Here is a 57,671-nt window from a genome sequence, read left to right on the forward strand (position 1 = left end):
TGATCATCCGGTCCGGCACCCCCTCCGTTCGCTGACCGCCAAGCCGGCACGACCGGCCGCCGTCCCGACCTCGATCCTGTCGGCTTCGCAGCCGCCCATTCGCCGCGCGGCCTGATTCACCGCACCCGGGCTCTGTCCCCCCTCGCGGTGCTCTGTCCCCGTTGCAGTGCTCTCCCCGTCTCAGTGCTCTGTCCCCGTCGCAGTGCTCTGTCCCCGTCGCAGTGCTCTGTCCCCGTTGCGGTGCTCTGTCCCCATTGCAGTGCTCTGTCCCCGTCGCAGTGCTCTGTCCCCGTCGCAGTGCTCTGTCCCCGTCGCAGTGCTCTGTCCCCGTCGCAGTGCCCTGTCCCCGTCGCAGTGCTCTCGTCCCCGTTGCGGTGCTCTGTCCCCGTTGCGGTGCTCTGTCCCCGCCCGCGGTGCTCTGTCCCCGTTGCGGTGCTCCGTCCGCGGTGCTCTGTCCCCGTCCGCGGTGCTGGGCTCGTCATGGTGCGGTTCGGCGTCCTGGCTTTGTCTGGCACTTGCCGGTGCCCGGATTTCCGACGTCTGGCACCGGCCGCGTCGTGGCTTGCGACTGGATAGAGAGGGCTTGGTCGTCCGCCCCGACCTCGTGCCCGCTCAGTCGCGATAGCGGTCCCGACGGTGTGCAGAATACCACCTCCAAATTGGGACGGTCCGTGCAACCCCGCCCTCGCGAGGAACCGGCACGATCGACATGCGCCGACTTCCGCAGATTGATATCAAATGATTTGCCCCCCCGGTCGATGAACAGGCTGTCAGGCGACCGTTACCGCAATGACGCGATGACGTCGCCCCGTCCCGACCATGCTTCCCAATTGTGTGGCATGCCCTCGCTTGAGGGTCGCCAGGCAATCGCTCGTTGGACAATTTGTCGCGAGATGGTCGGGCCACCGACGTGGATTCAATCTCTCCCAATTCCTTTCAATTTACTGACGTCGAGGCCAACATGCTGGTCCTATCCCGACACCGCGACGAAAGCATCATGATCGGCGACGACGTCGTGGTCACGATCGTCGACATCCGTGGCGATAAAGTTCGTTTAGGCATTGATGCCCCCCAATCGATCCCGGTCCACCGCCAAGAGGTTTACGAAGCCATTCAGCGCGAAAACCGCCGAGCCTCTCAAACCAACGGCGCTGCGACCAAGGACGTCAAGCCGCCGCGCGAGTAGCCGGTCGGCGGGCTTGGCCGGATGCCGACCACCGATGCGTCAGCAAACTCCGATTCCCAAGCAGACTGTTCCAACTGCGACGGTTCGATGACCAGCGGTTTGACGGCAACCGGATGGACCACAAGCGGCACCCCGCCGGCAATCAATGCCTGCGCGGTCCCGACCTGTGAGTTACCGATCCGGTAACGTCGCGCCGTCTGCACGGCTGATCGGACGTCTCCCGGCATGCGCTGGCGGATAGCGGGCACCGCGTCCATCCGTCGCGCCCTCGGTGCGCCACCCGCACATCGGACGGACGTCAATCGCTCCGCTGACCCAGATCGGTTTCGATCACTGGTCGATGGTCGGATTGTCGTCCAAGTCGCCCTCGGTGATGATCGTGAAACCTTTTTCGACCAGGGTCTCCATCGCCATCTCGATGTTCTCCACCATGATCGCCACCGCGGGTTTCCCCAGCGGCCGGACGATCAGCGGATAGGTCTGGATGATATTCAGCTCCGCCTGGAGGAGTGCCGTGCAGACCCGCAGCAGCGGCTGTGGTCCTTCGGGCAGTTGCACACCAATCAGATCGGTCTCGATCAACGCCAGCCCGCTGCGTTCCAAAATCTCGCGTCCCCGTTCGGCATCGTTGACCAAGAATCGGACAAACGCGCACTCGGCGGCATCATTGATCGACAGCGCGCAGATGCGGATCCCGGTTCCTTCAAACCGCCGGACCACTTCCAAAAGTTGCCCAACGCGGTTTTCCAAAAAGATCGTGAATTGCCGAAGAGCGGGGAAGTTACGCCCACGCATCGTCTGGAATTTCGTTCCTGCTCCCGTCCCTTCGTCAGATTCCATCGCAGCCTCGTCGTCGTTGCGGCCCGGAAATGCGGGTGGATCGATGCATTCCCGGCTAGGAAGTGTACGCTTTTCAGCCGAAGATGGTCAATTCAACACCCCCGCAACCCACCCGCGCGAGACATGACCCACGATTCGCTTCGGTTCTACACCCACGAATTTCGCGTTGCCTACCACCAGACCGACGGGCAACGCAGGGTCCATCACTCCAATTACCTGAACTACTTCGAAGACGCCCGCGTGGAAATGCTGCGGGCCGGCGGCGTTCAGTACAAGGACATCGAAGATTCGGGGTGTTTGCTGGTCGTGACAGAAATGAATGTCCGGTATTTCGCCGCCGCGGAGTTTGATGACTGGCTCCGGCTCGAAGTCGAACTGACCGAGATCCGCAAAGTCCGCCTGCGTCATCGGTACGAAGTGTTTCGCGACCAACTGCTGATCGCCAGCGCCGAATCCACGATCGCCAGCGTCGGACGCGACGGTCGGCCGAAGAAACTGCCTCAAAAATTTCTCGATTACGCCCGGCTGGCTTGGCCCAGGGACCACCAAAAACCGACTTGATTTCGGCCCGAGCTGGATTTCACCCTGCCCAGCGGCCAAATCGGCCACGGCCCGTTGCCATCTGCCCGCGATAGCCAGATTTCCCTGGCATATGCTGCGGGAATTCCTACAATAGACTGCGTCCCACCAGACGCCGGACGGTCGCGACAAGCTCGCCACCCCCTCCCTAGAACCGTCCAGCCCCACCCCACAACCCGCCACCCTCGGTACATCTGTGTCCGAATCCGCGCTCGCGATTCTTCGTTGCATCACGCGCCCGTGGTGTCGCCTGAACCAGCTCCGTCCCGGATGGTGCTGTGCGCCGATGGTCGCGTGGATCGTGCTGATTGGCCCTCAGTACATGCTCTTTGCCGAAGACACGGAAACGCAATCTGCCGATTCGACGGCACAGGAAGATCACACGGCGTTGGCAACATGGCAGCAGACGGGTTTGCCGCTGATGCAAGCCTACTGCGTGGACTGCCACAACAAAGATTTCCAGGAAGGCGGACTGGACCTCAGCCCGTTTGAGACGCTGGACAATTTGAGTGCCGCGGAGGTGCAGCGGGTTCTGGAAATGGTGCAGTTCGGGGCGATGCCGCCGGCGGACTACGACACCCCCGAGATCGACGAGCGCAAGCAGCTGGTTTCGGCGTTGGAAGCCACGCTCTACACGTCGACCTGCGATGCCCGCCCGAAAGCTGGCAAAGTGACGGTGCGACGACTCAACCGGGCCGAATACAACCACTCGATCCGCGACCTGTTTGGCTTGGACCTGCGTCCGGCCGACGCTTTCCCGTCGGACGAAGTCGGTGCCGGGTTTGATAACAACGGCGACGTGTTGTCGATGAGCCCGATGCTGATTGAAAAGTACATCGACGCCGCCGAAACGGTGTCCCGGCAAGTGCTGGTCGATCCGGACGATTTGCCCGAGCTGTCTCGGGACGTGCCCGGTGACCAACTGCCGATCTTCGGCAAGCCCGCAATCGGGCGATTCGGCGGTCGTTTCCTGGCACCGGAAGAATTCGCGTGGTTGGACCTGGATGTCCCCTACGAAGGCGAGTATCGGATTTCGGTCCGCGGCGGAACGACATCGAAAGAACAACCTCCGATGCACGTCGCGATCTACGACGCACAAGGTGTGCTGAAGGCTTTTGATCAGCTTGACTATTACGGCGGCGGTGGCAGTTCCGACTCCTGCCGCGAAACGATTGAATTGACCCAGGGATCGCACCGCTTGTACTTCGTCCCCACCGACGCCGAAGCGGATCTGAAAGTCGGTGAGACGAAGTTCCAGCAGTTGGACGCGTTGACCGACGAAATCGTCAAAGAGACCAAAGCGGGTCTGGGTAAAGTCAACAAGCCGGACGACCAAATCCGCTGGCAAGATCACCCCTACATGTTTCGTTCGCTGCAAGTCAGCGGCCCACGCAAGCACCCGGCTTCCGCTTACCCGCCTGCCCAATTCCAGATCTGCCCGCACACACCGCCGCGGCGCGACGACCGCTACCAGGAGGTTGCCGAAACCGCAGCCAAGAACCTGACGCCGCTGATGCGTCGCGTCTTCCGCAGTCCGGTCAGCGACCAGGACGTGGAACCCTACGCCGCGTTGGTCCAGCAAGCGACCAAAGAAGGCAAATCGTTTCATCGTGGGATGCAGATCGCGGTCTCCGCGTTGCTGGTCAGCCCCCGGTTTCTGTTTCGTGTTGAAACACCACCGTCGGACACCGAGCCGAACGAGTTTGGTGACGTCCCCCTGACGCCCCACCAACTTGCGACACGTCTGTCTTACTTTCTGTGGAGCAGCACGCCCGACGAAACGCTGCTGAAACTTGCCGATGATGATCAGCTCTCCGTCGAACAATTGGGGCGACAGGTCGATCGGATGCTTAAGGATCCGAAAGCCGACGCATTGGCTAGCGAGTTTGCTTCGCAGTGGCTGGGGCTCCGCAACCTGACTCAACACGAGGCGGATCAAGAACGTTTCCCGTCCTTTGATGACGAATTGAAATCATCGATGGCCCGCGAAACGCGAACGTTTTTCCTGCACGTGTTGCGAAACAATTTGCCGGTCAGCGAATTCTTGACGGCCGATTATTCATTTCTCGACCAGCGACTGGCCGAGCACTACGGTGTCAATTATCAGGGAGAAGGCTTTGAAAAGGTCTCTCTCAGCACGACGCCTCGTCGCGGGCTGTTGGCCCACGCCAGCATCTTGACGTTGACCAGCACGCCGACGCGAACGAGTCCCGTTTTGCGTGGCAAATGGATTCTGGAAAACGTGCTGGGGATCAAACCGCCGGATCCTCCGGCCGGTGTTCCCGATCTGGACGAAACCGCGGCGGCCGATGACAACGCGACGCTGCGGGAACAACTGGAACTGCACCGCCAATCGTCGACCTGCGCCTCTTGTCACCGGGTCATGGACCAACTCGGTTTCGGCCTGGACGACTTCGACGCGGTGGGAATGTTCCGCACCAAGGACGCCGGCAAGCCGATCGACGCCAGTGGGGCGTTGCCCGACGGACGCTCCTTCAATGGCGGCGCCGAGCTGGGCAAGATGCTCGGCGAAACCGAAACCGACGCGTTGGCCAGGACGTTGGTCAAACGGATGTTGACGTTTGCGTTGGGGCGAGAGTTGACCCCCGACGACCGCTGCACCGTCGATGAAATCGTCGCCAAGGGCAAACAAAACGAATATCGCCTGGCGGACATCGTCAGCGACATCGCCACCTGTCGCCAATTTCGACTTCAAACCATCACCACCCCGTAGGAACGAACGATGAATCTGAACGACTTGACGCTCGACCGACGAACGATCCTGCGTGGCGTTTCCGCTGCTCTCGGTTTGCCCCTGCTGGAAGCCATGACTCCCATGGCCCGAAGTGCCTTCGCATCGGCTGACGCGGTCAAACGACCGGTCCGAATGGCGTGCGTCTTCGTGCCCAACGGCGTGATCGTGCCCAAATGGAGACCGACCGGCAGCGAACGCGATTGGCAACTCTCCGAAACGCTTCAGCCGTTGTCACCGGTCAAGGAAAAGGTCAACGTGATCTCAAACCTGACGCTGGACAACGGTCGCGGTTACAAAGACGGCGCGGGTGACCACGCCCGCTGCGGCGCCACGTTCCTGACCGCCGCACGACCGCTGAAGACCAGCAGCAACATTCGCTTGGGGGTGTCGGTCGACCAGGTTGCGGCTTCGCAATTGGCCGGCCAGACCCGTCTGCCGTCGATCGAGCTGGGACTGCTGGGAAGCCGCAACGCGGGCAGTTGCGATTCCGGATACAGCTGCGCCTACAGCAGCAACATTTCCTGGCGAAACGAAACGCAGCCGATGCCCAAGGAAACGGTTCCGCGACTGGCCTTCGAACGGATGTTCGGCGGCGAGAACGCCGCGGCCCGACGTGAGACCAACCGAACGCGTCAAAGCATCCTGGATGTGGTCCGCGGCGACGCCCAACGCTTGATGAAACAGCTTGGCAAGAATGACCGTCGCAAGATGGACGAATACTTCACGGGCGTTCGGGAAATTGAAAGCCGCATCGAACGGATCGAACAGGAAGACGCCACGGCGATGCCCGACCTGGATGTCCCCTACGGCCGCGTCGAGGCATTCCGCGAACACGCGCGATTGATGTTTGACCTGATGGTCGTCGGGTTCCAAACCGACACCACCCGCGTCGCCACGCTGATGCTTGACAACGCCGGCGGCAACCGACGCTACACCGAGATTGGAATCAAGGACAGCCACCACGGGATGAGTCACCACCGTGACAAACCCGAACTGGTCGGCAACCTGCAAAAAATCGACCGCTACTTGGTGGAACAGTTTTCGTATTTCCTGCAAAAGCTGGACGCGACCGAAGACGCCGGCGGTTCTTTGCTGGATCAATCGATGGTCCTCTATGGCAGCGGGATCAGTGACGGAAACCGTCACCGGCACGAAGATCTGCCCATCGTGCTTGCCGGGAGTGCCAGCGGCCAAATCGAGACCGGACGATTCATCGACGCCGGGGATGAATGCCCCATGGCGAACCTGTTCCTGAGCATGTTGGACTTGATGGGGACTCCTGCCGAATCGATCGGCGACAGCTCTGGACGGCTGGACAAGCTGGCCTGAATCGGCGGGCGACAGCGCAGATTTGCGGATACCTGGTCCATCCGTCTTCGCGCGTGACGAAGACCGCGTGGTCGTCACCGCCTGCCGGTCCCAGCCTCTACAATCGCGGACTTGCCGGCACCCTCCCGACACCGCGAGACTCCCCATGAAGCCCTCCCTGTTGTGCCTTGTCGCGTCGCTCTGGTTCGCCTCCCTGGCTGACGCCGCACGCCCGATCAATGTGATCCTGATCTTTGCCGATGACCTGGGATACGGGGACGTGGCGTGCTTCCATCCGGAAGGGCCATTCAAGACGCCCCGACTGGATCGGATGGCCGCCGAAGGCGCCAAACTGACCAGCTTCTACGTCCCCACGCCGTACTGTGCCCCGTCGCGCGGCACGATCTTGACCGGTCGGTATCCGTTTCGGCACAGCGTCGTCCGCAACCCTTCACCCGATTCGGGTGCGTCCAATTTCGGTCTCCCGCAGGAGGAGGTCACGTTGGCGGAACTGCTTCGTCCGAACGGATATGCAACCGCCGCCTACGGCAAATGGCACTTGGGACACCGACCGAAATGGCTGCCTCGCACGCAGGGCTTTGATGAGTATTACGGCATCCTGTACTCCAACGACATGTACCCGGTGCAGTTGGTGGAAAACGAGTCGGTCGTCGAATACCCGGTCGTTCAGGCTTCGTTGACTGACCGCTACACCGATCGCGCTTTGGACTTCATCCAGCGGAATCGCGACCGACCCTTCTTCCTGTACCTGCCGCACGCGATGCCGCATAAACCGTTGGCGGTGAGTGACAACTACTACACTCCGCAAACACGGGACGATTTGTACGCGGATGTCATCTCGGAACTCGATGCGTCCATCGGAAGGATCCTGGACAAACTGCAACAACTGTCCTTGGACGAACAGACGCTGGTGATCTTCACCTCCGACAACGGCCCCTGGTACGGCGGATCGACCGGTGGGTTGCGGGGCATGAAGGGTCGGACGTGGGAAGGCGGGATCCGCGTCCCCATGATTGCCCGGCTACCCGGGGTGATCCCCGCCGGAATCGAAAGCGACCAGATCGCCGGCACCATCGATCTGCTACCGACTATCTGCAAACTGGTCGGAGTGGAACCGCCGCAGGACCGAGTCATCGACGGACGCGACATCACCAATCTGCTGTGCCAGAAGAATAGCCCCAGTCCCCACGAAGCGATCTTTTCCATGCAGGGAAAGCAGCTGGCCACGATCCGGTCGGGAAAGTGGAAGCTGCACGTTCGCAATCCCGGTCCGCCACGATTCCATCAGCTGACCGACGCCCAGCTTGCATCCTGGATTGATCCGCGGGCGCCCGATGGCGTCACCATTCTGGCTCCCTACGAACAAGCCCAACCCACCCAACATCCGGGTCTGATCTCGGGCGCGGATCCCAAAGCCATGATGCTGTTTGACTTGGAACACGACCCGGGAGAACAGAGGGACGTGGCGGATGAGAATCCCGACGTGGTGAAGCGTCTCCGACAGCAGTTCGAGAAGGTCGCGTCGGAAGTTCCCGATTATCCCGATCCCGAATCGGACTACCTGTTCGCCCCGCCCGCCCCCGGCCAGGGCCGCCAGCTGATGCGTTTGATCGGCGGTGAGCTTCGCTACGATCGCGTTCCCGCGTCGCAACAGCACCTGTTGAAAAAACCCTGATGGCTCGTCGAACTGCCGGGACTCCGCTCGGGCGGGTGAAGCCTCGTCCCGCCGGCCTGTACGTCAAAATGATGTCGCGAACGTCATCACCCTGATCACAGGCGGCATCGGCCGGGGGGAAGTCCTGAAAAGCTTGCAAAATTTTTTTGCCCACGTGTTTCACGCGGTTTTCACGGATCCTTGAAGCGGCGAACGCCAAAAGAGGCATGGCCGATGCAACTCTTTGCAGCGTGCGGGAGATGCACCAGACACTCTCCCAACGGAACAATCCATGACGCCTCCAACTCGGAAGGACCAAACCCATGAAACGCTTTCTCAAGTACCTTGCCATTCCCCTGTTCGCCTTCGCCCTGGTGTTCGTCACTGGTGACCGAAACGCCAACGCTGGCGGCTTCAGTTTGAGAATTGGGGGATTCGGAAACCCGTACTACTCCCGCGGGTTTTCCATCGGCAACAACTATTACCCGCGGACCTACCGCTCCTATCGGTACGGTGGTGCTTATCGTCACTCGTATCGGCCCCACTACGACTATCATCCGCCGTCCGTCTACCGACACGGGAACCACTACGATTACGTGCCGGGACATTACGACTTTCATCAGGGTGGACATCACGGCCACCACGGACATCACTAGGCCTGGCCTGAAACGTCCAAAAGACCTCGTCGCAGCCGTCGCCAAGCGCCGGCTGCGTGCGCGTTCGAAGCCGTGGCGAGGGTGTCGATTGACTGGACAGCACCACTTCGGGAGAGCCGCGTGGCGTTAGACGCGGGTTCTCTCGCGTCAATCGGCGGCGAGCGCCTTGCCGCTCACAGCACTGCAAATCGCAGTCTTCTTGATTGAAAACGCTGCCCCGCTAGCGCAACGTCTTCAGATACGCCACCAGATCACGAACCTCCTGGGCTGACAACACGTCGGTCATCGTGGGCATCAGCGAGACCTTACGCTCCGCCACCTCTTCGATCTGATCGGTTGGAATCTGGATCTCCGTTCCGTCCTGTGTCAGCAACATCGTCGATTCATCGGTTTCCGAAACGATCACCCCCTGAGCCACCGAGCCGTCGGCCAGCAGCAATGTTTGCGTGTTGTACTTGGGCTCGATATCTGCACTGGGCAAGACGATAGCGCGCAGCAAGTGGTCTGCGTCCCGCTGCCTCGCGATCTTGGTCAATTCCGGCCCGATCTCACTGCCTTCTTTCCCGACTCGGTGACAACGGACGCACTGGGCACGGACGTCGGTGCGGAACATCTGCTCTCCGCGCCCAGCGTCGCCTCCGTCCCGGGCGAAATGAAACGGAATCAGATTGGCCGACTCGACGGTCTGCAACTCGGGTAGCTGCTGAACCGCATTCCAGCGATCTTCCACCATCGGGTTTTCGGCGGCCCGACTTTGCAACGCTTGCCAGACGTCCAAACGCAAACCGTTTGGCAACTTGCCGGTCAGAAAGTCCTTCGCCAAATCGTTGATCGCCGCATCGGCTTTGGCGGTCCCCAATTCCGCCAGCCCAGAAACGCACGCCTGGCGAACCGCCAGACTCTTGGCTTTCAATTGTTGTTCGATCACCGCGCCGGCGCGTTCCGGCGAGACCTGAACGAGTAATCCGATCGCACGACTGGCAATCGCCGGCGACGGATCCTCAGCAAGCTCTTGCAGCAGCTCCGCCGCTCCGGAACCGGCCTCGGCCAGAGTCTGCATCGCTTCCATTCGCAAATCGTCAGGAAGAGACCGGTCGGTGGCCATCGCTCCGAGGGCTTCGCTGGACAAATCGATCTTGAGCTGCCGCGACGCCTGGACCGCGGCGATCCGCAGGGGAGTGTCACTGTCGGTGACCAGTCGGGCCAACAAAGTCGCGCAGGCATCGCGATCGATCTCACGTCCAGGCTCGTAGGCCCTGCGGCGACCGTCAACTCGATCCAACAGAGGAGGATCCATCCACTGGCCGAGTGCCTGACAGGCGTTGCGTCGCATCGCGATCGATCGACCAGCGTCGGCAGCAAACGCCATGACCGCTGCGGCTCGCGCCGAAGATCCCAAGCGAAAATTCGCGTTGATGCTGCGGAGAACCATCGGGGTTGGCCGAGATTGCGTTGCGTTCAAGGTGGATGCGAGCGCGCCCATCGCCTGTGGAATCGAGCGGTCGTCGTGAATCGCACGCGCCGCTTCGGTGGCGATATGGTCCGAGGGGTCATCCAAAAACGCCGCGATGAGCGGACTTTCCTGACGGCGTAGTGCCAATGTTGCGCACAGACGTCGACTCTCCGAATGGCTTTCCGCTTGGTCGGCCAAGGTTTGCGCGTCGCTGCAGGCCGCCAATCCCGTCACCAGGGCGTGTCGCAAGTAGTGCTGATGCTCCTCCAAAGAATCCGACTGCCGCAGCAGGACTTCGGTCGCATTGCCGCTGGGTTGGCGTCCCAACGCCAGCGCCGCGTGAATCCGCACGTGCGGGTGTTCGTCATGAAGCAACGGAATCAGGACTTCCGGATCACTCTCGTTGATCTCTCCCAACGTCTTGGCCGTCTGGGCCCGGATGATCCAGTCCGGATCGTTCAGATAATCATTCAAGCCACTCGGATCGACCCCGCCGGAGCGTGACAACTGTCCGAGGCCCCAGATCGCATGCAGACGGGCGAGTTGGAGCGCCTCAGGATCGGCCGCGACAGCTTGCAACAGGTCACCGCGCTCGCGTCGCACCAAAGCGAATTGGGCCCGCAGGCGGACCCGTTGATCGACGTTTGCCAGTAGCCGGACAAGGTCTTCCGCCGTCAGCGTGTCCAATCCCGATGAAAGCAGGGCGAGAGCAGATTCGCGATCGTTCCTGTCCTGCTCCGACAAGGCGGAGGGCGGGACGTCAATCCGAATCACGCTTCCGGATTGGTTCAACGGATACCCGCCTCCCCAATCGACTCCGTACAGACCGCCGTCGGGACCGAACGCGATTCCCACGATCGGGTCGCCGCTACCGATCACGTGCGAGTCAACCATTTGAAAGGAATCGCCGTCGACCTGCGTTCGAAACGCGTACTGCGAACCGTTGGGCGCGCCAGTCAGAAAGAAGTAGTCACGGTACGCTGACGAAAGCGCCGCCCCCGGGTTGAATTTGAATCCGGCTGGACCGTCGTAGTAGTGACGGATCGGCGGGATCAGATAGGCGGGATGATCTTCCCCCGCGAGTTCCCACAGCTTTTCATCGGTCCAGGGATTGTATTGATCCCCGCGATACTGGTAATTGCATCGCCAACCGGCATCCATTGCGTCGACGATCCAAACGAAACGCTCTTGTTCCTTGGGCTGATCCGCATCGTTGTCGACGCCAAAGAGATTCCCGTATTGGTCGAACGCGACTTCCTGCACATTCCGCAGACCGTGCGCAAAGACCTCGAAATCAGACCCATCCGGGTTGCACCGCAGGACGCCGCCCTGGTTTGGAAAGTCGAACACGCGACCATCGTCCGCCGTGACGTGAATCCCCTTGTCACCGATGGACCAATAAACCTTTCCGTCGGGGCCGACCGTCAATCCATGCATGTCGTGTCCCGCGTACGCGATGTGCAATCCGAATCCGGTCGCCATCACTTGCCGCTCATCGGCCACGCCATCACCGTCGGTATCGGTCAATTTCCAAACATCCGGAGCGATCGTTGCCCAAACCGATCCGTCCCAGTGCATCACTCCAGCGGCGATTCCAGTGACTTCGCTTTGAAACCCTTCGGCAAACAGGTTGATAGCGTCCGCCCGACCGTCGGCGTCCTGATCGACCAGGCGGTGGATGCGTTCACTGATCACGGTCAAATCACGCCAGTCATGCTGCCCATCCTGATTCACATCTTGCACATGTTCCGCCTGGCGTTCCTGGTCCCCACCGACCGCCAGGACGCGATGCAAGAATTCGCGTTTGGCCTCCACACTGTTCAGGCCGACGTCATCGGGAATCCAATCCTTGTGCATCCGAATATCCAGATCCTGGATCTTTCGGCGCTGCGTCTGGGTCACGTACACGTCACCGTTATCAGCCACGCTGATGGCGACGGGATCGGGGACGTTGATTGCTCCGCTCCAACGCTCGTATTTCAACGGCACCCGCCCGCCCCGCCCAGGATCAAGGACCGGCTCCGGATCTGCCGGTGATGGATCTGCCGGTGACTGGGCACAGGCGGTCACCGCGATGGGAGGACTGGACAACACTCCGACAAGCAGCAGCCGGAACAGGAAGGACAAACGGAAGTTGGACATCGAAGTTGCGACCGGGGCGTCGAATGATTCAAAGGGGAGAAACCCCGCTAGTTTAGCATGCGTCCCCTGATCGCACGATCACCACTTCGCCCATGCGTGCCGCCAGCGAACGAGTGAAACAAATGGCGTCGATCGCAATGGCCCAAACAACGCCTGGTCGAGTTCGGACCGGCTACGGCATTGGCCTTCGCCAACGAACATCTTGCAACCACTCGGGTTTCTGCCGGGTCTCCTCCATGGCCGTGCTTTGGTCAAAGTGCGGGTTCTTCTGGGGGACCTCGCAACCGACTTGATCCATCCAATCCCGCACCTGCTGCCGCAGCTTGGCCACACGCTGCGGCTGCTCGGAGGACAGATCCTGCTGCTCGCCGGGATCCGCCCGCAGATCATACAACTCGGCTCGATATCCGGGTCGGTAGCGATGACCGTCGTCAACGCGGTCCCCGAAGAACTCGATCAATTTGTACTTGCCAACGCGTATGGAAACGCTGGGCGTCAATCCCCAGCGAAGATCATAGAACGGGTAGTATTGAAACAGCGGACGCTGGGCGAAATCCATGTCCCCCTGGTCGCTCAGCAACGGCATCAGGCTTCGGCCGTCCAGCGGGTGATCTCGCGGCGCCGTTGCCCCGGCGACTTCAAAACAGGTTGGCAAGACATCGATCACGTGGACGGGCGCCCGCACCACGGTGCCGGGTTTGATTCGACCTGGCCAACGCACAATCATCGGGACTCGGACGCCGCCTTCGTAGATCGACCCTTTACCGGCCCGCAGCGGAGCATTGTCGTACTCGCGCACTTCCACCGGAAAGATCGGACTCTCCGGATTCGGTGACGCAACGGATTTAAAATCCAGCTTCTCGTCGATGCCGCCATTGTCGCTCATAAAAATCACGAGCGTGTCGTCCGCGATTCCCAACCGATCCAGCCGATCCATCACACGACCAACGCTGCGGTCGATGCACTCCAGCCCCGCCAAATAAACGGCACGGTTGGGCCCCACGTCTCCGTAACCCCGGTCACGGTACTTTTGCGTTAACGCGTCGGGCGCCACCACCACGCCGTGGATCATGTGGTGCGAGAGAAAACAAAACCAGGGCCGGTCACGGTGTTTCTCGATGAAGGCAAGCGTTTGATCGGTCAATTGCGAGACACCGCGGTCGGCACCCGGCTGAAAATGTCGATCGGACAGCAGCGGTGGCGCGAAATCAAATCCGTACTCCCCCGCAGCTTCAGGATGCAGACCACGGTAGTTGCCGTCTTGATTGGACGTCAGGTGCCACTTCCCAAAGATCGCCGTCGCGTATCCCGCCAAGCGAAGACCCTTGGCCAATGTGAACGTCTGCCGCGAGTAATTCTCCAGGAACATCGGTTCGGTCATTCGCGCTCTCGGATACCCGTACCAACTGAGCACATGCCACAAGCCGTGCCGGGCGGTGTACTGACCGGTTAACAAACTGGCTCGCGTCGGTGTGCACTGGCTGGTGACGTAGGCATCCGTAAAACGGGCCCCCTGCTCCGCGAGCCGATCCAGGTGGGGCGTGGGCACGATCTTGCCTCCGTAGCAACCGAGGGTCGGCCAGCCCTGATCATCCGTCAAGATCAACAGAATGTTCGGACGTCCGGGCGGACTGGCGACCAACGAGGATCCGCACAGCCACTGCGTCATGACGCCGATGGCAAACAGCAGGACCGAAGTCGCCACGCTGCAAGGAAGAGGACAACCGATCAGCCGGCGGCGATCAGATTGTGTCACGGTGAAGACGGATGACATGAGAAAGTACAACCGGGTTGATTGGAACGTCCATCTCGATGGAAGCGTGTGCCCGCGGCCGCGCGACCGACGATGCATCCACCCAATCACCAGCAACGCACCGCCCAAGTCAGCCCAGCAAGCGGGATGCTTGCGGGGGCATTTGGCGACACCTACCATGTTACGCGATGAGGCATCCGTCGTTCGTCGGAGGTGTTCAGTTCTCTGGGATGGCAGCGACACAACGTGAGGAATGGCGAGATGAGCGAGACGAGCGGGAAAGAGTCGGCTGCCTTGACGCACGCAGAACTGTTGCAACTGAAACGCTGGAACACACCGACCATCTACAACGGTTGGGAACAAATCACCCATCGTGATCCCGCTGCCGATGCCTTCAACCTGGAAGAAACACGCGACTTCATGCCGCAAATGGGGCCGATGGTCGGCTACGCCGTGACGGTGGTCATTGCTCCCAGTGACAAGCGGCACCGAGAAGCCAATCCCCAGGCATGGGAGGAATACCGACAGTATCTCGCGGACGTCTCCGGCCCCAAAATCGTCTGCGTCCAAGACCTCGACAAGCCCCAGGTCATCGGCTCATTCTGGGGCGAGGTCAACAGCAACGCGCATCGGGCGCTCGGCTGCGTTGGCACCATCGTGGACGGCGGCATTCGTGACGTGGACGAGATGACGAACGCGGGCTTCAAGGCACTTGCACGGCGTCTGTGTGTGGGCCACGCGCACTCCCATCCGGTGCGGTGGAATTGCCCAGTCGAGGTTTTCGGCCGATCGGTTTCCCCCGGCGATTTGATCCACGCGGACAAACATGGTTTCCTGGTGATTGAACGCGAGGAACAGGCGGGACTGCTGGAAGCCGCCCGATTCATGGACACCAATGAGTGCCAAACCGTCATTGCGGCGGCACGGAACTCGGCCGGACAATCCTCCGACGATCTCCTGAAGGCGTTGAACGATGCCGGTCGCCGTTTCAAAGAAAATGCGCGCCAGAAGTTCGCGCGAGACGGTGAGTGGTGAAACGCGGTGCAATTCCCTTCATCTTCCAATGGGCCTCTCCCATGAAAACCTTGCTGGTAACCATCTTGCTTCTTTGCCTTTCGACAGGCGCCCTCTCCGCAGCGGACACCGGCGACGTGACGGACGTGCGGGAGATCGACCGTCTGCCGCCCAACAGCATTTACAACAAGATCTGGGAACCGCACCTCGCCCGTTGGAAGGACAATCATCTGGTCTGCTGTTACGGCCTGAATTTGGACGGCAAGTCGGACATGGGGGATATCGTGTGCTCGGTCTCGCGAGACGGCGGCAAGACATGGACGCCCCGTCGGATGGTGTTCGATCACGCGAACCGCAACGGCACTCGTCAATTTGCCTACAACAATTCGGTGCTGTTCCATCCCCCGGGACAAGACGTCATCTGGCTGTTTTGCATGCGTGCGCCGATGCACTACCGTGACAGCGAAAACGCCGATCTGGTTGCCGCCTACACCGTCGATGGTGGACTGTCCTGGCAGCACGTCGAACTGTCGTTGGGGTATCAGGGACCCCTGATCATCGTGGCGGGAATCGAGACCGTCATGCGCAACGGTGTTCCGCACTACCTGTTGCCGGCCCACCGCAACACCTTGCGGCGCGACCGCCACGGCGACCGCCGGCAATTTGTCCTCGAAAGCAACAGCCTGCTGCGGTGGGACATGGCGGACTATGTCGACTACCCGGAAAACACGCCGGTGTTTCTGCACGAAGGCAAGATCGCACGTTCGGACACCGGGGACGGGCTGAAGATCGTCATGCGCACCGCCGGAATGGCGAAAGAGCGTCCGCTTGACCCGCCGGTCGCGTGGTCGTCCCTCAGCACCGATGGCGGCAAGAGCTGGTCAACCGCGAAGCCGGAACCCGATCTCCCCAACTACCGAGCCAAAAGTTTCTTCGGTGTCGATTCCAACGGACAGCACCTCTACGTCTACAACGACAGTGCGGAGCGCCGTGGGCTGTGGTACAAGACCAAGCAAGAAGGCCAGCCATGGTCGCAGCCGCAGCGTTTCTACCACGACAACAATCGCAACAGTTATCCCACGTTGGTCGAAGCCAGTCCCGGTCAGTGGCTGGCCGTCTGGGACAGCTCCAACGATCCCGGCCACACTCGAACCTCCATTCGCTTCGGCCGCCTGCAAGTTGGCGACTGACTGATTGCTCTTGTTAAGACGCTAAGCCACCGAGTTCACAGAGAGCACCGAGAGAGGAGTAGCAGCCGAAGCAACCGAACGGCTTACTCCGTGAACTAGACTTCCTCGGTGGCAAAGGCTTGACGCAAGCGCCAGCCAAGCCTGGAAACTCGTCGCTCAAAACCGTTCGCTCTCCCCGAAAAACGCGCGGACGCGTTGTCGAAATCATTGGCTGCCGATGGCGCGTCGCAGCAGGTTGTGCGTGATCCGCTGCACGCGGTCATCCGGGCCATGGGGCCGACTCCAGTGTGACCAGGGCAACCAGTGGCCGGGCGGGCTGGCCAAGTCCTGGCACCACCAGATCGTTGATGCGTTGAAGACAAAGTTGTTCTTCGGGCCCGGATAGATCGTCGCGGTCCACTGTTGCGGGTTGGTCCCTCCCTGCAACGCTGTCCCCTCGGCGACGACCTCCAAGCCGGGCAGATCGCTTGGCGGATCCCCGTGGTATTCCCAACCGACCAATCCCGGGATCGCGTCCCCGCGTTTCATTCCCGTCCCTTCGAACATCCAATGTTCCGGACGGGCGCAGACCCAATCGCCGCCGCCGTTGACGGGATCCACATTCCTCGCCCCGATCAAGTAGCCTTCGTCCGGGCCCCGATGGGGAAACGGTCCATGTTCGCGTTCGCGTTGTTCCGCCCAACGATGGTCACCTCCGTAAGGGCCTCCACGGAATAAGATTCGGTGATCGCGGCCGTCAAAGCCTTTCCGGTAGGGGCTGACCCAGCACACCGAATTGCCAGACAGAAACAACAGATTCACCCCGGCATCACGAATTTGCTGAACACTCTGGAATTGCCGAATGTCCCAATATTCGTCATGCCCATTGCTGATGAACACCTTGCATTTGGACGCGCGATCCGGAGTCAGCATGTCGCTGTTGGAACAATACGTGACATCGTAACCGTGTTGTTCCAACCAGTACCCCAGCGGGAATTCAAAGCACAACCATTCTCCGGAACCGAACGTCTGCGGGTTCTCAAAAATCTGGGGATACAGTCCGTAGGGCCGATCAAAACTGACGTCCGCCCAGGGCCCCTGGTTGCCCTTAGGGTGCGTGTACACAGAATCTCCATCGGGCCATTGGTTGTAAGCTTGCCACGTGTTGTCGGAGCATTGCAGGAGGATGTCGGCAGGTCGGTCGTCGCGGACGATGAACACCACATAGTTCTGCCAGTATCCAAATCCGCTGGCATCCGACGTTGTCGTTAAACGCCCGAGGTAGACGCCACTTGGCCAGTCGTCGGGAATCGTCAGGGTGACCGCCGGGTCCCAGCGGCATTCTCGCAGCTGCCGCTCGCCGCGCGACGGAACTTCTTGCGTCCGTCCCTGAAACGGTCCCAGTTGGACCATCCGCCGGGCCCCACGTCCTCCGTAGTATCCGCTGCGAAAGATTTCGATGATGAATTCCTGCGGCGGATCGGTGGACACCATGATGTCGATCGACTCGCCGGCCCGAACGCTCTGACGCGAACAGTAGCCTTCGATCGCCGACGAACGCACACCGCCGGGGCGATCGGCGCGAACGCGCGTCAGTTGCCAATCGGTCGCGCCGGCCTTGGCGTTCTCATCGCGAATCAAGGACGACGCAGTTTCAGATGCGGGGTTAGCAACGGTGTCGCTCGACACGGAGACGGCCGCGGCGGCGGATGTGGCTGCGGCGCACTGCAGAGCTTGACGTCGCGAAATCTGGCGGTCGGATTTTGCATTCATGGCATTGTCAGCCGGAGAACGATTGACACTCGGCTCTGCGCAGATTTCGGAGCTGGCGGAGCGAAGTGATTGCGAAATGGGAAGGTCCAGTTTAGCCGGATTGATGTCGTGGCCTGGGTCGGCCAGCCGCGGTTCCGCCCCAGTAGCCAATCGGCAGACGCCTACCCTTTCGCGCTGACAGGTGACTCACGACCGCCACGGCTTCCCGAGCGGCCGCTCACACGGTGATATACTCGCAGGCTGAAGCTCTCCCCTTCCTCCCTCATCAGCTCACCGGACACCTCATGAATCGGCACATCCCGACCACCGAAACAAGACGCGAATTCCTGAAGACGACGGCACCCGCCGCGGCCGGAGGAACCTTCGGACTGGCAGGCGCCCTCTCCGGCGCGATCCATGCTCAATCGCCGACCGTTCATGCGCGAGGGTCCGAGGAACCGATCAAATTGGCATTGATCGGATGCGGCAATCGCGGAACCGGCGCCGTGGCCCAGGCATTGAGCACCGAAGGCCCGGTGCAGTTGTATGCGGTCGCGGACGCCTTTGAGGACCGGATGCAATCGAGCTTGAAAAGTTTGCAACGGGGCATGGAGAAGAAATACGATCGGGAGTCAACCCAGCCGCTGGCCGACCGCATCAACGTTCCCCCGGAGCGACAATTCGTCGGACTGGATGCCTACCGCAAAGCGATTGACAGTGGTGTGGACGTGGCGATCATCGCAGCCCCGCCCGGTTTTCGACCACAGCATTTTCAATACGCCGTCGATTCCGGAAAGCACGTCTTCATGGAGAAGCCGGTGGCGACCGATCCCCACGGTGTCCTGCAGGTCATCGAGGTGGCAGCGAAGGCGAAGCAGAAAAACCTGAAGGTCGGCGTCGGCTTGCAACGCCATCACCAGGCTTCCTACCTTGAAGCGCTTCGCCGCGTGCGCGAAGGTCAAATTGGAGAGATCGTCACGATGCGTTGCTTCTGGAATACGGGACGACCCGCCAAGACCCCCGTCGCCCGGGAACAGTCCGTCAGTGAATTGCAACACCAGGTTCGCAACTGGTACTTTTTTGACTGGCTGAGTGGGGACCACATCTGTGAGCAGCACATCCACAACTTGGACGTTTGCAACTGGTTCAAGGGCGATTATCCCATCGAAGCAGAAGGCATGGGCGGCCGACAGGTGCGAACCGGCAAAGAGTACGGAAACATCTTTGATCACCACGCGGTGATCTTTACTTACCCGGACGGGACGAAGCTGCAAAGCTACTGTCGACAAATCCCCGGTTGCAAAAACCGTGTCAGCGAAACCATCGAATCGACGAAAGGACGCGCCGAGCTGGGCAGCGTCCGTTGTGAGATCCTGGTGGGAGAGGACTCGAAGTGGGAATCTTCGCGCGGCGAAAAGTCACCATACCAGGTCGAACAAGACGACTTGTTTCAAGCGATTCGACACGACCTCCCCTACAACGAAGCGGAAGCGGCGGCGCGGAGCACGATGACCGCGATTCTGGGACGCTTCGCCACGTATTCCGGGAAGATCATCCGCCTGGACGACGCCTTGGCATCGGCGGTCCGCTTGACGACCGATGCGGAAAACTGGAACGGCGACGCCCCGCTGCAACCGGAACCGGACGGCGGCTACCCGATCCCGGTTCCGGGAGTCACGAAAGTGCTCTAAACGCGCCCTACGGTGATTGGGCCGGCAGCCGTCCCCGCGGTTGCCAGTCCGGATGCGACACATGGGCACGGTCCATCATTGCCTGCATCCGCTCAACCTGGTCGGGATGCTGATCGGAGACGTCTTGGGTCTCACCCAGATCTTCGCTCAGGTCATACAGAGCGGTGTCTCCCGTTCCCCAGGGTTGACGGATTGCTTTCCAATTCCCTGACCGGACCGCCTGTTTGCCGCCCTGCTCATAGAACTCCCAGTACAGAAACTCGTGCTCTTTCTGCTGGTCCGGATGACCGCTGAGCGTCGGCAAAAAACTGATCGAGTCGACATTGTCGGGACACTTGACGCCAGCCAGGTCCGCGGCGGTCGCCATCAGGTCGCCAAAGTATCCGACGTGATCGGAGGTGGTACCGGAGGGCGTCTTGGCAGGCCAACGCACGATCATCGGCACACGGATGCCGCCCTCGTACAGGTCCCGCTTCATCCCGCGCAAGGGACCGGCGGGATCGAACCGTTCGGTATCATGCCCACCTTCGTCATGGGGACCGTTGTCGCTGGAAAACATCACGACCGTGTTCTGGTCAATGTTTAGCTGGGCCAGCAAATCCAAGATCTTTCCAACATCCGCATCCATTCGCGACACCATCGCGGCTTGGCCTTTGTCGGGGTCCGGCCAGGGACGATCGGCGTACGGTCCGTAGTCGGGCACCTCTTGGCCATTGCCGGTGGCCCGCGTGCCTTCGTTGTTGGCGTGCGGAATTGTCAGCGCCAGATAAAGAAAGAACGGAGGCGAATCCTCCTTCGCGTTCTCTCGGATGAAGTCCAGCGCTTGCCCAGCAATCAAATCATGGCTGTATTCCTGACGCTTGGTCGCCCAGCCCCCGGTAAATCCGCCGTAGGTTCGGTCCATGCGTTGGACCTCGTTTGCCAGCGGAACGCGGGTTTCATTGCGCCACAGAAACTCGGGATAGTAGTTGTGCGCGTGGACCTGGTTGAGATAGCCGTAAAAGAAATCGAACCCTTGGCGTCGCGGCAACCCGGATCGCCCGCCGGGTGCTTCGTCACCCAGGCCCCACTTGCCGCACAGGCCGGTGGTGTAACCGGCGGATTTCAGCAGTTCCGCAACGGTGAAGTCCTGCTCGCGAAGTGATTGAATGGACATGTCCGGCCCACCGGCATTGCCCCGCACGTGCGTGTGGCCCATGTGCTGTCCGGTCATCAACACGCTGCGAGAAGGCGCGCACACGGTGTTACCCGCGTAGAAATCGGTAAACCGCATTCCTTCGGCTGCCATCTGATCCAACCGAGGCGTTTGAATCAGTTCCTGTCCATAGCATCCCAGATCCCCGTAGCCCAGATCATCGGCAAGGATAAAGATCAGGTTGGGACGATTACTCGTCGCGGCACTCAACGAGTCCGCCGGCAGCACGGCCGCCAAGAGCAGGGTCAGCCAACCGACGGCCAACCCGAAACACGGGGGACACAGCAAGAATCGACGGCAAGTGACCAAGTCCACAGCACGCACCGACATGTCGAATCGTTGAATCATATCGAAACCAGTTCGTTTGAGATGAGAAGGAGGGCCGTTCGCATCCACCCGGCCATGACCGTCACCCAGACAGACTTTGTCAATGACAATCAAGAAGGCCGGTCGAAGGCCAGAACATTAATTTCTTAGCAGCAAGGAATCGAAACCGGCCCCGACCACGGTCCATCCAGACCACATCATACGTCAAATCCTCTCGCAAGCAGCAGTTCACCAGTGGTGATCCAGATCCACCAACACACGGCACGATCAACGCCGCCTGGCCGCAGTCCGGAGCCATGCGGTCACGGTCAAATCAGCAGCCCTTCCGGGTGCCGCAACCCCATTCGGAATACAATGTTTTGCCCCAGTCGGCCGGCGGCATTTTGTCGGTCTGTCCCGCGACCGCTATGCTACGCTGTGACCTCGCCGAATCCGCTGGCGGCATTGGGCGAGTCAGAGTTATTGCGCGACGGATCGTCCTCCCGCGAAGTCCGTTTGCACGCTCCCGCCATCGGCCGCGCCCCCGTCCTTTTCTGCCAACCGGAAAATTTGATGCAGAGATTCCTGCTACCCTTGTTGATGATCTTGATGACATCGCCGGCGACATTCGCACAACCAGACGATGTCGCGAGGCGGCCCCGCATCTCCTTCGCCGAAGTCCTGCGACGGGAGGATTCCGACGGCGACGGCAAAGTGAATCGGAGCGAATTCAAGGGGCCGCCGCGATTGTTTGACCGACTGGATACCAACGGAGACGGCGAAATCACGAAAGTCGATTTTCCGAACATCCCTCAGCAGCGACGCGACCGCCGTGAGGGCGGTGGTGCGGCCCCGGACGATCTGGTCATCCATCGCGATGTCGTGTTCGGAAAAGGCGGTGGACGAGATCTGACGATGCACGTGGTGTTGCCGAAAGAGCCATCCGCGTCCGCACGTCCAGCCTTTGTCTGGATTCACGGAGGAGGCTGGCAGGGGGGAACCAAGGAGGGTGGAATCCGGCAAGTCACCCCCTTGGTACGCAACGGATTTGTCGGCGCAACAATCGAATACCGCCTGACCGGCGAAGCCGCTTTTCCGGCGCAGATCGAAGACTGCAAGTGCGCAATTCGATACCTTCGCGCCCACGCGGACCAGTACAACCTGGATCCCGAGCGAATTGCCGTCGGTGGCAGTTCGGCCGGAGGGCATCTCGCCGCCTTGATGGGGACGTCGGGTGGCGTGAAAGAGTTGGAGGGAGAGGGCGGCTGGCCCGACCAATCCAGTCGCGTGCAGACAGTGCTGGATCTGTATGGCCCAACGGACTTCAAGCGGTTCGTTTCGACCAAAGGATACGAGGGGCACAATCGCGACCAATCTCCTGAATCCAAACTTCTCGGTGGCGGTGAAGTGCTCTCGAATCCGGATGGGATCGCGCGAGTGAATCCGATCACCTACATCGACAAAGATGATCCTCCCTTTTTGATCATCCACGGTGACAGCGATCCCACCGTACCGGCAAACCAAAGCCAAACGTTGCACGAGGCACTGGTTGCCGCGGGAGTCTCTAGCACACTGCACATCATCGAAGGGGCAAAACATGGCGGCCCGCAGTTTTCTTCGCCCGAGGTCTCTGGGATGAAGACCCGGTTTCTGAGCCGATTGCTTTCCGACGACAAGGATCCGCCGGCCCCCGCGGCGGCGGATGGCGTTGACTCAGCGGACAGACCCGACACGGCGGACAAAGTAGCAAATGCTGGCGACAAGGTTTCCGCCGGCGGGCCGATGACGCCTCGAATCAGCGGGCCGTGGATCAAGTTGGTCGGACAACCGCCGCTGGAAAAGTGGGCAACCGAAGACGCCGAACCTGTCGACTTCACCGTGTACCAGGCGGACGACGGCCGGTGGCAGTTGATCTCCTGCATCCGAAAGACCGCCCATCCGGGAAACCACCGCCTGCTTTATCGATGGTCCAGTCCGGAACTCGATCGTGAAGGCTGGGATCCCGAAGGCATTTTCCTGTCCTCGAAGCCAGAATGGGATCACAACGAAGGCACCGTGCAAGCGCCTTTTCATGTCAGGGACAATGGCAACCATTACCTGTTCTACAACAGCCGCGGCGGTCACCTGATGAAAAGCAAGGACGGGATCAACTACGCCCCGGTGGGAAACCAAGCCGTCTTTCCAATGGGGCGAGACGTCTGCATCCTGGACGATCGCGAGCAATCCGGCAAATGGATCGCGTACTACACGTCACCGGAGAAAGGAATCAACCCAGCCACCAACGACCACACCATCCGCGCACGCACCGCAAAGTACTTGGAAGGGCCCTGGAGCGAAGACGCAACCGAGATTCCGCCGATCACTTCCCCGCCATCGGGATACAAATTCGTCTACGCCGAAAGCCCGCTCGTTGTCAAACGCGGCGATCACTACTATCGGTTCGAGCAACTGGACGTGTTCCGATCGGCCGATCCGCTAAAATGGGATGGTCCACCGATCGCTCGCCTCGCGCCGCGCGATCCCCTCAAACGACTCGCCCCCGAAATCGCCACCCGCGACGGCCAGGACTACCTGATCGCCTACCAGTGGCGAGGCAAGGATCCCCGCGGAATCTACATGGCCCCGCTGGACTGGGACTGAAACGCGACGGTACCCCCGCCTTGAAGCCTTCGGTCGAAGACTTTCGTTTCGGCATCCTTGCTTCGCTCGCTTGCCCACCAAACGTGCACGAACCCTGGTGATGATCGATCACGCACCGCTGCACGAATTTTTCCGCTTGATCGCGTTTGAACCAAATCTTCCCTCCCCCATCGCAAGTCCTCACCGCCGATGAACCGTTGTTGCCTCTCTGTTCTCGCATCGTTGGCAAGCCTTCTCTTGCTGCCGACATTCGCACCTGCCGACGACCCCAAAGCGTTCCTGAAACCACCCGTCGTGCTGCCAGCGGGCAAGCCGTTGCATGCGACCGACAATCGTGCGTTTCAGGGGATCCCCAGCTTGGCAATCGCTCCCAACGGAAGGCTGTGGGCAACGTGGTACGCGGGAAAGACGCCCGCCGAAGATCACAACAACTACGTCGTCCTGAGTACCAGCGGCGACGGCGGTGAGACATGGAGCGAAGTCTTGATCGTCGACCCGGACGAAGGCGGTCCGGTTCGTGCCTACGACCCTGAGTTGTGGATGGCTCCGGACGGGCAACTCCGATTGGCGTGGGCTCAGGCCATCGGGCACGAAGGAACGATCGCTGGCGTGTGGTTCTTGACGATCTCGAACCCGGATCAGCCGACGCCCAAATACGATCCACCAAAACGGATCACCGACGGCATCATGATGTGCAAGCCCCTGGTGCTGTCCTCCGGTGAGTGGGTCTTGCCGGCGTCCACTTGGCGTCAAACGGATAACAGCGCCCGGGTGGTCGTTTCGGAGGACGAAGGCCAAACCTGGTCACGACGCGGCGGCTGCAACGTTCCCAAAGAAGATCGCGCCTTTGACGAACACATGTTGATCGAACGCCAAGACGGGAAACTGTGGTTGCTGGCGCGAACCAAGTACGGGATCGGCGAGAGCGTCTCAAGCGACGGTGGCAAAACGTGGCCAGAGCTGACTCCATCAGCAATCGCGCATCCCAGCGCCAGATTCTTCATTCGCAGGCTTCAATCCGGCAACCTGCTGCTGGTCAAACACGGCCCCATCGACCAGCGGATCGGACGTTCCCACCTGACTGCGTTCCTGTCCGAGGACGATGGAAAAACATGGACCGGTGGCCTGCTGTTGGATGAACGGAAATCGGTGTCTTATCCCGATGGCCAACAAGACGCCGCGGGCACGATTCGAATCATCTATGACTTTGATCGAACCGGCGACCGCCACATCCTGATGGCCGCCTTCCGAGAAGAAGATGTCGCGGCGGGAAAGATTGTCAGCGAGGAGGGCAAGCTGAGGCAACTTGTCAGTGATGCGTCGAGCGAATCGGGTGGGAACGAATGAGCCCGCGCGTTCGGCCAGCTGTTTGGCTGGCTGTTTGCTTGTCTGTGGTCGGATGTCGTCACGGCGATCAATGGCCGAATCGGCCGATCACCTTGGTCTGTCCCTGGTCGGCGGGTGGAGGTACCGATCGGGTTTCGCGTCAAATCGCCGTCCAATTGGAAGCTGAACTGGGGGTTCCGGTCAACGTCGTCAACGCGACCGGCGGCGGTGGAGTGACGGGACACACTCGCGGTGCGACGGCTCGCCCCGATGGCTACACGCTGACGATGGCCACGGTCGAATTGAACATGCTGCACTGGCGGGGGCTGTGCCCGATCACGCCGGACAGCTATCGGCCGCTGGCCATGCTCAACCAAGACAGCGCCGCGATCTTTGTGCGTTCCGATGCGCCCTGGAATTCCATCCTGGACCTCCAACAAGCCTTGCGAGATGCGAAAGCCCCCCTTCCGGTTTCCGGGTCGGCCATCGGCAGCATTTGGCATCTGGCCTTCGTCGGCTGGCTGCTGGACCAGGACGTGCCGACCGGTTCGGCGAATTGGATCTCGATCAACGGTTCGGCGCCGTCGCTTCAGGAGTTGCTGGCCGGAGGAGTGGAGGTCGTCTGCTGTTCGATTCCTGAAGCGGGAGCGTTGCTGACCGCCGGCGAGGTACGTTGTCTGGGAGTGATGAGTGACCAGCGATGCCCCGCGGCCCCGGACGTCCCTACCTTTCATGAACAGAAGATCGCGTGGTCGATGGGCGGCTGGCGAGGCCTGGTGTACCCACGGGGTGTCCCTGAATCGCGCGCACGGAAAATGGAAACGGCCCTGTTGAACGTTGCCGGCAGCGAACAGTTTGCAAGCTTCATGGAAACGGCCGGCTTTCACCTCGATGTCGCCGACGGAGCATCCTTTGGAGAGTTTCTCTCCCAGGCAGACCAGGCGTTTGGAGACATCCTGGCACAACCCGCGATGCAGCAGCGCCAGTCGGCACCCGTTGGTCGCTATTTTGTCCCTGGCTTGCTCGCGATCGTTGCGACAATCGTCGGCGGTATCGGATTGGTGTCCAACCGCGGATCAAGAACGACCCGCCGGGAGGACGAATCCGAATCATCGATCGACGTTCGCCTGCTGATCGGGTTTGTGGTGTTGATCGCTCTGTTCATTGCCTGCTGCGAAACGGTCGGCTATTTGACGGCGTCAGCCGCACTGCTGTTGTCCCTGCTGTTGATGTTGCGCGTCCGTGTGTTGATCGCTGCGTTGATTGTGCTGGTCACGGTCCCCAGCTTGTATCAGGTGTTTGCGAGGGCACTGGGCGTCCCTCTGCCCTGGGGATGGTTTGGATGGTGAGATGAACGATGCACTGATGCAAGCGATGGACGACGTGTTCGGTCGCCCCGAGGTGTGGCTGATAATCCTGGCATCGGCGTGCTACGGGATCTTCGTCGGTGCGATTCCGGGGCTCACGGCCACGATGGCGGTCGCACTGTTCGTGCCGATCGCGTACTGGCTCGATCCCGTCTCCGCGATTGCCGCGATTGTGACCATGGTCGCGTGCGCGATCTTCGCGGGCGATTTGCCGACGGTGTTTTTGCGGATCCCGGGAACTCCCGCCTCGGCGGCCTACGCCGATGAAGCGTACTCGCTGGCTCGAAAAGGAGAAGCTCAGCGATTGCTCGGTGTCGCGCTGACCTGCAGCGTCACGGGCGGCGTTCTCGGCGCACTGGTGCTGATGCTGCTCGGCAGCCAACTCGCCAAGATCGCTCGCTGGTTTTCCGTCACGGAGTACTTTTGGCTGTACCTGATCGGACTTTGCTGCGCCGTGCTGGTCGCTCCGGGTGGGGCCAGATGGAAAGCGATGCTAAGCCTGATTCTGGGTCTGCTGCTGGCGACGGTCGGCCTGGGCGCCGCTCACATGGAACCACGATTCACCTTCGGCATCGCATCGCTGTATCAGGGAATCTCGTTCATCCCAGCTATGATCGGGCTGTTCGGTCTTTCGGAAGTTTTTTCCAACCTGTCATCGACTGCGCTGCAGCAAAAAGGCACTCACCACATCGGCTCGAATTCACTTGCCACGACCATCCGACAAGCCGGCTCGGACTGGTGCTCGCGGATGACCAACCGCAAGACCGGAACGACGCGTTCAGGTTTACTGGGCGTGCTGATCGGAATGCTTCCCGGCGCCGGAGCCGACATCGCGGCGTGGGTCGCCTTCGCCGCGGCAAAGCGGGGAACCGAGAAAGAGACGGATCAGGATCTGGTTGACTCGATTGGCGATGCAACCACCGCCAATAGTGCGGCACTCGCTGGAGGCTGGATCCCCGCGTTGGTCTTTGGGATCCCGGGCGATTCCGTGACGGCGATCGTCATCGGGGTGCTGCTGATGAAAAACGTCACACCCGGACCAGCGATCTTTGAAAACCAGGCATCGCTGGTTTACAGCATCTACCTCGTCTTCCTGCTCGCCAATCTGGTGATGTTGCCGATCGGTTTGCTGGCCATTCGGGTGGGCGGGCGTGTCGTTCGGATTCCGAAGCGAATCCTGCTTCCACTGATCGTGTTGTTTTGCATCACGGGATCCTACGCGCTCAACGGCAGCCTGTTTGACGTGGCGACCATGCTCGCAATGGGGTTGATCGGCTATGGACTCAGCCGCCACGGTTTTCCACTGGGTCCGGTCGTGCTGGGGCTGGTGCTCGGCGGCCCTTTGGAGGAGCGATTGATTCAATCCCTGACCGCCGCGGCCGGCAACCCGCTGGGTCTGGTGGACCGGCCGCTTGCCATCGTTCTGGCCTGCATTGCGGCGTGCGTCATCCTTGGCATCCTTCGCACTTCAATCCGCGAAAGCCATTCGACGCCTGCCAATTGATCGGGTACCTCTCCATTTCCGCGCCGCCGGATTTTCTCCACCACTCGCGACACGCCGACGGCTACCTGGACAGCCAGCCAGAATACGTGACCAGGTTTCGCCACTTCACCCTCCCGCTTGCGGGAGGGTCGGAGGCGAGGAACGAGACTCCGGGGAGGGTAGAACCGGAAGCGAATGTCAACAACGCATGGCTCAGCAACAACCCTCCCCGCGTCGTCGCGGGGCTCCTCCGCGACCCTCCCGCTCGCGGGAGGGTGAACCAGAGAACGCCTGACATTGATCGCTGGATGGACCTCTGCGGAATCGCCCCACAAATGCAGAGCAGCGATCCACTCGCCGGTTGTCCGCGCTACCGCAACACCACATACATCGCGTTTCGGGGCATCGTGATGGTCAACCGACCTGCGTCTTGCGACACGTCAATGTCCTGCACCTCCATTCCGTTGGCATCAAGCAGGATTGCCGTGTCAAGCGTCGAGTTCTCCACGGAGATTTCCAGTTGCGTGTCCTCTAGATTCCAAGGGCTGCTTCCGAGGTTCGTAATCCGTCGCGCGTCCTCTCCGGCCGTGCCGGTCGTCCATCCGTAAGGCCTTGCCGTGGTGCCGATCTGAAGTAATACCTTGCCTGAGGTTGCGAGCGGCTGATCGTCCATGGAGACAGCCAGTACCGATGCGTATTCGTTTTGGCTGTTCAACGTGATCGTGTTCAGTCGAATGACGCCGGCCGACTTCAGGTCTCCCGTGGCTCCTTGGGCCTTGGGCGAATTCAACGTGCAGATGCCGCCTCCATAATCCCACACCAGTTGCCCCGTCACGCTGCGGACCGTTTGTGTCTCCGGATGAATCAAAGACTGCAAATCAGCCAATTCGGTCTCACCTTCGCGAAACTCCACCTCGACCGGCCCCGCCAAGTAAGCCAGCGGAGTGATGGTGCCCTGCCTGGCGGCTTCGGCTTCCGATGCCGGAGGCTTGGAATCGCGATTGGGATCAAACCCGGATTCTTCTGGTAGCAGTGGGGCCTTGCGAGACCACACCTCTTGCAACTCGCGACGTTCGACCACCACCGGCGCCCCCTGCCGAACATCACCGCGGCGAAACATCAATGCCGCGGCCGGGAACATGCCGATCTGCGCCGGTGTCGACAATTGCCACTTGCCCATCGGCGGGCCGAACACGATGTCGTCCGTCGCGAACCAATACAGAATGTCAAAGCCGGTCAGCGAACCATACGCGGCCACCAGAAACGGTCCTTCGGTTTGATAGCGGAGCGGTGGAACCCAGGCACTTTCCGAGATGATCATCGGGTGCCCGGCAACCTGCCGCAGGGCCAGCGGGAAAGCCCACGGTTGTTTCAGCGCCGACCGGCTGGAGAACTCATCGCCCTGACTGATCAAGTAGCCGGAACGTCGTTTGTCGGTCGGGTTCACGTGACTTCCGCCGTTGTAATAGCGGTTCACCCCGATCACATCGTTGGCGGTGTAGGAGAACCGCTCGGCGTCGTACAGTTTTGTCGCACTGGCCGTTCGCCAATTGCCCGCGTTGACGAGCCCCGTATAGCCGAGATCGTCTCTTAGGAAGCGTGCGATCTCCGAATTGAAGTCATGCATCAACCGAGTGTAAAACTCCAGTTGATCGTTCAGTCGATGTCCCAGCGGCCCCCGCTGAATCTGGGTCAGGTGATAGATCGTGTGAGGCATCACGAGGTCATTGCTAAAATCATCGCCCTCGTTATCAGCTCGCCCGCCCCACGCCTGGACCGCTTTTTGCAGCGATCCATACTTCCCACGCAACCACTTCGCGAAACGGCGCCCAAGCTCTTTACGTTGCTCGCCTTGAATCGATTGCTCCGTCCAGAACAGCAAGCTGTCTTCGTTCTGGATCTGGAAGATCGCGACGGCGGGATCTTCCGCTAACGGAATGCCTGTGTGCGGGTTCTTGCGGGTCATCAGTTGCCGCAACCATCCCTTGTACGCGTCCTGAAGTTTCTCGTCAAAGAAAATCAATCCGGTCAGATTCTCACCGCCGGCATCCTTCAGCCCCCATGCCGGATTCGCTTTGACACTGACCGCCCAATACGGCGACAAAGTGACGTAGATGCCTTGTTTCTTCATGGCCGCAACCAGTCGCCACGCCGCATCAATATCCTTCTGATTGACGTCCGTCAATTTCGAGTCGTTGCCGGGTGCCAGGTGCCCGTGATGCCGGACCATGTTGACGCCGCGCTTTGCCAGCCACTTTGCGTGCTCGTCCAGGATGGCCAGGTCATCGCGGTATTGAACGCTGGTGTTGACCGCCCAAAATCGTAACGGCCGCCCTGCCCCGTCGACGAAGTCGGCGCCGTCGTTGGAACGGGCGACGCGGCCGTGTTTTCCCGCCGGTTTTTCGTTCAACTCGCTGAGATCCAGCAAGGCCTCGGATGAGAAACGATCGCGGTCGGGCTCGAACGCCCAGGTGCCCGCGTCAGCACGTCCGGTCTTCTCCCCTGGCTTTCGATTGCCTTGCGGCAGAAACGGTTCGGGACTGAGCACAAAACAGTCCAAACCACCGTGCCGGTTGTTGCGGCTCTCAAAACGGAATTCGATCGTGTTGGCCCCCTGCTTCAGCCTGACCGGATCGGCTTTGACCCAGGCGACGAATCGCAAGTCTGGTTTGCCATCGCTGGCGAGATTGATCTGCTGCTGACTTTTCGCAAACGACACGCTTCGCCAGTCGCCTCCGTTGATTCGCACAGCCATTGCCGCCCCGACTGGATTCGCCCGTAACCAGAATTCATAGTCCCCTGCCGTATCCGCCTGAACATCAAATCGCGCGACGGGCATGTCTCCGCTGCCGAAATGCGACAGCCACTCCCCGCCGGACAGTTCTCCCTTCTTCACCGAGTCGTACCATCCGTGACGCTTCATCGAATGGTCCACCGCGTCCTCGCCTTCGACCCAAATGAAATCTTCCCCGCGGGCCGAAGACAGACTGGTGAATATCAAGACCAAACAAGCAACGGAGAGGGAGATTGAACGCACGGCAGATTTCATCGGGTCGACGGAACGAAGTTGGAAGCGGCCAAAACTCGCAGAGGCGGGCAAAACTCCCAGAGGCCGCCAAAACTCGCAGCGAGCCTCGGTCGCCGCCGGCCTCTGGATGGGAGAATCGACTATCATCAGTCGCTCCTCGGTCGTCTGCAACCAAACTGCCTCGCACCGCCAACGTTTTCCCCCGATTCCCCCATCTCGCTCCAATGCTTTCTCCCAATCTTTCACCCCGCCGCGACAGGTGTTGCGGCGTTGAGTGGGTCGCCGAAAGGATGTCTCGTGTTTGGCTGTGCCTGTTGACGTTGCTGGGCGCATCGGCCGGCATTGCCGCCGAACCGTCATCACCGCCCAATGTGGTCTTTTTTTTGGTCGACGACCTGGGATACATGGACGTCGGGTTCAACAACCCCGAAACGTTTTATGAAACTCCCAACCTGGACCGACTGGCAGACGCTTCGACCGTGTTCACCAACGGCTACGCGGCCAACCCGGTCTGCTCGCCGACTCGCTACAGCATCATGACGGGGCGCTATCCCAGCCGAGTCGATGCAACAAACTTTTTCGCCGGCAAACGGTCGGGACGATTTCTCCCCGCCCCGTTGAACGATCGCATGCCGTTGGAAGAGATGACCTTGGCGGAAGCATTCAAACAGCATGGCTACCACACCATGTTTGCGGGCAAGTGGCACTTGGGGCCCACCGAAGAATTCTGGCCAACCAAGCAGGGCTTTGACGAGAACCATGGCGGCTTCAGCCGGGGTGGGCCGTACGGTGGCAAGAGATATTTTTCTCCCTACGGCAATCCGCGACTGGATGACGGCCCCGAGGGGGAACACCTGCCGGCCCGATTGGCCAAAGAAACCGCGTCGTTCATCCGGCGTCACCAAGAAGAACCGTTCTTCGCCTACCTGGCGTTTTACAGCGTCCACACACCCCTGATGGCGCCCAAGACCCTGGTCGACAAGTACGTTGCGAAAGCAGCCCGACTGGGACTGGATGACCAGCCGGCATTCGGTGACGAGGAACAGGTGTGGCCCGACGCGTCGAAGCCACGTCGCGTCCGACAATTGCAGGCGCACGCAACTTACGCCGCGATGGTCGAATCGATGGACGCGGCCGTCGGCAACGTCCTGAACACCTTGGACGAATTGGGGCTTTCCGACAACACGATTGTTTGCATGACCAGCGACAACGGCGGGCTGTCCACCTCGGAAGGCTCGCCGACCAGCAACCTGCCACTTCGCGGCGGAAAGGGGTGGGTCTACGAAGGCGGAATTCGCGAAGCCTTTCTGATTCGCGCCCCGATGGTGAAGAACGCTCCCGGCAAGTGCGACGTGCCGGTGGTCAGTACGGATTTCTACCCCACGTTGCTTGACCTGGCCGGCTTCCCCGCATTGCCCCAACAGCACCTGGACGGTGTTTCGCTGGCCCCTTTGCTTCGCGGACAACCGACGATTCCTCGCGAGGCGATCTTCTGGCACTACCCCCACTACAGCAATCAAGGCGGCTTTCCTGGCGGAGCGATCCGTTTGGGGGACTGGAAACTGGTGGAACGCTACGAAGACGGCCGCGTGCACCTGTACAACCTGAAAAGCGACATCGGCGAACACACCGATGTCGCTGAACAACACCCGGGACGGGTGACTCAAATGAGACAGCGTCTGCACCGCTGGTACGACACGGTCGATGCAAAATTCCTGCAACCCAAGGACGGCACCGACCATCCCTGGCGGCCTCAGCCGGCCAATTAGAACCCGCTGAAATGTTCTTCCGGGGTGAACCCTGACGCGCCCGCCAGGGTCTCCTTTTTAGTTTTCTTGGACACATCTGGACCGATTCGATGACTCGCTTGTTTGCCGGCACACCGTTTGACATTCCGCCGGAATGCGAAGACTGCGGTAAACCGGAATCTGAATGCACGTGCACGCCTGAAGAGAAAGCTCAGGCACGGGCACGTCGGCAGCGTGAAGCGGATCGTTTGCCACCGGAGAAGCAGACGGCCCGCATCAGCGTGCAAAAGCGGAAGGGAGGTCGCAAGGCGACGGTGGTCGAAGGGCTGACCGACAAGGCGAATGACCTGCCCCAACTGTTGGCCGACCTGCAGTCGGTGTGCGGAACCGGTGGGACCGTCAAAGCCAAGGAAGACGTGATTGAGCTGCAGGGTGATCATTGCGAAACGGTTCGCAAAAAACTTGCCGAAATCGGCTTCCGCACCAAACCCTGATCGCAAGCCTTGCCATGACGACGCCGCTGGAACAGAAATCATCGACCGATCAGATTCGCGAACGGTTTGACGGGTATGTCGAAAAGTTCTCGACGTTGGAGACCGGCCAAACGACCACCATCGACGCCCCGCTGGCGATGGATCTGATCACTCGCGCCGCGGTTGCCAGCACCTTTTCGATCCGGCGCGTCCTGGACATCGGCTGCGGTGCCGGCAACAACACGCTGAAACTGCATCGCTTGCTCCGTCGCCCGTTCCACGCGGACCTGCTGGATTTGAGCCGTCCCATGCTGGACCGCGCCGCGCTCCGGGCGAGCGAATCCGGATTGACCGAGATCTCACGTTGGCACGGTGATTTCCGAACCGCCGATCTGCCGGAGGAGTCGTACGATGTCGTCTTGGCAGCGGCCGTTTTGCACCACCTTCGCGATGACGCCGATTGGCAGTCCGCCTTCGGCAAAGTGTTTCGGTTGCTCGCCCCCGGCGGCAGCTTTTGGATCACCGACCTGGTCGCCCACGAGGGCGCCGCGGTGCAAGGAATCATGTGGCAACGCTACGGAGAGTATCTCACCGGATTGGGCGGCGAAGCCTATCGCGATCAAGTCTTTGACTACATCGACAAGGAAGATTCCCCGCGGTCGGTGACGTACCAGTTGCAACTGCTGCGGGAGGTCGGGTTCGAGCAGGTCGATCTGCTTCACAAGAATTCTTGCTTTGCCGCTTTCGGAGCCGTCAAACCAAAGTGACCCCAAGCATTGGGCGTTCATTGGCTTCGTTTGTTGGATCTGGTCGGCGTTTCAATGCGACCTCGGACTACCTGGACAGCACCACTTCGGGTGAGCCGCGTGGCACTCGGCGCGGGTTTTCTCGCCTCAACCGGCGGCTAACGCCTTGCCGCTCATTGCACTGCAAATCACGGTGTTTTTGATTGAAAGCGGCGCTGTCTTGCTACTGCGCTTTCAAATAATCGACGTGGTAGTCGTCCGGCAGCGGCGTGACCTGATTGGTCCGGGCCCAATCGTCCCACGCTGCTGACAGAGACCGCACGATTTCCGTGTTCGTCTTTGCCAGATCCTTGGATTCGATCGGGTCGGTCATCAGGTCGTAAAGTTCCCAGGGTTCGTCTCGGAGTGCCACCAGCTTCCAGCGGCCTCGGCGGACGCCGCGGTTCCCTTCATGCTCCAAAAAAATCGTCCGCGGAACGGCCGGCTCGCGGTTCAATTCCGAAACGAAACTTGCCCCCGCCAGCGGAAACTCTGATTCTGACCGTCGGGACACGTCGATTCCGGCAGCGTCCAACAACGTCGGGACGATGTCGATCAAGTGCGCAGGGGCGTGAACCAGGCTCCCCTGTGATGCCCGAAGCCCCGCTGGCCAGTGCACAATGCAGGGAGTCAACACGCCGCCCTGATGGCAAAAGTGCTTGTACAGCCGAAACGGAGTGTTGCAGGCGTTCGCCCATCCCGACCCCAGACTATGAAACGTTCCGGCGGTCCCCATGCGATCCAATTCCTCACCGCGATGAAGAATGTTTTGGTTGCTGCTCTTGATATCGAAGCCGTGTGGATCCCATTCGGCGCAGGCGCCGTTGTCCGATAGAAAGATGACCAACGTGTTGTCCAACTCGCCGGCCTGGCGAAGATTGCCAATGACTTGCCCCACGCCCCAGTCCAAACGGTGCACCATGGCGGCATAGATCGCCATCCGGCGAGCCAAGTCCTGACGACGGTCGGGATCCAAGTCATCCCATGGGGGATTCGTTCCCGAACGCGTCTGGCCATAGTTCCAATAATGCGATCGTGAAGAAAGATCCGTGTCGTCGGGAACGATCCCCAGCCGTTTCATCCTTGCCAGCCGTTCGCGACGGATCACGTCCCAACCCACGTGATAGCGACCGGCATATCGCGAGATGTCCTCGCGGCGTGCTTGCAACGGAAAGTGCGGCGCGTTGTAGGCAAGGTACAAAAACCACGGGCGTTCCGCAGTCGTTCGCGCTGCTGCCAAGAACTGTTGCGCCCGCTCGGTCAGTGCATCGGTTCCATAGAAGGACCGCGCGTCGTTTGTTTCGACTTGCGGCAACCCGGCAGGCGGAGATCTTTCCGAATCGGCCGGAATCGACAGATAATGGTCGGGATCCCAAAACGTTTTGGCGCTCACCAACGTGCCATAGAAACGTTCGAAACCGTGACGCGTCGGATCGTCAGTTCCCAGGTGCCACTTCCCCGACAGAAAACAACGATAGCCTGCTCCACTGAACCTGTCCGCCACCGTCTTCGCCGCCGGATCGATTCGACCACGGTACCCAGGCCGGCCGATATCCTGGGTCATGTGCCCGAGTCCAACGCGATGGGGATACTGACCGGTCAACAGACTTGCCCGCGAGGGACAGCATCGCGCCGTCGTGTAGAACTGTGTCAGCCGGATGCCGCCGGCCGCCAAGGCATCCAGGTTTGGAGTTTCGATTTCGCCTCCGTAGCATCCCAGGTCACTGTAGCCCAGGTCGTCGGCGACGATCAGCAGGACGTTGGGTGGCGCCCCCTCGTCGGCTCGGGAGCACGCGGCAACCATCGCGGACAAGATCCAGCCGAGTTGGAAAAGGAGGCGGCGATGGAAGAATGCGAATCGTTGCGTCATGGCTGAGTTCAGCGAGCGGAAGAACAGAATCGAGATTCGGTGACAGCGGGGCCTCGGCATCGGCTTTCCCGTCGACGGAACGATCTGGCAGCCCGAAGAATTCGGCAGCCTGAACGATTCGGCAGCATGGAACGCGAATGGTTACACTGTCTGGACGGTGTCCCTTTTCAGCGGACAGCCTATCTGGTTGGCACTCCTTTTGAATACAGACACCGTGATTTGCAGTGCAGTGAGCGGCAAGAAGCTCGCGGCCGATTGACGCAAAAAAACCAGTGGCGAACGCCACGCGGCTGACACAAAGTGGCGCTGTTCAGTGTCGCTGTTCAGTGGCCGAACCACATTCTCCACGCTCTGGCGAGCGTGGCTACTTTAGAATCCGACTTCCGCTGGCGAGAGACAGCGGAGTTCCCACCAATGTTCCCCATCCTCAATCTTCCAACCTTCCGTGATGAAATACGTTTTGCTGCTCGCTTGCCTGGCCGCTTCGTCAATTCCGGCGTCGGCCGCCGACAACCAACGCCCCAACATCCTGTGGCTGTTTGCCGAAGACACGTCTCCGTGGATGGGTTGCTACGGCGACCCGATCAACCGCGGTCACACGCCCAATATTGATTCCCTGGCGGATCGTGGCGTGCGGTTTTCCCGCGCCTACGTCCCGGCCCCGGTCTGTTCCGCTTGTCGTTCGGCATTGATGGGGGGCCAGAACCAGATCCGCTTCAATGCCCACGAACATCGTTCCAGTCGCGGCCCCGCCAAGTTGTCTCTTCCCGATGGAATGAAACTTTTGCCACAACTTGTCAAGGAAAGCGGGTACTTCACGTTCAATCTTGGGAAGACCGATTACAACTTCGTCTGGGATGAACCCGCCACCTACTCCCTGATGCGCAAGAATCGCGCCGACATTCCCTGGGAAGATCTAAAAGACAATCAACCGTTCTTCGGGCAGATCCAAACGGCCGGCGGCAAGAACAACACCACAAAATTTCCCCAGGATCGCAAGGTCGACCCGTCGACGGTCACCGTCCCGCCCGACTATCCACAGAACCAGATTTACCGCGAGGTCGTCGCGCAACACTACGACGCGATACGGAAAGACGACGACTTCATCGGCGAGGTTCTGGCGGGACTGGACGAAGCCGGGCTTCGTGACAACACGATCGTCGTGTACTTCAGCGATCACGGCGCCAACAACCTGGTGCGTCACAAACAAATGCCAACCGAGGGCGGCCTGCACGTGCCGTTCATCATCGCGGGCCCCGCGCCCTACGTCCCGTCTCCGTCGGTGCGCGATGACCTGGTGAACCTGCTGGATCTTTCCGCGACGACGCTCGCGTGGGCCGGCGTGGACCAGCCGGAATGGTACGAAGGGCAAAACCTGTTCGATGAGATTGTGGTGCCGCGGATCTACGTGGCAGCGGCCAAAGATCGGTTGGACCACACCATCGATCGTGTCCGCAGTCTGCGAACGGACCGCTTTCGGTACACCCGCAACTACAAAACCGATCGGATCTTTCTGCAGCCCCAGTACCGTGATGATCGACCGTTCGTGCAAAACCTCCATCAGCTGTACCGATCCGGCGAGCTCTCTCCCACGTTGACGGAAATCTATTTCGGCGAACGTCCGGCCGAAGAGTTCTACGATGTGCAACAGGATCCGAGCCAGGTCCACAATCTGATCGATGACGAAGCGTACGCCGATCAGGTCCAGCGACATCGAGAATTGTTGGACCAGTGGCTGGCCAAGGGGGATGACGGGATCGGCGAGGAGTCTCGAGAAGAACTGGCCTACCAGGCGATGGATCACAAGTGGGGACAAGCGGTCAACCCGGAATACGAACTTGTTCGCGAGGACCACGATGGAGACGGACTTTCGGACAAATGGGAAACGATCAATGATCGCGACCCGGATGACGGGAAACTTCTGTTCCAATTCGACTGCGGCGGCTGGCAGACCGAAGGTTGGACCGCGACGGATCCGGACGTCGGGAATATTGCCGGACGACTCGGATTCCTGGACTTTCCGTTGCCCGGGGGCGAAGCGATGATCGCCAGGAACGGGCTAAAGCTCTCGCCCGAACAGAATGACGGTCAGCTGCTCGTGCGTCTGCAGGCTCCGCCATCGACGAAGATCACCCTGCTAGCGGCGGCGGTCGATGAAACGTTGCAACCGATCGGATCGGCGACCACCGAATCCGACGATTGGCAAACCGTTGCGATCCCAATGCACCCGGCCAAGCCGATCGCTGAAATCCGGCTGCAATTGCGGGGCAAGCCAGACTCTATCGTCCAGATCGATTCGATCCACATCGAGTAGCGGTGCCCGCCGGGGACCACGAATTGGACGTTGCGTCGCCCCGCGACTGAGAGATTCAGGCTGGGCGATGCGTGTGGCCCGCCCATGATGCCGCATTGCGGTCGGTGCCACATTGCGGTCAATGCCGCTACAGCAGGCAGTCGTTGCAGCGGCCACGCAACAGAATTTCCGTGATCTCGCCCACGCGGGAACTATTTCGCAAGCTTCCGGCGGTCAGCCGCACATCGCCCAGACAACGGACCGCGCCACAGTCGACACACAAGAAATGTGGATGGGCGCTTTGGTCGTCGGCCCCCGGACGAATCGCCTCGAATCGCCAAACGTGGTCGCCCAACTCGGTCCGCCGCAGCAAACCGGACTCGGCCAAGTCGTTCAAGTTGCGAAACACCGTCGCCTGGTCGATCCCGGAATCAGCCAAGGATTCGGCAACCGTGGCGTGCGTCAACGGCGATGACGACTGCCGCAACAATCGCAGCGTGGCGACGCGAGCGGGTGTTGCGCGCAGCCCCGATCGGCGAATGTCGTCACGCACTTCCTCCAGCGAAAGTGCCGCATCTCGTTTCGGTTCAGCGTCCATGAATCCAAATCACCTCATGATTCGCCGGGCAAAGGAGTGGTTCCCGGGGACAGGGTACCCGCTGACAGTGGTTCCCCGGCACAGCGTACCCTAATGCAATTGATTTGCAAGTGCATCGCTGTTACCCGTAGCCAACCGCCCCGGGATCGCGTACCATCTGCCGGCCCTTAACATTCCCTTTGCAATCTGCTGATGTCTCCCGGCTCTCTCCTATTTGTCTATTGCGTCTTTATCTTTGCGGCCTCCAATGCCGGCGGACGCCTTTCCGATTTGATCCGGATGACGCACCTGCGGACTCAGCTGTTGATGAGCGGCGTGGCCGGATTGATGCTGGGAATTGCCATGCTGCATCTGCTGCCGCACGCCGGCGAAATCTTGCAGTCATCGACCAAGACCGGAGCCGGATCCCTGTTGGGACTGATCGCAATGTTCTTGCTGATCCGATTGTTCCACACCCATGACCACAGCGGATCCGTGGCACGACCGGCCGTCACCGACGCCGTCTCCGAAGATGGACTTCCGTCGGGCGCTGACGATCGCCAAGATCACTCATCGCACCACGACCATGATCACGACCATGCTCATGACCATGACCATGACCACGACGGACACGGCCATCATGATCATGATCACCACGCGCACGCCCACCTGCATTCGCGGATCGGCAACGCAGGACATTCGCATGACCACACGCCGACCGGACGAAGGTTCGGATGGGCGGGCGTTTTCTTCGGCCTGACCCTGCATACGTTGATCGACGGCGTCGCGTTGGCCAGCAGCGTGATCGCCGATGCCTCGCACGGTAGCTCCCTGGGACTTGCCGGAATCGGAACGTTCCTGGTGATTGTGCTCCACATCCCGCTGGATTCATTCGCCATCACGTCGGTAATGAGCCGTCAAGGTTGGTCCTCACAGGCCCAGCGGACCGCCAGCCTGCTGTTTTCGCTGGCCTGTCCGATCGGCGCGGCCTGCTTTTACTTGGGCGTGACGCGACTGATTCAGGGAACTGAAATCCTGGGCTGGGGCCTGGCGATCTCCGCAGGCTTCTTTATCTGCATCGCCCTGGCGGACCTGCTTCCCGAAGTCGCGTTTCACGATCACGACCGCGGAAAACTGACCGCCGCCCTGCTGTTCGGCGTGGCCATCGCGGTCACCATCGAGAACCTGCCGGGGCACAATCACGACCACGGGTCGGGAGAATCGAGTCCTGGCGAACACGGCGCTTCGGAACCGCACATCCATCAGTTCTAGCTGCACAGCGCCACTTTGGGTGAGCCGCGTGGCGCTCATTGCACTGCAGATCATGGTGTTTGATTGAAAGTGGCGCTGTCCAGCTAGGCTCTGACTGAAAATCAGCTGCGATGGCCACTTGCTCGACGTGCTTGATGCGCAACCCGGAATCCAATCGGCAAGCAACGAATCGCGACGCGAGCTGGCACATCAATTGCCCCAGTGTTCTCTTCCCGGCTGTTCTGCATGCGGCACAGCAGCCTTGAGCCGCGGCGTGATTTGTCCGTGATCAGGCTGCGCGACGGCCGACCAGGCACCAACTCCGGCCCCAGCGTCTCCGGCGTTCGAATCGACGGCCGAAGCGTTGCGTGCCGTCAATGGCCGCAGCAGCCCCGGCTCACCCATTCCACCGCCCGATCCGTGGAGCGAAACGATGACCGCCACACCGATCTCCAGAATCCGAAAAGCCAGAATCCGAGAATCCACGTCACGAAACCGGTCCCGAGCGCTTCAACGATCATCATCCGTTTGCTGGCGAGCGGTCACCTTGGTCGTCGGTTTGTTCCTGTTCAGTTTTACGCCCGCCTGGAATGAGTCCCCGTGGCATGGGAAACCACTGGCCGCCCAAGACACGCCGCCTGCGAACCAACCTGCTGAAAGTGAAGCAAGCGGTGAAGAAACGATACCCGACGCGGAGATTGCGATGGCCGTCGACGGCGAACTGTGGGGCGCCAAAGGGGTCAACGCAAACCGGATTGACGTGTCGGTGGAACGCGGCGTGGTGACGTTGGACGGAACGGTCAAGACGATCCTGGCGAAGGACCGTGCGAGCCGGATCGCTGGGATGATCAAAGGCGTCCGGTCCATCATCGACCGCCTGGATGTCCAGCCCACGATTCGGACCGATGGAGAAATCCGCTCGGACGTGATTGCCGCACTTGAAAGTGACCCAGCAACCGATGACTGGGAATTCGAGATCGCGGTTGACGACGCAGTGGTGACCCTGGGCGGCGATGCGGATTCCCACGCCCAGCAGTCTCTGGCAACCAAAATCATCAAGGGCGTCCGCGGCGTCAAAGAGATCAAAAATGAGACCGACATCCGTTACGAAGACGACCGCTCCGATGCCGAAATACGTACCGAGATTCAGCACCGATTGCGTTGGGACGCACGCTTGGACGACGAACAGCTTTCAGTGGAGGTCGACAACGGGGAAGTCACGCTTTCGGGCATCATTGGCAGCCGCTACGAAAAGACGCTCGCCCGCGACGACGCTTGGGTGAGTGGCGTTCGCTCCGTGCAGACGGACGAGTTGGAAGTCCAGTGGTGGGCGCGAGACAAGCTGCTGAGAAAACAGCAGGGCGAGACCGTATTGTCCAATGCCGCGATCAGCGAGGCCGTCCGAGACACGTTTCAATACGACCCCCGCGTCAACGCGTTCAACTTGACAGCGATCTGCCAGAACGGCACCGTCACCTTGATCGGAAATGTCGACAACCTGAAAGCCAAGCGGGCCGCAGCCCAAAACGCTATCAACACCACCGGCGTTTGGCGAGTGAAGAACTACCTGAAGGTCAGGCCAAAAGAAGCACGGACCGCCGAGCAAATCGTCCGGGACGTCCGAATGGCGCTCATCCGCGACCCTGTCGTGGACCGTTTCGACATCGAAATCGAATCCAACGACGGAACGGTGTATCTGTACGGCAGCGTGGACTCCTACTTTCAAAAAGCTGAAGCGGAGGACATCGTCGCCAAGGTCAACGGCGTCACGGACGTGGCCAACCACCTGACCGTTTCCTACGACCAGCCGAGCTTCCGCTTCGGCTATGACTGGGACGCGACCCGGTACAACTACAACTTCGACTACGCCAAGACTCGGCAAAAATCAGATCGCGAAATTGAGGACGACGTCCGCACCCAGCTTCGCTGGTCACCCTTTGTCGATGAACAACAGGTAGCCGTTTCCGTCGAAGATGGATTGGCGACCCTGACCGGAACGGTTGATAGCCAGATCGAACGGAGCGACGCCGCGGAAAACGCGATCGAAGGCGGAGCGGTGCAGGTTCGCAATCGGCTGACCGTGAAATGATGAGGAAGTGAGGGGAGAGTCATCCATTGCCGTCGTCCGGTTCGTCCACCGGTCCGTTCATCAACTCGAGTAACCGGTGGCGATGCTCTTCGCTCCAATCGTCCGGACGGGTCACCGCGATCCACGCATCCAGGTAGCTCTTTGGTGAATAGTTGTGCCCGTATCCGATCGGCACACTGGTCGCCATCGGCAGGTCGAATGCAACTTGAAGAAATGTCACCAGCGGGTACCAGGTCAAATGCGGTGAAACATCCGGCCCTCGTTCTCCAACAAGCCATTCCGGCTTGCGTCTCCAAAGGTCCGGAGAGAAAAACACCATCGGATCGCTGGCGTATTGAATGTAGACGCTTCGAATGGAGCCCCAACGTTTTCCGGTATCCAGCATGTTTTCCTGAGAAGTGAATCTAAGCAACGCCCCATCTTCGTAGCGCGGCAGCCATGCCGGAGAGTCCTCGTTGCGGGCCTGGACGACGGCGGACCATTGAGAACTGGGAAATGGTGGCCCGCTCCAGACGGCCCCTTGGATCGGATCTTCGAAAATGGTGTACAGGTTTGCCGAAACCTCCGACCCCAGCGATCCTAAGCTCAGACCGTGCAGGTAAAGCCTGGGACGGTTGTCTTTCGGCAGGGTTTTCCAGTAATCGTAGATCTCATCGAACAGGCATCGGGCCGAGCGGACCGACCGCGTGGGGTCGACCAGGATGGTTAACCAGCTGGGCATGTAGGAATACTGCGTGCATACGATGGCGGTATCTCCGCGGTGCAGGTATTCCACGGTGTCAACCGCCCCGGGATCCAACCAACCGGTACCGGTCGGTGTGGCTACGATCAAGACGGATCGATCAAAGGCGTTCACCCGTTTTAGTTCCTGCAGCGCCAAACGAGCACGTTCTTCCGGTGTGGATCGTGATCGCATGCCGACGTAGACCCGAATGGGCGAAACCCCGGATCCGTCCCAAAACTCTTCGATCCCCTGCTCGGTTGGCCCCTCCAGCAGGAACTTCTTCCCCTGACGACCAATCGATTGCCATGACACCAATGACTGGCTGCTGCCGCAGGCCATGGGATCGGCCGGCTTTTCCCATCCCTCTTCAATCAATTCGTCGGCACGTAGCGAGGCAGCGTCCGCGATCTTCAATAGGAATCTGGCAACGACGCCGTTGACGACGAACAGCGTCCCCAGTCCGACGATAACGACCCCCAGGCTCACGGCGACGCGGCGGGGAAGAAACCAATTCAGCTTTTCCGACATCCAAACACAAAAGCTGACGAATGTCCGCCCGACGGTGATGAGCAAAACGCCGAACACGACCGCAAGAACAGCGGTTCGGATCGGATAGGCGGACTGCAACGGAGGCATGTCCATCAACTCTCGGATCGAATTTTGCCAGTAGGTCATGTGCCACAGGCAAACGACAAAGATGATTGCTACCAGAACGACCGTGACGCGTTTGGCGTAGAATTCCAGCTTGCGTCGGGGCGCCGGCAATTCGAAAAACAAATAGGCGATGACCAGCAAGACGCCCACCCCATATCCAAATGCGAGCGCGAATCCCGACAGCAGCCCTTGAACCATGATGTTCCGGGGCAACAGCGATGGCGTGACCGAAGCAGCGAAGAAAAGCGCCGCGGTGATTAGACCGATAAATGAGAACCGCCCCAGGTACTGCTGAATGCGATTTGGCAATGCCACCCGAATGCTCCCTTTGTCTCGTCGCGATGCCGGCTTGTCTCGTCGCGATGCCGGCCACTTTTGATGCCGAACCCACTGTCATTCCGAGCCGATTCGAATCAACCGCGATCCCGTTCGCACGACGAGCCCGCTCGGCAAAACCGCGATCATGCCAGTATCGGATGCAGGATTTCGCCGTGCACATCCGTCAGGCGAAATCGCCGACCCTGGTATCGATAGGTCAGCCGTTCGTGATCGATGCCCAACAAATGCAGCAGCGTGGCTTGGAAGTCGTGCACGCCCACACCGTCTCGGGCAACGCTGAACCCGAACTCATCGGATTCACCGTACGTCATTCCCGGCTGGATTCCTCCGCCGGCCATCCAGATCGTGAACACGTACGGATGGTGGTCGCGCCCCCAACGCTTCGTGTCTTCGATGCTTCCTTGCAAGAACGGAGTGCGTCCGAACTCGCCACCCCAGATGACCAACGTGTCCTCCAACAGTCCTCGCTGTCGGAGGTCCTTGACCAGGGCGGCCGAAGGAGCATCGGTGTCTCGGCACTGGATCTCCAACTGACTGTTCAAATTGCGATGCTGGTCCCAACCGGCGTGCATCAACTGAATGAAACGCGTGCCCCGCTCGGCCAACCGCCGCGCGATCAGGCAGTTGTATGCATACGATCCCTTCCTGGTAACGTCGGGACCGTACATCTTCAGCGTCGCTTCGGTCTCGTCGGACAGGTCCGTCAATTCCGGAACCGAAGCTTGCATCCGGTAGGCCATTTCATATTGCCGAATTCGCGTGGCGATCTCCGGGTCTCCCACCACATCCAGGCGATTCTGGTTCAGAGCCGCCAGATCACTCAACATCCCACGCCGCCGCTGGCGGTCGATCCCAGGCGGGTCGGAAAGGTACAGAACCGGATCACCGCTTCCGCGAAACTTAACGCCCTGATGGACCGTCGGAAGAAAACCACTGCCCCAGTAGTAGTCGTAGAAAATCTGCCCGCACGACGCTTCTTTATCGCGTGATGTCATTGCAACAAATGCGGGCAATTCCTCGGTTTCGCTCCCCAACCCGTAGCTGAGCCAGGAACCGATGCTGGGACGCCCGGGGCGTTCGTCGCCGGTCAGGAAGAACGTGATGGCCGGAGCGTGATTGACTTGCGTGGTGTGCATCGATTTGATGAAGCACAACTGGTCGGCGATCGCAGCGGTCTGGGGAAGAAAACTGGAAACGGTCGCACCGCTGTCGCCGTGTCTCGAAAACCGAGTGATCTCTTTCAGACAGGGCCTCTCGGTCTGGCCGCCGGTCATCGTGCTGAATCTGGCCCCGCCGACGACCGAATCGGGGATCTGCTGACCATGCATTTTGGTAAGCATCGGCTTGTGGTCGAACAGGTCCACGTGCGAGGGCGCCCCGTTTTGCAGCAGGTAGATCACCCGTTTGGCCTTCGCCGCATAGTGCGGAAGGCTCGGTAATCCGCCGCCGGCCCGGGCATCTCGCCCCAGCAACGTCGCCAGCGCCGCCAGCCCGACACCGGTCCCCGCCGAACTGAAAAGCTGACGTCGTGTTTGCTCGCGATTGAAGAACATCAAGTCCTCTTCGTTGGTCATGGTCCAATGGCGTTGCGTTGGAATCGCCGGCGGTGGTTCAAAGGCAGGAGCCTTGGAGACAGCCGGTTCCCAGGCGGGAGCATGGAAACCAGAAGACAAACGCTCTAACTCCCCTGCTCTCTCCGGTTCGTCGCTCCCGACGATCTCGTTCCCAGGCTCCCGCCTGGGAACGCACTGCAAGCCAGGCTCCCGCCTGGCGTCCCCAAATTGCCAAACCACCGCGTCCCCGGGCCCACCCATCTCACGGTCCCGACAACACCTCATCCAAATTCAAAATGGTCGAACAAATCACGGTCATTGCCGCGTGCTCGACCGCGTCCAATTCCCGATCACGCGGCGAGTCCCCCACCGACAGCAATGCTTCGGCCTGATCGGGGTGCTGGGCGTAATCGTTGCGAAGCACCGCCAACCGCTCGGCCAACACGCCGGCTTCGAACTCGTTCGGCTCCCGAGCGGTCGCCATCCGAAAGGCTCGCCGGATTCGCTCAGAATCCAAACCGGTTTGCATCATCACCCGCTGGGCCATCGCCCGCGCCGACTCGACAAACGCCGTTTCATTCAACGTCGTCAACGCGTGCAACGGTGTGTTGGTCCGCGTCGGCTTGACCTCACAGGTCTGGCGTTTGGCGCTGTCAAAAAACATGGTCGGTCCGACAATGCGTCGCCAAAACACGTACAGGCTCCGCCGGAACAGCGCGGCGCCCTGATCGGCCTGATAGCGAATCTTCCCAAAGGTCGCTTCCGCCCAGATTCCCTCGGGCTGGTACGGTTTGACCGGCGGACCGCCGACCATCGGATCCAACAGTCCGCCCAGGGCCAAGGCTTGATCACGCAACATCCACGACGGCATGCGATCTCGCGGCGCTCGCGCCAGGAACACGTTCTCAGGATCGATTTCGTATGCCTCGTCACGCACCTGCGATTTCTGTCGATACGTCGCGCTCATCACAATCAGCTTGTGCATTCGCTTCACATTCCAACCGCTGTCGACGAACCGCCTGGCAAGCCAATCGAGCAACTTCGGGTGAGACGGCGGACTGCCCTGGCTGCCAAAATCTTCGGTCGAACGCACAATGCCGCGACCAAAGAAGGTTTGCCAGTAGCGATTGACCGTCACTCGCGCCGTCAGCGGATGCTCCGGAGTGACCAGCCACCTGGCCAACGCCAGCCGATCGGCGGATCCACTGGGCAGCGGTGGCAAGACGTCCGGCGTATCGGCCGTGACCGCGACCTCCGTGGGCTTGTCGTATCCACCGCGTTCCAACACCAGCGTCTCGCGCCGTCGCTCCGCCGGCAATTGGTCCATCACCATCACGGAGACCTGTTGCCGATCCAATTGTTCAATCTGCTGATTCAATCGATCGCGTTGAGTCACGCTCTTTTCCCAATCCGGCACGTGGCGTGCGCGAAACGCTTCGCGGACCTGCTTTTGCTGGGCAGTGGAGCGTTCATCCGCTGAGACCAGAACGGCGGAAACCAGATCGATCGGCAACCCCGACGAGGACTCCCCAACTTTTTTGAAGTAATACCCGGCGATGCCACCCGTGTTCACGATCTTGATCAACAGGTCGTTTCGACCCTCCTTCAGTTCCAGATCGATGACTTCCTGGTCCTCAGCCGCAGCCCGCGCGGCAAAGTTCTCCAAGACTTGCCGGCCATTGAGAAACACTTTGATCGCGTCGTCAGAACCCAACGAAACGCGAATGCTGATCGCCGCCGGCGACAGAATCGAACGATACAGATACGTCGCTCCGATCGTCGCAGGCAATTCATTGACACGTCCGTCCGCCAGCGACTCCTTCTGAGTCCACTGCTGACCGCGAACCGTCGCTTCCAAATCGACCTGCTTCTCGGGACCCAAGTCCTGGTCGAAGGCTTTTTTGCCATCCAACTCAAACGGTCCAAGCTGCCACCACGGCGAAAACTCGATCGTGTGGTCCGCGGTGCCCAATCGCTCGCGAAGCTCCGCCTCCCATTGAGCCTGCTGCGCGTCAACGGCTTCATCGGGCGCCGCAAGTTTCGCGTCCAATGCCTCACGCTGCCGGACAAGCGATTGACGACGGAGACGCTGTTCGGGATTCAGGTACTCCAGCACCGGTGGAGTCTTGCCGCGTCCGCTCCGTCCGGTTTCCGAGGTCTGATTGAAAAACGCGTACAACCGAAAATAGTCTTTCTGTGAGATCGGATCGTATTTGTGATCGTGGCACCGGCAGCACGTCATGGTCAGTCCCATCCAAACGGTCGCCGTCGTCTCGGCGCGGTCGAACACGTTTTCAACGCGAGTCTCTTCGGCGATGCGTCCGCCCTCTCCGTTGAACATGTGGTTGCGATTGAATCCGGTTGCCAGGACTTGCTCCGGCGTCGCATCGGGCAGCAGATCCCCGGCCAGCATCGCAATGGTGAATTGATCGAAGGGCAAGTTGCGGTTGAGCGCGTCGACCAACCAGTCGCGCCAGGGCCACATCGTGCGTGTCGGATCGCCTTGAAACCCGTCGGTGTCCGCGTAGCGGGCTGCATCCAACCAATCCCACGCCATCCGTTCTCCGTAGCGGGGCGATGCAAGCAGACGATCCACCAGTTTCTCGTAGGCCTGATCGGAATCATCCGCCAGAAACGCGTCGATTTCGGCCAGAGTTGGCGGCAACCCCGTCAGATCCAGCGTCAATCGGCGGATCAATGTCTCTCGCGAAGCCTCTTCCTGCGGCGTCAGCCCGTTCGCTTTGGCAGCATCCAGGATGAAGGCATCGATTTCATTGCGGGCCCACCCCGAATCATCGTCGGGCGCAACCACCGGTGCCGGCGGCACGAACGCCCAGTGCTCCGACCAATTGGCACCCGCCTGGACCCAGTCCACCAAAACTTTCTTCTCAGCGGACGTGAGCTCCAGCTTCGATTCCGGCGGCGGCATCCTGTCGGCTGGATCTTCCGCCAGTATCCGTTCGATCGCCACGCTGTTGGCAACGTCGTTGGGCACGAACGCAGCGTATCCCCCCAGATCCCCCAGTGCTCCGGCAGCGTTGTCCAACCGCAAACCCGATTCTCGGGTCGCCTCGTCGGGCCCATGACAGGGAAAACACTTGTCCGACAAAATCGGTCGGACTTCGGTATCAAAATCCACCCCGGCGGCGCAGCACCGAACGGCAAACAGCAGCACCAACAGAATGGAGGGGCACAATCGCGTGCAACGCATGCGGATTCTGGGGGAGGTCATGGCAGGTGGGGGAAAGCACTTCCATTTTAGACACACACACCCGGTCGTTGCTGCGGCGGATCTGCATCGACTTCACCAAAGTTCACATGAACGTCCGTCAGGAGGTCGCGCACTGATTACTTCACCCTCCCGCTCGCGGGAGGGTCGCGGAGGAGCCTGCGACGACGCGGGGAGGGTTGTGAATGGTTAGCGAGCGTTTGCAGGTGTGTCGCAAAGAAGGCCCAAAGGAAGCGTGAACGGGATTTGGGACCGCCCACGTCCAACGCCGACGCATTTGCTGCTAAAACTCGCATTCGCTTTCCCCCCAATCCGCCGACGAAGACATCATGCCCGCCTGGTACGCCATCACCAACGAAAACGTCGTTCCGTCCCCCGGATTGCTGATCTATCCGGATCGCATCCGACGAAACCTGCAACGAATGGTCCAGTGGTCCGGCGATGCCAGTCGCATCCGGCCGCACGTCAAGACTCACAAACTGCCGCAAATCATCCAGATGAAGTTGGAGGCAGGAATCACCAAGTTCAAGACGTCCACGATTGCGGAATCGGAGATGACGGCCTCCGCCGGTGGGAAGGACGTGCTGCTGGCGTATCAACCCGTCGGGCCGAATATCCAACGCTTGATCAAGCTGCAACAAGCGTTTCCGGAAACGTGTTTTTCCACCATCGTCGACAATGAGCCCATCGCACAAGAGCTGTCCGGCGCCGCCGAAGCTGTGGGCCTGGTCATCCGAACCTACCTGGATTTGAACGTGGGAATGGACCGCACCGGGATCCCGCCGGGCCCCGAGGCAGCGACGGTGTACCGGTCGATTTGTCAACTTCCGGGGCTGCACGCCTCGGGGTTCCACGCCTACGACGGCCATTTGCATGACACCGACGCCGACCGACTGCTTCAGCAAGCGGAGCAGGCGTTCGCCCCCGTATGGCAACTGCGAGACCAACTCCGTGGCGAGGACTTTTCGGTGCCCCAGATCGTCGGATGCGGCACCCCGACGTCGCAGCTGATGTTGGCCCGACACGAAGACATCGAGGTCAGCGCCGGAACGTCGGTGCTGTGGGACGCCGGGCAACCGTCGCTGGGCCCGGAAAGTGACATGGAGCAAGCGGCCGTGCTGATCTGTCGTGTGATCAGCCGCCCGACCGGGGACCGACTGTGCATCGATCTGGGGCACAAAGCCGTCGCGTCGGAGTTTCCCCTGCCACGCGTGAAGTTCTTTGGCCTGGAGGAGGCCCAGCAGGTGATGCACAGCGAGGAGCACCTCGTGTTACAGACCCCGCGCGCCGCTGACTTTCCCCCCGGAACCGTGCTGTATGGTGTTCCCTACCACATCTGCCCGACCGTCGCGCTGCACAGTCACGCCTGGCCGGTCAGCGATGGCAGAGCGGGAGCGCCTTGGCCGGTCGTCGCCAGGAACCGTTCACTGACGGTTTGACCTGCCAATCGCAGAACGAGAGATCTGTCGTCCCTTCGGGACTAGGGGGATTGGGTGGAGACTGAAACCGGCGGGCAAGCCCGGGCTTGACCGCCGGTTCACTTTCGCACCAAACACCCAGCCCCGAAGGGGCGACAGAAACTGGCGAATACATCCTCCACACCAAACACCATCGATCCGCACCATTCGCTCGCCATCCCAAATCCAATTCATTTTGCGGTTCCACCGCGCATTGGGCGACGCAGCGCGTTACGATCGATTCCTGCGACGTTCGGCATTCGGGCTCAATCGGGGAATCCCTCATGGCGAAGATTGCGATCATCAATCCGGCATTCGAAGTCTCATACTGGGGTTTGGAATACGCCCAGCGGCTGATGGGCTTCAAGGCAAACATGCCCGTTGCCAGCCTGCCCCTGCTGGCCGCTTTAACGCCGGCCGAACACGAAGTCGTCCTGATCGACGAGAACGTCCAACCAATCGATTTTGATTCCCTGTCAGACTGCGACATCATCGGCGTGACCGGGATGAGTGTCCAACGGTTCCGGATGGAGGAAATCCTTTCGGAACTAAAGTCTCGCGACCTGTTTGTCATCGCTGGCGGGCCTTGGGTCACGGTCGAAGAAGACTACTTCGGCGATCTGGTCGACGTCACGTTTGTGGGCGAAGCCGAGCAGACCTGGCCGCTGTTCCTGCAGCAATGGGCAACCGGCACGCACCAGACGCGATACGAACAGTCAGAAAAGACCGACATGTCGACGGTACCGACGCCACGTCATGACTTGCTCAAGAACAAGGACTACATGCTCGGCAGCTTGCAATTCTCTCGGGGATGTCCTTTCCAATGCGAGTTCTGTGACATCATCGTCACCTTCGGCCGCCGGCCCCGAATCAAGCAAGCCTCTCAGATCCTCGCCGAACTCGAATCACTTCGCGCCCACGGTGTGGAAATCGGCTTCATCGTCGATGACAACTTGATCGGAAACAAGAAGGCGATCAAGCCGATCCTGGCCGAAGTCGCTCGCTGGCAGGAACAACACGGCTACCCAATGGTCTTCAGCACCGAGGCATCGCTGGATCTGTGCGAAGACGAAGAATTGATGGAGCTGATGGCCCGTTGCAACATTCAATCGGTCTTCATCGGGATCGAGAGCCCGAATGAAGACTCGCTCAAGGAGACCCGCAAGTATCAAAACGTTCGCGAGAAGGGCGGAACGATCGTGCAGAAGGTTCGCCGCATCCAAGACTTTGGGCTGGAGGTCTGGTGCGGGCTGATTGTGGGATTCGACAACGACACGCCGGAGATCTTCCAGCGGCAGAAACAGTTTCTCAAAGACGCCCGGATCACGCACGCGATGATCGGGTTGCTACACGCGATCCCGAAAACACCGCTCCATGCACGACTGCTGCGTGAAGGACGCCTGGACACCTCCGACGAACACCCGTTCGGAACCAACGTCATCCCAAGGCAAATGTCGCGTGAAGCGCTGCTCAACGGCTACCTGGAAACGATGCGTGAGTGCTACGAGCCCGAAGAGTACTTCGACCGCTTGGATTCTTTGTTCCTGGACGACGGGTTTCAGTTTCGAATCTTCAAGACAGATTTCTTCCGGAAACACCGCTGGATGCGAATGAAGCATTTCAGCTTTTTCATGGTCGGATTCGTGGTGATGTATTGGCGGTTGATGCGTGGTGTTCCCGACGCAAAGCTGCGCCGTGTCTATCGACAACGCATTTGGGGCGCGATCAAGGCAAGGATCGCCACGCCATCGATCTTCTTCTTCTACACGATCAAGTGCGCGATGCATTACCACCACCACAAGATGACGCACGACATGATCGACGACCCCAGCAAATTCGTGTCGTCCTACGGCAAGGCGATGAGAACCGGCCCTGCACACCCGACACCGCGTCCGCCCAAACAACAAGTGGTGCCGCTTCCAACCGCAGCGTCGTCCAACTAACGAACCGTCGTCCGTCCGAGCCTTCACCGCACCGCTTGGAGGTCATGCAGCATTGGTTCACCCTCCCGCAAGCGGGAGGGTCGCGGAGGAGCTTGCGACGACGCGGGGAGGGCTGTCCGGCCCGATTGATTTCAGTGGGTTCACGAACACACCCTCCCCAAAGGCTCGTGCCTCGCCTTTGACCCTCCCGGAGGGAGGGTGAATTTCAGAAAAGCATGCTTTTTCCTGGCTCGGAAAGCTGCACGACCTCCAAGCGGGAGGGTGAAGTTCTTTTGCGAGTGATTCCCTTTGCGTCGACATCAATGCCTTGAGGGTGAAGCGAATTGCCGACGTGACACTTTCCGCTGGGCATGCCACACATGCCAATGCCCCGCTTCAATTACGTCGGCGTCGCCTGCAGCACGGCACCAACGCCGCGATCGCAAGAAACACAGCCGCCCCCGGTTCCGGAACGGCCGTCACGAAATTGACGCCCGTGACCCGAATGTTGTCGATGGCCACGCCGTCAAAGCGTCCCAGTTGGTCCGCCACTCCGCCGATCGACCAACGGATGCCCAACGTTTGCCCGTCTTCGAGAGGATCGATGGTGGGTCCGCCGATGAACACGCTGGCCGGAAGGAACAAGTCATTGAACTGTTCGGTTCGCGTCCATTCCGGGTTTGCACTGGCGGCCAGGTCGGTCGTGAATCCCGGAATGCCATCGATCGAGTCGTTGAATTCAATGGTAGCCGACTCTCCGAGCGCCTCCGGATCGACGTACAGGTTTTCATCGCTGCCGTTGAAAACCCACAGGTCATAGTCCACGTAGACGGCATCAAAAACGACTCCGGTCTGATTGCGAATCCGCAAGATCGGATCCACGCCGGCCAGCTCGGTGGGGCTGCCGCCGCTGACGATCCCGGCCTGAATCCCCATGGCGACATTGCCGCCTCCGGTGTCGACGGCGTACAGGCCCGGAGCGGGCATCGCACCGGAAACCGTCCCGCCGGCAAACAGCCCGGACGTGCTGGACTCGCCAAAGTCACTGAACTGGCTTCCGCCGACGTCAAAGAACTCGATCGACCAGTCGTTGGAATCCAATGTCCCAGCGCCACCGCCGGGTTGCAGCCCGCCGCCGTTGAAACCTTGAAAGTCAATCAACACCGGCTGATTGGCCACGCCGATCACCAGTTCGGCCCGCACACCATTCCCACCCAAGACCACCACCAAAGCGGCTGCCAAAAAGGGCATCGCCAAACGATTCCGGATCGACATCATGTTGCCAAACTCCCAGGTCAATGAAGTGGCCCCAGTGTACACCAAGTTTCCAGGAGGGAGTGCATTTTCGGAGGCTGCGCCGTTCCGTCACAGATCGCGCCGTAAGGCATGCTGTGCATGCCGGACTCCGATCGTCATCACGAATTCCACTGTGTCATGCACAGCATGACCTACGATATTGCCTTGACACGAATTGGTAGGGCATGCTGTGCATACCATCGCGATCGGCTAGGATCATTTCATGCCGGACTACCGCAGAGCGTCCGTGCCCGGGGGCACGTATTTTTTTACCGTCGTGACGTACCAACGTCACAAATTGTTCTGCCAGCCCAGAGCAATCGCATTGCTCGGCAGCATGTTTCGTCGATTCGTGCTGCGGTGGCCGATGCGCGTCGACGCACTGATCTTGCTTCCCGATCACTTTCACACGATCTGGACCTTGCCGCCGGCGGATTGCGCGTACTCAATGCGCCTCGGCTGGGTCAAGAAAGAGTTCACCAAGCATTGGCTCGCAACCGGCGGTGATGAAACAAGGGTCACCTCAGGCATAACGCGCGAGCGCCGCCGAGGAATCTGGCAGCCAAGGTTTTGGGAACACACGATCCAAGACGAAGACGATTTCCAGCACCATTTCGACTACATCCATTGGAACCCCGTCAAACACGGCTACGTGCAATGCCCAAAGGATTGGCCCCATTCCAGTTTTCACCGCTGGGTCAAGAAAGGCGTCTACCCAGAGCATTGGGGTTGTTACACGCGAGGCGCCGCCAGATCTCCGCTCGACCCCAGCGCAATCAAAGAAGCAGGCGAACCGTAGGGCATGCGATGCCGTCCATCCCCGAGCTCTCCGCAGGCCGACCATCTCCGGCCGTAGGGCATGCTGTGCATACCAGGAACAGGCACGAAGCAAATCTTCGGGCTCGACCCACGTCGACACGGCTAACGGGGTTCTGTCATGCACAGCATGACCTACTTAACTCGCATCAGAAGCAGTTGCGAGCGAACGAGCAAAGCGTCAGGCAGAGCCGACCTACTTGGGTGGTCCCGTGTAGATTCGTTGCCCCAACAGATTCTTGATGAATTGGGAAGCCTTTCCAACGGCATACCCGTAGTCTAGTTCAAGGGCTGGTGGCTTTAGATCCTTTGCAAGCACTTGGTACTCGACCCCGCTATTGTAAGGTTTTGCGTGCGCCCCTCCCTTTGTACCACTAAACAGATGGGAAATCCTATTCCTGCCTCCGATCATCACCCATGACGGAGACTTTAGTGACGAATATCCAAATTGAGTGACTGTTACCGTTCCCGAAGCTGGGACCTTCGGTACGAACAAACCGCCTAAGAGAATACCGCTCCCCGTTGATAGTGCTATTGCTTCAATGTCGAATTCTTGAATCTCGCCAGTCGCATAATCGAAGATCTGAACCCCTAGTTCGCTTCCTCCACCTGCCGTGCCTCCAACCGCCGCTCCGCCAGCGAGTCCACCACCCGCAGCTGCGGAGATAGCGGGGCCTGCCAATCCAACGATGGCTCCCGCAAGTGCACCCCGCTTGGCGCCTCCCCAGACGGCATTGGAAAATGCCTTTACTGAAGGCGAAGACACGTTGCCATGAATCACATCCATGAACACGCGTGTGTCAGACGTCAGATAGAGACCTCCTGAAAACGCTCCTCCAAAGACAGCACCCACAGTCGTCGCAATCGAAACAGAAACAACTACGGATGAGAGACTTACGTTTCCAGACGGATCGATCAGGTTTGTCGGACTGTTGTGCGCATATGCGAACTTATGGAGCGTGAGTGGGTCGTTCAGCACTCCCTCAAAGCTATCCCTTGACACAAAACGCCCCAAGCTCGGGCTCACATACCTTGCACGCAAATAATCCAACCCCAGAACCAAGTCCCGCTGCTCACCCGCAAACAGATACACATTCCCCGACGATCCCACCTGCCCAATCGTCTGGCCGAACGCATCGTAGATGTAGCTGTCGGTGACAATGCCACTACCGTTGGTCAGCGCTCTTGTGCTGCCCAAGCCATCGACATGGTAGAACGACTTGCCGGTTTCGCCGTGGCGGTTCTGGGAGATCAGGTCGAGGCCGTGGACGTAGGAGACTTTGAGGATGCCGCCCGGCGTGTATTCCTCCAGCACCTGTGAGTACGGCCGATTGGCGTCGATCAGGAATTGGGTGATGACCGGCGTGCCTTCGGGATCGAGCGTCTTGGAAACTCGGATACCATCGACGTCGTATTCGTAGGCGACATCGTTCGTCCCGTCAGCGTTCGTGTCGGCGGCGATCAGACGGTTTTCAAAATCCCACTCGTAGCGCACCTGATCGACACCGTCGACGGCTTTTCTGAGCGTGTTGCCGTTGTCGTCGTACTCATACGTCGTCACCATGCTGTCGAGTGTTTCTTCGAGCAAGCGATCATTGTCGTCGTATAGATACGTCGTCGCACCTTCGCCGGAATCATCTCGCTCCAAACGGTTTCCGACGTCGTCGTAGACGTAATCAATCGTTCGACTGGGGGTGTTGCCGGCGCCGGGGTCATAAATGTCTTCGCTGAGCAGACGGTAGAGTTCGTCGTAGTCGTATTCCACGCGTCGTCCGTCATGTTCAGTGACCGCGATCCGGTTTCCGACTTTGTCAAGGTCATATTCGAAGCTTGCAAACACCTCATCCGTCGTGGTGTTTTTGTGCTCGATCATGGTCAAACGACTCTGAGCATCGTACGAGCGGAATTCGGCTGTGCCGTTGGGCAAGTGCATCTCGGTCGGACGGCCCGCGGCGTCGTAGACATAGGTAGTCGTCAGCCCCTCGGGGTCGGTCACCGTTTCGGTCCGGCCGAGCGCGTCGAAGGTGTAGCTGGTCGTTCGCGGGTCGTTCGAACCGATCGCCGTGGTCAGCGATGTCCGGTTGCCCGTCGCATCGTAGGTGTAACTGATTTCAGCCCCATCGGGGTCGGTTCGTGAAACAAGTCGATCTCGCTCGTCGTATTCCCACTCGGTTGTTCCGCGGCCATCGGTGGCCGTTTCTCGCAACCCCGTCACCGTGTAGGTGAACGTTGTCGCGCTGCCGTCGGGGAAATTCTTGGCCGTCAGACGATCGCGAACATCATAGTCGAATGAGATCGACTTGCCGTTGAAGTCGGTGGTCTCAATCACTCGAGCAGCGGCATCAAATTCGGTTTCACTTCGCTGTCCCATTGGCAAGACCGTTGCCGTGCGTCGGCCCAACCCGTCGTACTCGAACGTCGTGCTGTGATCGTTGGCATCCGTCTGGGTGACCAGATTGCCCAGTTCGTTGTAGGCGTACTCGGTTCGAAGTGCTTTCAGCTCTTGCGTGGCCGGATCGGTCACGTACTGAATCACGGCCGTCAAACGGCTGGCATCGTCATATTCGTATTCCGTGACATTCCCGTTGGCGTCTGTCCGCGATGCCAATCGCTTGCTGGAATCAAACGAGCTCCGATTGCGTGCGTTGTCTGAATCATCGCTCGGGGTGTCGTCCGGCAGAATGGTTTCTGACAGGAGCCCACCGGCGGTGTAAACAAACTTCGTCACGTTCCCGAGCGGATCGATACTCGCGGTTCGGCGGCCCGCTGAATCAAATCGGTCAATGATCCGAGGGTTGTCACTGTCGTCGCCAGGTGTGTCGTCGGGAAGGATCGTCTGAGTGACATTGCCCGCGGCGTTATAGACAAACTGAGTCCGATTGCCGAGTTCGTCGATTTCGGCGACCGTTCGCCCCGCGCGGTCATACACCGATTCGGTGAACGGATTGTCCGACGGGTCCAAATCGTCCGGGTCCGCCGCGGTGATGGCGGGGAAGATCGTCTTGGTTTGGCGGCCGGCGGAGTCGTACTCGAAACGCGTCACCCGTCCCGCCTCGTCGATCTGAGCAATGACTTGACCGGCGGCATCGTATTGGGTCTTGGTGCGAGGATTGTCGGCGTCCGTTCCCGGGGTGTCGTCCGGGTAGATCGTTTCCGTCAATTGGCCGCGATCGTCGTACAAGAACTTCGTGATGCGTCCGAGGGCGTCAATTGACTGGACGGGATTACCAACTGCATCGAAAACCGTCCCACTTCGCGTCAGGATCACACCGTTCTG

General features: G+C 60.0%; 37 protein-coding genes (2 of these 37 cut by a window edge). 23 read left to right on the forward strand and 14 right to left on the reverse strand.

Features of this window, described 5'->3' with window-relative positions; translation table 11 throughout:
- Together fliW and csrA are read left to right on the forward strand one after the other, a co-directional pair.
- On the forward strand, positions 1-115 hold the 3' end of the coding sequence (gene fliW, locus FYK55_RS10005; protein ID WP_150076243.1) for a flagellar assembly protein FliW. It extends 380 nt beyond the left edge of the window; only the last 115 of its 495 coding nucleotides appear in the window; the start codon falls outside the window, past its left edge; its stop codon occupies positions 113-115.
- Positions 116-961: 846 nt separating this feature from the next.
- Entirely contained in the window at positions 962-1,186 is a 225-nt protein-coding gene (gene csrA, locus FYK55_RS10010) for a carbon storage regulator CsrA (RefSeq protein ID WP_150076244.1), read from the forward strand.
- On the opposite strand, the gene FYK55_RS10015 is transcribed toward csrA, so the two are convergent.
- Together FYK55_RS10015 and FYK55_RS10020 are read right to left on the reverse strand one after the other, a co-directional pair.
- Entirely contained in the window at positions 1,138-1,434 is a 297-nt protein-coding gene (locus FYK55_RS10015; protein WP_150076245.1) for a hypothetical protein, read from the reverse strand. The genes csrA and FYK55_RS10015 overlap by 49 nt on opposite strands.
- A gap of 82 nt (positions 1,435-1,516) precedes the next feature.
- Positions 1,517-2,026 (reverse strand): acetolactate synthase, encoded by a 510-nt coding sequence (locus FYK55_RS10020; protein ID WP_150076246.1) that lies wholly within the window; start codon positions 2,024-2,026, stop codon positions 1,517-1,519.
- A gap of 123 nt (positions 2,027-2,149) precedes the next feature.
- Between FYK55_RS10020 and FYK55_RS10025 the strand changes: the two genes are divergently transcribed.
- The 5 genes from FYK55_RS10025 (at position 2,150) to FYK55_RS10045 (ending at position 8,999) form a co-directional block, all read left to right on the forward strand.
- Positions 2,150-2,587: an acyl-CoA thioesterase gene (locus tag FYK55_RS10025; RefSeq protein WP_150076247.1), complete on the forward strand. Its 438-nt coding sequence runs from the start codon at positions 2,150-2,152 to the stop codon at positions 2,585-2,587.
- 319 nt (positions 2,588-2,906) lie between these two features.
- The gene (locus tag FYK55_RS10030; protein WP_235908562.1) at positions 2,907-5,339 is read left to right on the forward strand and encodes a DUF1592 domain-containing protein; all 2,433 of its coding nucleotides are present in this window, start codon (positions 2,907-2,909) and stop codon (positions 5,337-5,339) included.
- 9 nt (positions 5,340-5,348) lie between these two features.
- Positions 5,349-6,689 (forward strand): DUF1552 domain-containing protein, encoded by a 1,341-nt coding sequence (locus FYK55_RS10035; RefSeq protein WP_150076249.1) that lies wholly within the window; start codon positions 5,349-5,351, stop codon positions 6,687-6,689.
- Between the two features lie 145 nt (positions 6,690-6,834).
- On the forward strand, positions 6,835-8,364 hold the full coding sequence (locus FYK55_RS10040) for a sulfatase family protein (protein ID WP_150076250.1): 1,530 nt from the start codon (positions 6,835-6,837) through the stop codon (positions 8,362-8,364).
- A 302-nt stretch (positions 8,365-8,666) separates the two neighbouring features.
- On the forward strand, positions 8,667-8,999 hold the full coding sequence (locus FYK55_RS10045) for a hypothetical protein (RefSeq protein WP_150076251.1): 333 nt from the start codon (positions 8,667-8,669) through the stop codon (positions 8,997-8,999).
- 220 nt (positions 9,000-9,219) lie between these two features.
- Here the strand turns inward: FYK55_RS10045 and FYK55_RS10050 are convergent, their stop codons facing one another.
- Together FYK55_RS10050 and FYK55_RS10055 are read right to left on the reverse strand one after the other, a co-directional pair.
- Positions 9,220-12,594: a PVC-type heme-binding CxxCH protein gene (locus tag FYK55_RS10050; protein ID WP_150076252.1), complete on the reverse strand. Its 3,375-nt coding sequence runs from the start codon at positions 12,592-12,594 to the stop codon at positions 9,220-9,222.
- 172 nt (positions 12,595-12,766) lie between these two features.
- Positions 12,767-14,368 carry a sulfatase gene (locus tag FYK55_RS10055; RefSeq protein ID WP_161604407.1) on the reverse strand — a complete coding sequence of 534 codons (1,602 nt, stop codon included), beginning with the start codon at positions 14,366-14,368 and terminating at the stop codon, positions 12,767-12,769.
- 240 nt (positions 14,369-14,608) lie between these two features.
- On the opposite strand from FYK55_RS10055, the gene FYK55_RS10060 reads away from it, so the two are divergent.
- Together FYK55_RS10060 and FYK55_RS10065 are read left to right on the forward strand one after the other, a co-directional pair.
- Positions 14,609-15,382, forward strand: coding sequence for an RraA family protein (locus tag FYK55_RS10060; RefSeq protein WP_150076254.1), 774 nt, complete (start codon positions 14,609-14,611; stop codon positions 15,380-15,382).
- Between the two features lie 41 nt (positions 15,383-15,423).
- The gene (locus FYK55_RS10065) at positions 15,424-16,551 is read left to right on the forward strand and encodes a sialidase family protein (RefSeq protein WP_150076255.1); all 1,128 of its coding nucleotides are present in this window, start codon (positions 15,424-15,426) and stop codon (positions 16,549-16,551) included.
- Between the two features lie 204 nt (positions 16,552-16,755).
- Here FYK55_RS10065 and FYK55_RS10070 read toward each other — a convergent pair whose 3' ends face one another.
- A complete protein-coding gene (locus tag FYK55_RS10070; protein ID WP_150076256.1) occupies positions 16,756-18,303 on the reverse strand; it encodes a N,N-dimethylformamidase beta subunit family domain-containing protein in 1,548 nt (515 codons plus the stop codon).
- A gap of 284 nt (positions 18,304-18,587) precedes the next feature.
- Here FYK55_RS10070 and FYK55_RS10075 point away from each other — a divergent pair, with 284 nt between their 5' ends.
- Positions 18,588-19,973, forward strand: coding sequence for a Gfo/Idh/MocA family protein (locus FYK55_RS10075; protein WP_150076257.1), 1,386 nt, complete (start codon positions 18,588-18,590; stop codon positions 19,971-19,973).
- A 7-nt stretch (positions 19,974-19,980) separates the two neighbouring features.
- Here FYK55_RS10075 and FYK55_RS10080 read toward each other — a convergent pair whose 3' ends face one another.
- Positions 19,981-21,516, reverse strand: a complete 1,536-nt coding sequence (locus tag FYK55_RS10080) for an arylsulfatase (protein WP_235908564.1) — start codon at positions 21,514-21,516, stop codon at positions 19,981-19,983.
- A 531-nt stretch (positions 21,517-22,047) separates the two neighbouring features.
- On the opposite strand from FYK55_RS10080, the gene FYK55_RS10085 reads away from it, so the two are divergent.
- The 4 genes from FYK55_RS10085 to FYK55_RS10100 all read left to right on the forward strand — a co-directional run bounded on the left by FYK55_RS10085 (position 22,048) and on the right by FYK55_RS10100 (position 28,311).
- Positions 22,048-24,114, forward strand: a complete 2,067-nt coding sequence (locus tag FYK55_RS10085) for an alpha/beta hydrolase fold domain-containing protein (RefSeq protein WP_150076258.1) — start codon at positions 22,048-22,050, stop codon at positions 24,112-24,114.
- Between the two features lie 222 nt (positions 24,115-24,336).
- Entirely contained in the window at positions 24,337-25,461 is a 1,125-nt protein-coding gene (locus FYK55_RS10090; RefSeq protein ID WP_235908565.1) for a sialidase family protein, read from the forward strand.
- 44 nt (positions 25,462-25,505) lie between these two features.
- Positions 25,506-26,789 carry a tripartite tricarboxylate transporter substrate-binding protein gene (locus FYK55_RS10095; RefSeq protein WP_235908580.1) on the forward strand — a complete coding sequence of 428 codons (1,284 nt, stop codon included), beginning with the start codon at positions 25,506-25,508 and terminating at the stop codon, positions 26,787-26,789.
- A 1-nt stretch (position 26,790) separates the two neighbouring features.
- Positions 26,791-28,311 (forward strand): tripartite tricarboxylate transporter permease, encoded by a 1,521-nt coding sequence (locus FYK55_RS10100; RefSeq protein WP_150076261.1) that lies wholly within the window; start codon positions 26,791-26,793, stop codon positions 28,309-28,311.
- 349 nt (positions 28,312-28,660) lie between these two features.
- Here FYK55_RS10100 and FYK55_RS10105 read toward each other — a convergent pair whose 3' ends face one another.
- On the reverse strand, positions 28,661-31,327 hold the full coding sequence (locus FYK55_RS10105; protein ID WP_150076262.1) for a hypothetical protein: 2,667 nt from the start codon (positions 31,325-31,327) through the stop codon (positions 28,661-28,663).
- A gap of 281 nt (positions 31,328-31,608) precedes the next feature.
- On the opposite strand from FYK55_RS10105, the gene FYK55_RS10110 reads away from it, so the two are divergent.
- From FYK55_RS10110 to FYK55_RS10120, 3 genes are all read left to right on the forward strand, one after another.
- Positions 31,609-33,087 carry a sulfatase gene (locus tag FYK55_RS10110; RefSeq protein WP_150076263.1) on the forward strand — a complete coding sequence of 493 codons (1,479 nt, stop codon included), beginning with the start codon at positions 31,609-31,611 and terminating at the stop codon, positions 33,085-33,087.
- An 89-nt stretch (positions 33,088-33,176) separates the two neighbouring features.
- On the forward strand, positions 33,177-33,560 hold the full coding sequence (locus tag FYK55_RS10115) for a translation initiation factor (RefSeq protein ID WP_150076264.1): 384 nt from the start codon (positions 33,177-33,179) through the stop codon (positions 33,558-33,560).
- A 14-nt stretch (positions 33,561-33,574) separates the two neighbouring features.
- Positions 33,575-34,306, forward strand: a complete 732-nt coding sequence (locus FYK55_RS10120) for a class I SAM-dependent methyltransferase (protein WP_150076265.1) — start codon at positions 33,575-33,577, stop codon at positions 34,304-34,306.
- A 202-nt stretch (positions 34,307-34,508) separates the two neighbouring features.
- On the opposite strand, the gene FYK55_RS10125 is transcribed toward FYK55_RS10120, so the two are convergent.
- Positions 34,509-36,194: an arylsulfatase gene (locus tag FYK55_RS10125; RefSeq protein WP_201743666.1), complete on the reverse strand. Its 1,686-nt coding sequence runs from the start codon at positions 36,192-36,194 to the stop codon at positions 34,509-34,511.
- A gap of 448 nt (positions 36,195-36,642) precedes the next feature.
- On the opposite strand from FYK55_RS10125, the gene FYK55_RS10130 reads away from it, so the two are divergent.
- A complete protein-coding gene (locus FYK55_RS10130) occupies positions 36,643-38,508 on the forward strand; it encodes a sulfatase family protein (RefSeq protein ID WP_150076266.1) in 1,866 nt (621 codons plus the stop codon).
- 127 nt (positions 38,509-38,635) lie between these two features.
- Here the strand turns inward: FYK55_RS10130 and FYK55_RS10135 are convergent, their stop codons facing one another.
- A complete protein-coding gene (locus FYK55_RS10135) occupies positions 38,636-39,085 on the reverse strand; it encodes a Fur family transcriptional regulator (protein WP_150076267.1) in 450 nt (149 codons plus the stop codon).
- 192 nt (positions 39,086-39,277) lie between these two features.
- Here FYK55_RS10135 and FYK55_RS10140 point away from each other — a divergent pair, with 192 nt between their 5' ends.
- Positions 39,278-40,336, forward strand: a complete 1,059-nt coding sequence (locus FYK55_RS10140) for a ZIP family metal transporter (RefSeq protein WP_235908566.1) — start codon at positions 39,278-39,280, stop codon at positions 40,334-40,336.
- A 526-nt stretch (positions 40,337-40,862) separates the two neighbouring features.
- Positions 40,863-42,404, forward strand: coding sequence for a BON domain-containing protein (locus tag FYK55_RS10145; protein ID WP_161604409.1), 1,542 nt, complete (start codon positions 40,863-40,865; stop codon positions 42,402-42,404).
- 19 nt (positions 42,405-42,423) lie between these two features.
- Here the strand turns inward: FYK55_RS10145 and FYK55_RS10150 are convergent, their stop codons facing one another.
- From FYK55_RS10150 to FYK55_RS10160, 3 genes are all read right to left on the reverse strand, one after another.
- Positions 42,424-44,097: an alpha/beta hydrolase gene (locus tag FYK55_RS10150; RefSeq protein ID WP_235908567.1), complete on the reverse strand. Its 1,674-nt coding sequence runs from the start codon at positions 44,095-44,097 to the stop codon at positions 42,424-42,426.
- Positions 44,098-44,243: 146 nt separating this feature from the next.
- Complete coding sequence (locus FYK55_RS10155) at positions 44,244-45,695, reverse strand: DUF1501 domain-containing protein (protein ID WP_150076270.1); 1,452 nt, start codon at positions 45,693-45,695, stop codon at positions 44,244-44,246.
- Between the two features lie 241 nt (positions 45,696-45,936).
- Positions 45,937-48,885 carry a PSD1 and planctomycete cytochrome C domain-containing protein gene (locus FYK55_RS10160; protein WP_201743667.1) on the reverse strand — a complete coding sequence of 983 codons (2,949 nt, stop codon included), beginning with the start codon at positions 48,883-48,885 and terminating at the stop codon, positions 45,937-45,939.
- Positions 48,886-49,232: 347 nt separating this feature from the next.
- Here FYK55_RS10160 and FYK55_RS10165 point away from each other — a divergent pair, with 347 nt between their 5' ends.
- Together FYK55_RS10165 and FYK55_RS10170 are read left to right on the forward strand one after the other, a co-directional pair.
- Positions 49,233-50,342: a D-TA family PLP-dependent enzyme gene (locus FYK55_RS10165; protein ID WP_235908568.1), complete on the forward strand. Its 1,110-nt coding sequence runs from the start codon at positions 49,233-49,235 to the stop codon at positions 50,340-50,342.
- 302 nt (positions 50,343-50,644) lie between these two features.
- A complete protein-coding gene (locus FYK55_RS10170; RefSeq protein WP_150076271.1) occupies positions 50,645-52,303 on the forward strand; it encodes a radical SAM protein in 1,659 nt (552 codons plus the stop codon).
- A gap of 375 nt (positions 52,304-52,678) precedes the next feature.
- On the opposite strand, the gene FYK55_RS10175 is transcribed toward FYK55_RS10170, so the two are convergent.
- Positions 52,679-53,560, reverse strand: a complete 882-nt coding sequence (locus tag FYK55_RS10175; RefSeq protein ID WP_150076272.1) for a hypothetical protein — start codon at positions 53,558-53,560, stop codon at positions 52,679-52,681.
- A gap of 241 nt (positions 53,561-53,801) precedes the next feature.
- On the opposite strand from FYK55_RS10175, the gene FYK55_RS10180 reads away from it, so the two are divergent.
- Positions 53,802-54,377, forward strand: coding sequence for an REP-associated tyrosine transposase (locus FYK55_RS10180; RefSeq protein ID WP_150076273.1), 576 nt, complete (start codon positions 53,802-53,804; stop codon positions 54,375-54,377).
- Between the two features lie 213 nt (positions 54,378-54,590).
- Here the strand turns inward: FYK55_RS10180 and FYK55_RS10185 are convergent, their stop codons facing one another.
- A protein-coding gene (locus FYK55_RS10185; protein ID WP_235908569.1) for a putative Ig domain-containing protein crosses the window boundary here: on the reverse strand, positions 54,591-57,671 show its end. Its footprint extends 14,199 nt past the window's final position; the window shows 3,081 of its 17,280 coding nt (coding positions 14,200-17,280); its start codon lies beyond the right edge, outside the window; it ends in the stop codon at positions 54,591-54,593.

Origin of the sequence: Roseiconus nitratireducens, from assembly GCF_008629675.1 — a bacterium.
Lineage (GTDB): Bacteria > Planctomycetota > Planctomycetia > Pirellulales > Pirellulaceae > Stieleria > Stieleria nitratireducens.

What these genes read in the sequence shown, in the direction of transcription:
- FYK55_RS10050 (WP_150076252.1), bottom strand. Translation starts at nt 12,594, where the DNA reads ATGTCCAACTTCCGTTTGTCCTTCCTGTTCCGGCTGCTGCTTGTCGGA.
- FYK55_RS10100 (WP_150076261.1), top strand. Translation starts at nt 26,791, where the DNA reads ATGAACGATGCACTGATGCAAGCGATGGACGACGTGTTCGGTCGCCCC.
- FYK55_RS10125 (WP_201743666.1), bottom strand. Translation starts at nt 36,194, where the DNA reads ATGACGCAACGATTCGCATTCTTCCATCGCCGCCTCCTTTTCCAACTC.
- FYK55_RS10170 (WP_150076271.1), top strand. Translation starts at nt 50,645, where the DNA reads ATGGCGAAGATTGCGATCATCAATCCGGCATTCGAAGTCTCATACTGG.
- FYK55_RS10135 (WP_150076267.1), bottom strand. Translation starts at nt 39,085, where the DNA reads ATGGACGCTGAACCGAAACGAGATGCGGCACTTTCGCTGGAGGAAGTG.
- FYK55_RS10140 (WP_235908566.1), top strand. Translation starts at nt 39,278, where the DNA reads ATGTCTCCCGGCTCTCTCCTATTTGTCTATTGCGTCTTTATCTTTGCG.
- FYK55_RS10085 (WP_150076258.1), top strand. Translation starts at nt 22,048, where the DNA reads ATGCAGAGATTCCTGCTACCCTTGTTGATGATCTTGATGACATCGCCG.
- FYK55_RS10055 (WP_161604407.1), bottom strand. Translation starts at nt 14,368, where the DNA reads ATGTCATCCGTCTTCACCGTGACACAATCTGATCGCCGCCGGCTGATC.
- FYK55_RS10160 (WP_201743667.1), bottom strand. Translation starts at nt 48,885, where the DNA reads ATGCGTTGCACGCGATTGTGCCCCTCCATTCTGTTGGTGCTGCTGTTT.
- FYK55_RS10020 (WP_150076246.1), bottom strand. Translation starts at nt 2,026, where the DNA reads ATGGAATCTGACGAAGGGACGGGAGCAGGAACGAAATTCCAGACGATG.
- FYK55_RS10155 (WP_150076270.1), bottom strand. Translation starts at nt 45,695, where the DNA reads ATGACCAACGAAGAGGACTTGATGTTCTTCAATCGCGAGCAAACACGA.
- FYK55_RS10075 (WP_150076257.1), top strand. Translation starts at nt 18,588, where the DNA reads ATGAATCGGCACATCCCGACCACCGAAACAAGACGCGAATTCCTGAAG.
- FYK55_RS10115 (WP_150076264.1), top strand. Translation starts at nt 33,177, where the DNA reads ATGACTCGCTTGTTTGCCGGCACACCGTTTGACATTCCGCCGGAATGC.
- FYK55_RS10065 (WP_150076255.1), top strand. Translation starts at nt 15,424, where the DNA reads ATGAAAACCTTGCTGGTAACCATCTTGCTTCTTTGCCTTTCGACAGGC.
- FYK55_RS10070 (WP_150076256.1), bottom strand. Translation starts at nt 18,303, where the DNA reads ATGAATGCAAAATCCGACCGCCAGATTTCGCGACGTCAAGCTCTGCAG.
- FYK55_RS10165 (WP_235908568.1), top strand. Translation starts at nt 49,233, where the DNA reads ATGCCCGCCTGGTACGCCATCACCAACGAAAACGTCGTTCCGTCCCCC.
- FYK55_RS10110 (WP_150076263.1), top strand. Translation starts at nt 31,609, where the DNA reads ATGTCTCGTGTTTGGCTGTGCCTGTTGACGTTGCTGGGCGCATCGGCC.
- FYK55_RS10025 (WP_150076247.1), top strand. Translation starts at nt 2,150, where the DNA reads ATGACCCACGATTCGCTTCGGTTCTACACCCACGAATTTCGCGTTGCC.
- FYK55_RS10040 (WP_150076250.1), top strand. Translation starts at nt 6,835, where the DNA reads ATGAAGCCCTCCCTGTTGTGCCTTGTCGCGTCGCTCTGGTTCGCCTCC.
- FYK55_RS10175 (WP_150076272.1), bottom strand. Translation starts at nt 53,560, where the DNA reads ATGATGTCGATCCGGAATCGTTTGGCGATGCCCTTTTTGGCAGCCGCT.
- FYK55_RS10130 (WP_150076266.1), top strand. Translation starts at nt 36,643, where the DNA reads ATGAAATACGTTTTGCTGCTCGCTTGCCTGGCCGCTTCGTCAATTCCG.
- FYK55_RS10060 (WP_150076254.1), top strand. Translation starts at nt 14,609, where the DNA reads ATGAGCGAGACGAGCGGGAAAGAGTCGGCTGCCTTGACGCACGCAGAA.
- csrA (WP_150076244.1), top strand. Translation starts at nt 962, where the DNA reads ATGCTGGTCCTATCCCGACACCGCGACGAAAGCATCATGATCGGCGAC.
- FYK55_RS10180 (WP_150076273.1), top strand. Translation starts at nt 53,802, where the DNA reads ATGCCGGACTACCGCAGAGCGTCCGTGCCCGGGGGCACGTATTTTTTT.
- FYK55_RS10045 (WP_150076251.1), top strand. Translation starts at nt 8,667, where the DNA reads ATGAAACGCTTTCTCAAGTACCTTGCCATTCCCCTGTTCGCCTTCGCC.
- FYK55_RS10120 (WP_150076265.1), top strand. Translation starts at nt 33,575, where the DNA reads ATGACGACGCCGCTGGAACAGAAATCATCGACCGATCAGATTCGCGAA.
- FYK55_RS10080 (WP_235908564.1), bottom strand. Translation starts at nt 21,516, where the DNA reads ATGATTCAACGATTCGACATGTCGGTGCGTGCTGTGGACTTGGTCACT.
- FYK55_RS10035 (WP_150076249.1), top strand. Translation starts at nt 5,349, where the DNA reads ATGAATCTGAACGACTTGACGCTCGACCGACGAACGATCCTGCGTGGC.